Here is a 50,674-nt window from a genome sequence, read left to right as displayed (position 1 = left end):
CGCGCCCTGTGATCCCGCTCGCCAGACCGTGTCGTTCGGGTCTCCGCCATCTCGTGCAATGCGTTCCTTGCGCTCTTGGTGGGATAGGTCCGTCATGCGTTCATTGAACCTCGTTCGATAACTCTCGTTCGCGCTTGTCGAGCGCGTCTTTGATCGCCTGCCGTTCGCCGTCATGGAGTGCTCGCTCGACCGCTCGGAACGCCCGGACCTTGGTGATCGTCTCCAGGCCGCGGATGCGAGCGAGGGCGAGCATCCCCGACGCTCCGTCGCCGGCGTCCGGCTCCAGCGGCTCCGCGAGAAACCGCGCCGGGTCTTCGCCGATGTCTGCTTTGAGGTCGGGGAAACACGGTCGCTCTTCGAGGTTGGCTGACTGCCATTCGGTCGGCATCGGCTCACAGCACCCCTTTGACCTGGACGCGCGTTCCATCCGTGTCGATGATGCGGTCGTTGTCCTCGACGCGGATGAGCATTCGACAGCGGTTCGTGGTGACGCGACGCGAACCCCGGATGCGGCAGGGCTCGGGGTCTCCTCCTGGAGGGGTGTACGTCCCGATCTTGCCGGCGATGCCGAGATCGTCGACCAGCTCGTCATCGCTGGAGCCGTCGCTGTCGGTTGGGGTCTCATCGCTCACCATGGTCCGTCTTCACCCCCGTCTGAAGCCGCCGGTTGGCCGCCCGAACTGGCCTCGTCTGGCGAACTCACAAAGTCGTCCATCGTCGTCGGCGCCGACGAAGAGAGGAGCCCGCTGTCGGTATTGTCGCGGTAGTCGATGATGTCGTCCCAGAGGTCGAACTCTGTCTCACCGAGGACGCGAAGGTTGACCTGCAGGGCGGCTGGCGAGGTCTCGCCATCGAATCCCACGCCCGTGGTCGTCTGTGAAGCCGAGCGCATCAGCTCACGCGTCGTCTTCCGCGACGTCTCGTTGTCGAAGACTTGCTCACGAATCTCTGTGGCGGTGACCCTGATCTTCCCCGCGTCAGTCGATGCGGCACGCCGGCCGGCAGCTAATTTGAGCCGCCTGACACGGTCGTCAGAGCTGAGGTGCTCAACCGGACGCCGGCACTCTTTCGGAACGCCAGGACACAGGCGTTCAGCTTTCTCTGGCTGCACCCACAGGTGCGGGACGTTCGGATGCGGTTCGACGTCGAGCCGCTCGATCACGTCTTGGCGGTAGTCGCGAATCGACTTCTCCGAGTGGACATTCGCGATGTTCCGGATGGCGCGTTCAAGTTCGTCGTCGACGAACTCCTCCCCAAGCTCGTTGCAAATCGCGATGACGCAGCGCTGGTGCTTCCCCATCGAGACGCTGTCGTCGTCGCTGTCTTCAGCCACCTGCTCAAGCATCTTCTCGGCGTCGTCGAGGACGCGGTCGAGCCGGCGCTCCAGGCGGGCGGCGCGACCACCGTCGCGGTACGTCTGGATCGCGCGGGCGAATGTGACCCCGTACGACTGGTCGCTTTTCTTCGCCGCGGCGCGGAAGTCGTCCTTCACATCAGGGTCGACGCGGACCGTAACCCGGGTCGTCGGGACGCCGTTGAACTGAGAATTTTTTTCTTCGCTGCCGCCATCGGAGGAGCGACCTGCCGCCTTGACGAGTCGGTCGACACGCTCTTCGACACCGGCGTAGCCGTCGGTGTCCGCATACTCTCGCATCGCGGCCTCCGCCTCACGGCCGAGATAGCCCTCGATACTGCCGAACTCGTTTTCGACGTGTTCGACGAACCGTTCCCACTCGGCTTCCGGGACTCGCCAGTCGAGGAGAGTCCGGTCACGCATCGGCTTCACCCCCACGAACACCCTCACAGCAGTCTGATGTGAGTCGGTGTTCTCCACACCCACCACTCACATCAGTCTGATGTGAGGCAGGGGAGGGGGTCGGTGGTTCCTCCGGAACCGACCCCCTCGTGGTTGATTGGTGATTCTGGGACTTCGAGGTGGTGAGGCGGCTGTTCGGCTTCTCGCGGGTTACCCCGTCGTACTCTCGCGGGGCGCGTCGAGAAGAAAAAAATTCTCTCTCGGGAGAACAGCGGTTCGAGTCGGTCGTCGTGGTCGTCGTGGTCTCGTGTTGCATCGAGGTAGCGGTGGTCTGTGTTGCTTCGTGAGCGATGCTGGTCGAGACGCTCGTCGAAGCCACCGGCGTCGCCATCGAACCGCACGTGAGAAAGCCACGGCTCTTCGATGGGGCAAACGTTAAGACGGAACCACGAGAAGAGACAGGTGTCAACTTCCTTCTGGTGGACCGTCCCCGGTGGCCGCGAGGTCGCCGGGGATGTCCCCGGACCTCACGTCCGATGAGCGTCAGCGTTGCATATCCGGTTTCTTCTCTGTCGTGGGTCTTATAGTTTGGCCGATTGTCTGACGCCGGCGTTCGATTTTCACTCATCGTAACCCCTCCAGCGAGCACGGACAACGCTCGTGAGAAATCCGTACGTCGAAATGACGAGCATCCCGGAGGGTTTGTGGAGCCGGGCAGCGCTGTCGTCGCCGGGGACGTCCCACGGCTCGCCGTCGAGCCATGCTGCGCGGACTGAGAACTCTTCCCACTCCGGCGGGCAGCGTTCGTCCCATCGCCGCTGGGCGTGCGACCGGCCACCTGACTCGAGGCGCGCGACGACCTGACCGTCTTGAGACGCCCACGCGTTCGCGGGGCTGTTGGTACTCGGCTGCACGGACATGTCACCAAGTTACCCCCAGGTGAGCGGTGACCACGACAGCTGAGCACAGCAGCACCCACCAGACGACAGAGCGTTCGAGGGTCATCGGATCTGACCCCCCATGAACCACTGCTCGCCACTCGGGTCAGCCGGCGGCTCGAAGTCGGTGTCTCGAGCGTGATTCTGAATCCACGACCGGACAGTCCCCTCTGCGCGAGGGAGGACCCGAGCGTGCCGGCGCTCCGAGTAGCCCCACTCCGAAGCAGTTCGGAGCGTCCGGGCGAGTCGAACGATCCCCTCGTGCCGGAGGTGACTCCAGGGGACGTTCTTTCGCGTGAGCCACCGCCGCAGACTCCCTTTGGTGATCCCGAGACGCGGGGCAACGTCACCTACGGTGAGCGTTCCGTAAGCCGCACAGCGCTCGATGATCTCCATCCGGTCGCCTTTCTCTGGCATCGTCTGCAGCGAATCGAGATGGACGTACTGCGGGTTGGTCCAGCGCGTGGGCGTGGTCTCTTCCACGCGCCACGAGCCGAGCGTACCGAGCATGTCCGTCATGATGTTCGCGCCTGCAGCAGGGGCGTGCTCGACGCCGTCGATCTTCGTCGGACGGAACGTCGCGGCCGTCTTCGGGATGTCGTCGAGCCCGTCGACGACGGCTTCGAGGAACTCGATGGGCGTCGTCTTCCGGTACTCGAACGGGAGGAGATGCGGGAGCAAGCGGTGCTCGTCGCACCACGCCTGTATCGACACGTCTCCGTTCGCGTTCGCGACGTGCGCCCAGTCGCTGGCCTCGGTCGACATCAGAGGTACCTCCAGAGCGCGTCGAGACGCTCGTCGACATCACTGTGGAAGTCCGACGCCCCTGGGTTCGTCAGCCCGAGGTCGTTGAGCAGCTGTTGGGTGCTCTTGTACCGGTTCCCAGCGATGCGCTGGTGGACGTCCATGATGGTGTCCTGCCGTTCGACCGCGTTGAGGACCTCCTCGAGCGACCGCGGCGTGCTGGCGTCCTCGACGATTGCTTCCGGATCTCGGGCAACGAACGCAGGGGACGGCTCGTGATCCATCGGCGCCGGCTCTTCATCCGGGTGCCTCCGACCGTGATGAATCGGGAGACTCTGGAACGGGCCTTCCAAGCAGATGCCACACCAGACTTCGTCATCCTCGTCTTCATCAGCGTCTGCGTCGTCGACAGCGGGCTCGTCCTGGTCGGCCTCGTCGTCGACGACCGGGCCGAACCCGACCTCGCCCGACGCGGGCGTGACGACCGACTTCGTGTTGGAATCGACATCGCGTGGCTCTGGCTCAAGCGAGTTCCCGAGCGTCCACTCTTCGTCACTCGACAGCGTTGGGGCGGTCTCATCGCCTTCCGCCGTGAATGCAAACGTGAATTCATGTTGGGTGGGTTCCGCGAGGCCGTCTTCCCAACTGTCGCTCAGCGAGTGCGTGTGAGTAGTACGAGCGAGATGGCCCAGCGGCCCGAGGTCGGTCTCGAACCCCTGGTTGTGGAGTTTGTCGACCGCGGCCGCAACAGCCTCGAACGACGCGCGCCGAAGGACGGTATCGTCGATCTGGTTGATCGCCGTGATCTTGGCGACGCCCTCGTCGGCTGTCTCGAGGACTGCGACCTCGACGTCGTCGACGGCGACTTGGACGCGAAGTTCGCGCCCGCCGTCGTCGAGGAGATCCTCATGGTAGCGCGTGACGGTCGTCTCCGTGAACTCGACGTTCGCTGCCGCCATCTCACCGCACCTCCTCAAGCGGGACCATGTCTCCTGGCCCAGTCGAGATCCACGACTTGGTCTGCATGCACTTGTTGTGGCGGTAGTGGTCGATGTCTGCGGGTCGGCCGTGGATGAACACGCCACAGCCGATGTCTATCCCACCGAGATGTGGCTGTGTGACTGGCGATTCGAGTGCGTGATCGACGATCGCTTCGAGGCGAGTACGTGGGGAGTGGTTAGCTCTCGCGCTTGCCACGTTCTCGTCGACGCTCATCGGCGCACCTCCGAGATCGTCGTCTGCGGCGGTTCGTCGACGCTACAGAACGGGAGGATCTCTTCTTTCAGCCACCGAGCGAAGAACTCGGGGTTGTCAGCGTTGAACTCTGCGACGTAGCCAGACTGCGCGACCGTTCCGCGAACGAACTGGTCGTCGAAGAGGTAGCTGTAGCCGAACTGGGTGTACTGACCGGAGCCCGCGCCGAAATGGGCGTCTCGGTGGAACATCGTCCCCGACTTCGCCTGCCCGTCATCGTCGTCATCGTCGAGGTCGTGCTTGTAGCCGATCTGCCAGCAGTTCCCGTCCTGGTCGTCGACGTGCTTCGCGAAGGCCGTGACGTCGAGCTCACATCGGAGGATGTTGGCGTTCCAAACGCCCATCAGCGTCTCGAAAAGCCAATCGCCGTTCGACGAATCGACGCCGACCCAGCCGGCGGCAGGGTCGCAGATGAAGTCGGTGACGTTGACTTCTCGCCCCTCCACGCGCTCGGTGTGGATACCGCGCTCGTCGATGTGGACGTCGGTTTCTTGGGTGTCGATGCGGCCGGCGGCCGTCCCGAAGTGGACGGACTCACCGTCGAGGTAGGTTCGCTCTTCGACATCGATAGCAGGGTAGCTGCCATCGAGGTTCGACGGGACTTTCTGCCGGTCCTCGGAGACGCCGCTGGTCGCGAGGCCGATGATTACGCGCCGCATCAGTCGAACACCTCCTCCGGGTCGAGACCGGCGTCACGCAGGTGCGATTCGTCAATCTCGGCGAGTTTCTCCAGCATCTTCTCGTGGGCGCGTTCTTCGTAGTCGTCTTCGTCCTCGAAGTCAACGTATCCGAGACTCACCATCGTCTTCGTCCACGTCTCGTTCGTTTCGAGGTTCCGCATCTGGTGCACGGTCTGCTCGTTCTTCGAAGACGGCCGCTGCTGGTTCTCGTAGATTGACACGCCTCCTTCTCGGTCTGGGTTCTTTTCGCTCTCGACGACGAGGTAGAAGTGCTTCCGCATCAGCCCTGCACCTCCTCACGGTCGCGAACGAGTTCGTCGAGCGGGGGTAGGTCAACGCCCAACTCGGTGAGTCGGCCGTGGAGCGCACCGAGGATGGCGTGCTCCCACTCGTGGGTTTCGTCGCGGTCGCAGTAGAGTTCCTGTTCGTCAGGCTTCAGCACCGCGAGCGCAGCGCCGTCCAGGACGACCAGACACGAACCCGCTGGCCAGTTGATCGCGCACTCGTCGGGGAACTGGTCGCCGTGCGTCCGAACGACATCGGTCCGCTGCTCGCCGGAGCCGTTGAGGTAGAAGTCCCACTCGTGACCTTCATCGTCGAACGAGTCCTGCCGGACCGTCGCGAGCTCGGACAGCGGCGTTCCGTGAGCAGCCGGCAGTTGCGTCGCGAGGATGAACGTCGACGGGGCGTTCTCGATGAACGACTCAACCGACATCAGTCGCGAACCTCCATTGGGTGCTCGCAGGTCATCCACGCGCCGTCGTGGCCCTCGAGCATGAGGTCGCCCTCGCTGGTCGGGAGCATCACGTCCTCCTCCTCGAGGCGCTCGAAGTCGAAGTCGGACGCGCTCATGGCAGGGCCTCCCACTTCTTCGCGATGGAGTCGAGGTCTGCTGACAGCGTCTTGAGGTCCTCGGCGTCGAGGCTCGACGAGTGTTTGCGGACGACCTCATTGAGGTCCTCGCGCGCTTCATCGAGGCTCATTCGCGGACCTCCTGAAGCCCCTTGTCGACCATGTCTTCGATGTTGCAGTACTCATCTTCGAAGTACGCGAACACGTCCTCGGGGAGTTCGTCTTCGTAGTTTCCGAGCTCCCACGCGCCGTCTCGAATCTTTTCGAGCGCTTGCTCAACACCGCGGCTCATCGGTCGGCCCTCCAGATGGCCCGGTCGCGGGTGTCGATCTCTTTGACGAGTGCTTTGAACTGCCGTTCGAGTTCGTCGTCCGACAGCAGCGACAGCTCGTCGACGAGCCGGGATCGCGTCTCCGTGATATAGTCGATGTCGCTATACGGAATCTGCTGAACGTCGACCGGGCCGTTGAGCGCGTAGCCGGTGAAGCGCCCCGCGGTCGCCGTCTCGATCACGCGGCAGAGCTTCCCGTCGTCAAGTCGGACGTCGTCGCCCGGCTCGATGAGTGCCCGCATGGCTCGGGCTTTGACTTGCGAGCGTGCGCGCTTCGAGATGTTCTCGGCGGCGTCTGCGTCGACGCTCTGCATCGACTGCCCGGTCGCAGGTGGTGCTTCGCCGTCGACGTCGTACCCGCTGCCGTCAGCGACGAGGTCGTACTCGGGGGAAACCTCAACCGACTCTCGAACGACACGGTACGTCTCTTCGACGTCCATGTCGCATTCGTGGCACGTGCCAGTGACGTAGAGTGAGCCTTTGTTCAGATCCCAGCGGTGGGTCTCCTCAACGACCTTGGATTCGGGGTGCTGACACCCGCCGTCGGTGACGAGCACGTGCTCGTCGTCGACGTTCGGTCGACGCTCACCCATCCGCTCCCACTCGTGGTGGACTGCGTCAGTCACGGCCTCGTTGGGTGTCCGAAGACAGTCCCCGCAGAGAAGCGCCTCACCCGGCTCTTGACCCCAACTGGTTGCACCGCAGTTCGGGCACTCGGGGTAATGGACGTCGACACGCTGTTCGAGCGTGTGTGAAATGCTGGCGGCGCGGTCGTGGAGCGCGTTGTAGAGATCGGCGTCATGGGGGTTGTCCACGAGCATGTGCCAGCACTCGGCCCACTCGTCGCGAAGCGCGTCGAGGTGCATCGTCTTCGTCGCTGGGCGGGATTTGATGTCGCCAGAGGTCACACCCCCGTCGGTGACCATCTGACCGGTCCCGCACTCGTCGCAGTAGACGCCCGTACCTTCGATGATCTCTTCGGGGAGCACGGCCCCGCACTCCGAGCACGTGTTCCCACCGTCGGTGATGAGCCGTTCGCCAGACGGGGAGAGACCCAGGTCTTCAGGGTCGGCTTCGTCGAGTCGGTCGGCCATGGTCTCGCCGGTCGAACCGCCGCCCCAGTTCTCTGCGCACCGATTGCACAGTTCCGTGTGAGGCCGCTTTTCGACTGTCGTTTGCTGCCACTCTGAGGGGCCGTCGACGTTCAGTCGGCACTTCGGCTTCGTTGGGTCGTCGGCCGATGGCAGGTGATGTGTTTTGATTCCACGCTTCCCGTTCGGCTTGACGAGGATGATGTTCTGACCACCGTCGGTTGCGAGCCGCTCGCCCGTGTCGACGCCGTGGTCGAAGTCGATGAACTCGGCTTCGTCGGCGACGATGCGGTCGTCGGTGTCGACGGGGCCGCGGACTTCGAGATCGTCGCCAATCTCGACATCTGTCGGAGAGACGGCCGTCTCGAACGCCCCGAGGATGACCGAACACGTGTCGCTGCCATCGTCGAGGATGATGTGGCCCGTGTCGTCGGCGTCCATCACGACCGTGCCGGCGAAGGTCTCGAAGTGTTCCGTGTCGGCGTCGGCCGCGCCCTCGTCCTCGTCCTCGTGCCCGCCGTCGGCGACGACTTCGCGAGTCGTGCCTTCGTAGACAGTCTCCCAGTCGCCTTCGTTGAGGTCCTCGAGGAGCTGGTCGACGCTGCGCGAGCGGCTGGTGTTGGTCGCGTCGACGGCGATCAGTTCGACCGTGTCGTCTTCGTCGGTCGAGATGACCTCGTACCACGAGCCCGTGCCAGACTTGACCGTCGTGTTGAGGACGTCGTCAGGCGTGAGCGTCGAGTCACTCATGCTCGCCTCCGTCAATCAGGTCGATTTTGGGTAGGCACTGGTCGATGACGTTCCGAATGTGACCGCATTCCTTGACGAAGTCTTGGAACTCATCACTGTCCATCGGTTCCGGGAGCGTAAGGACCATCCGTCGCTCCCAGTACGTCTCGGTGATTCCTTCTTCGTCGTCGAGTTCGAGCTGTTGCCACTCGGTGTCTCTCTCCCCGAGGAACAGACAGACCCCGTGAGTCTCGCTGAAACCCACGGTTGCCAGTCCTGCCAGTTCTGAATCACTCATCAGCACTCGCCCCCGTCGGTCGCGAGCGCCCGGCCAGTGTTCGAGTCGATGAGGTCGGTGACGGTCTCGGCGCGCTCGTCGTCGGTGACGAGCTTCGAGAACGCCCAGTCGAGGTGTCCGAAAACGACCTGGAGGCCGTCGTCGGTCAGCTCGTACTGGTTGGTCCGCTTGTCGAGTTCGCTCTTTTTTACGAAGCCCCGTTCGACGAGGTCGTCGAGGTTGGGGTAGAGCCGGCCGTGGTTGACGTCCTCGCCGTAGTACGTCTCCAGCTCACGCTTGATGGCGAGCCCGTACATGGGCTCTTCGGCCAGAATGACGAGGATGTTGTTCTGGAACGCGGTGAGGTCCGCGGCGGCGGTCGTGTTTCGGCGTGCAGTACTCCGGTTCGTGCCGGTTGATTTATCCGGCGAATCGTCTTTTGTAGACATGGCTTTCCACGCTAGCCTGGTAACTAGCGAACCAGTCCTCGTAGAGAGGGCCTGGTAGTCGTGTGGAAGCCAATCCCGCAAGCCGGGTGCCCTTACACCCGGCTTTTCTACACCTGAGCGGTGCGTGTCGCGGTCTCGGCTTCTATGTCAACCCACAATCCAATCCCACTAATAACTTTCTACCCGTTGGGAATCTCTCATTACCCAATGTATAACGGGTGTTACCCAGAGAATAATATTGTAGACCTGTTGGGTAAGAGTATATTCCAGTTCGATGGGAATATCACAACGACAGTCAATGAACACTGCATGCGCAAGCGGGGAGAGTGGATGAGCCGAGTTGACGACCGCATCCTCGAAGCGATTCGTCAGGATGGAAACCTGACTCCACTGGCGGTCTCTCGTGAAGGCCTTGTCCCCCGCGTTGATATCGGCCGTAAATATGCCGGCGTCCGCTGCAGGAAGCTGACCGAATATGGTCTGCTTAACCGCGTCGACAAGGGCCTCTATGGAATCACCGAACTCGGCGAGCAGTTCCTCGACGAGGAACTCGACACGGAGACACTCGAGAAGAAAGAGATCGAATTTTCTGACTGACTTCATTCTCACTCGACCAGCTCCACGCGGGAGTAGTTGATTAGCTCGCCAGTCTTCTTGTCACGCACTGCGTAGTGTTCAGGATCGACGTCGTCGTCGTTGGCCGATGCCCGCGAGCAGGACCGGCACCAGATATGCGAGTTCGTCGGAGCCCACGACGCGTGGCCGTTGGGGCAGACGTATCGCATGCGGTCGGTGAACTGGCTCCGGTCGATACGCACGAGTGGCCCGGCGTCCTTGACGGCGGACCCATCGCACACCAGAGGGGGCTTCGCGGACATGGCAACTCAACGTGACGTGATGGGGGTTAAAAACGGATTTTGTGACCCGGAGTGAAAGTGAAATGTCGAATTGTGCAGACAGAAGCGTCAGACGAGCGGCGGACGGCCACGAGAGCGGTTAGCAGGCGGGTGAAAGTGGTCTTAACCAACACCCGACCGGAGGCGCACGGTTTTAACCAACGCAAAAAGAGGGCCTTCGTCAGTCTTGTTGGAACTGTCGAATCCAGTACCGGCTCGTGACGTAGCGCTGCGAGCACCCTGGTTCGTGTGGGAGTTCCTCGATGCCGGGCGACCGCTCGCGAGTTAGAGGAAGCTGTGCTCCACACTCGCTGCACCGGAGGGCCTTGGGCTCACGCATCCGGAGCCCGTCGTTCGAGATGGACGTCTCCGAGCGGACGATCTCGAAATAGGTGTCGAGGTCCGAAAACGACCGGGGCATCATTCGTCACCCCACGGGAGCCACGTCGACTCCGTCAACTTTGAATCGACGAGCAGCGCAAGCGCGGCGACGACGGCCAGACCCAGCGCGACTTCGGTTGCATCGGCGTACCATGTGACGGCTGCGAGTGCCCCCACTCCAGCCCCTCCGCGCCGAAGGTGACGACGGTGCGTGTCAAACATCGTCTTCTCCCCAGACCTTTGACGGATGTTCGACGACGTTGCACGCCGCGTGCGGGCCGTCGTGCCCCGCGGGCTTCGAGCACATGAAGTCGCCCGTCTCGTCGGTCTCGTTGCAGGCGTCGGGCGTCGCCGTCGCGTACGAATCGCCTTCGAGGGGGCAGTCACACTCACTCATCGCGACCACGCTCCGGGCAGGACGGACGACAGCGCTCATACCCGCAGTGTGAGCAGAGTTCCCCGTTGGCGATCTTCTTGATGAACTTCTCGTGTTTACACTCGAACCCGTCTGCGTTTTTGCCGCTCCGATAGTGAAAGTCGGGACATTCGCAGACTCCTTCGCGGATGTCCACGATCCACGTGCTCCCTGAGCGGAGATTCGAGACGGCGAACATGCCTGGCGCGATGCGTTCCGCCGAAAGTGGCTCGACTCGGGCACGGCGGTCGCGGTCGCTCATGGTTCCGGACTTAGCGACCGCCATCAGCCGCGCACCTCCAGCGTGCTCATCGTTGGAGACCGCTGTCCCCACAGTCGCTTACACGTTTCCGGATGCTCAAGTAGCCAGTTCGTCGCTTCGCGCTTAGCGGCTTCGACCTCCGAGGCGTCTTCCCAGCCTTCTTCGACCCACTCGTCGCCGTCGACGAGGACGGCCCGACAGCGCTCGGCGCAGATCTCCATCACGCGCTGGTCGACGACGTCATGCAGTTGCAGAGCCGCACTTGCAGTATCCGATTCGACCCTCGCGTCGTAGTCGTCGGTGTCGCCGAGCTCACGCCGGCGCTCATCACGGACGTCTTCGACCGTCGCGATGGCGTCTTCGAGCTGGGCAAGTTGGTCGTCCTCGACGACGTCGTCGTGCACGCCGTCGCAGAGGATGCGATGGTCGAACTCGTCGGTCGCAGTCGACCGGTGATCGACGCGAACGCGCCGGGCGGCGCGCGAGTGGATGTCGTTGCCGCGCATTACTCTCCGACCTCCGGGTGCTTCTGGGCGATTGGAGCGAAGCGCTTCGCGCCCGACCCAGACTCGTCGAGGTCGCGTTCGTCGGCGATGAACGCCCGGTCGATCTTCTCGAACTCGCCCTCAAGAATAGGGTACCAGCGCTCGGTGCAGCGCTCACCGTCGGCAGTTACGTAGAGAACGGCCTCTGCGTCCCCCTCTGTCTTACGAACAGGGTTTTGTATGACGCCGTGGCGGTGGGCGACGGCGAAGACAGCGACCTCGTGGTCACCGTCATCGGACGCTTCGACTTGGTTGCACGCACGGAGCTTCGCCTCGGTCATCGGGTTGATAGCGCCGACCGGGACGAATCGCGTAGCAAGCGATTCATCGTTGGTGCTTTTACGGTGGACTTGTTTCGTACTCATGCTTTCTCACGGAAGCGCGGTCGGTGTCTCAAGCACCGGCCGGCCATTCTGGCCGACGTACCTCGCTTCACACCTACAGGTAGATCTGCCAGCAATATAAAACTATGCAAAACATAGTGTATAGCATAATGCAACACACTATTTATTACATACCGCATCGTACTATGTGGTGTGGTACTCGATGAGTAGCGCGATGGCGAATAACGATATCAATCGAAGCTTCGACCCCAGCGATGGGGAAGACCAGGTGCTGGATGTCTTCAAACGTGGCCGTGAGAACGGCGACCCGTGGGGGCGCGCTAACCCGCGGTACATCATTGACGAGACTGGCATCTCGAAGTCGAACGTCGAGTACCACATCCGGCGTCTGAGAGATGCCGGATGGATTCGCAAGGTGGCTCGCGGACTCTACGAGTTCGTTGAGGACCCGCGCGAGGAGGAAACAGATGACGACTCGACAACAACACCCACAACCTAACCGGAACGAACAGTTTCTCTGGAGGGTCACGCCGTGAGCGACCGCGTTAGCGTCGATCTCCACGGCGACGATCTCCACAGCGCACTCCAGGCGGCAGGTGCAATCAACAAGCACAGAGTCCAGATCAAAATCGACACGACCGGCGACGAGGCGGCGTGCCAAGTGGCCGCGCTCAACCCTTCGTCGACGTTGATCGCGACGGGTCCTGTCCCGATTCGCGCGCCGTCGACGGCCAACGCGGTCGAGACGACGGTCGCCGTTGACTTCGGGTCGCAGGCGAACGCGGACGTCGGCGATGTCGACTGGTTCGAAATGCTGTGCTCCGCCCTCGACGACGAGTGGTGTGAGCTCCGAATCGACCGCGACCAAGACGAACAGACGACGGTCACGCTTTGCCGCGATGGCGACGCCCCTGATGACGAGCGCTGGGGGTTCGTCTTCGAGACAGCGCCCGCCCCAGACATGCCGACGCTCCCGAACGTCGACCACACCCAGCACATCGAGGCAGACGGTACTCGTGCGCGTGGCGTGCTCTATGGTCTCGCTCGTGAGTCAGATGACGGGATCGTGTTCCAGACGGAGGCTGACTCGGCGGCGTTCACAGCGTCCTCCTACGAGGGTGCCGGAGACATCGAGCTGCTGATCGGTCACCGGACTCGTGGTGAGGGCGCTGAGTCGGCGGTCTTCGGATGTGACTTCATGCAGACGATCGCCGAAGCATCTCCGGCCGGCGAGACGTGGCGGTTCCACATCCGCGACGAGTTTCCGATGTTCATCCAGGTCGGTGACGTGACGTGGGCGATCGCGCCGCAGATCAAGGGACTCGGTGGTCGCGATGACTGACCACGAGTCGCTCGTCGCGACCAACGGCTTCGAGCACGTTCCAGCCGACCTAGTCGAGGACCGTCTCGTCGTCCGGTGCAGGACGCCGGACATCGAGCCGGAGCTGTGCGACGGCTGGGTCGACGAGTTCGAGATCGAAACGGATGCTGTCCGCGCCGATGGCTACGGGAAACTCCACTTCCCCGAGCACGTCCGGACGCAGTGCCCCGAGTGCGGCGACCGCGTGCTCGAGATCAACGGCGTCGAGGTGACGTTCCATGGGTGACTCTCGGACAACCGCCGGAGGCCGATCCATATGAGTGATGAACAACTTCCACTCGACGCCGGCGGCGAAGTCTCGCTGCCCGTCGTCGACGTCCTAACTGGCCGTGGGTTCATCACGGGGAAGTCCGGCTCAGGTAAGTCGAACACGGCGTCGGTCATCATCGAAGAACTGCTCGACCGGGGGTTCCCGGTCTTGATCGTCGACACCGACGGCGAGTACTGGGGCCTGAAAGAGGAATTCGAACTGCTCCACGTGGGCGCTGACGAAGAGTGCGACCTGCAGGTCGGGCCCGAGCACGCCGACAAGATCGCGGAACTCGCCCTCGAGGACAGCGTGCCTATCATCCTCGACGTCTCGGGCTACCTCGACGATGCCGACGCGTCGGAACTCGTCCGCGAAACTGCTTCGACGCTGTTCACGAAAGAGAAGAAGCTCCGCCGGCCGTTCCTGCTGCTCGTCGAGGAGGTTCACGAGTACATCCCCGAAGGCGGCGGCCTCGACGAGACGGGGAAAATGCTCATCAAAATCGGGAAGCGTGGCCGGAAACACGGCCTCGGGCTCTGTGGTATCTCCCAGCGCCCTGCGGACGTCAAGAAAGACTTCATCACCCAGTGTGACTGGCTGATGTGGCACCGCCTCACCTGGGAAAACGACACCAAGGTCGTCCGCCGTGTCGTCGGGTCGAGCTACGCCGATTCGATTCAGGACCTCAACGACGGCGAGGCGTTCCTCCAGGCGGACTTCCTCGAAGCCGACGTCCAGACCGTTCAGGTCAGACGCAAGCGCACGTACGACGCCGGCGCGACGCCAGACCTCGAAGAGTTCGAGCGCCCCGAGTTGATGAGCGTCTCGGGCGACCTCGTCGAGGAACTCCAGGAGATCTCCGAGCAAGAGGAACGTCGCCAGGACCGAATCTCGAAGTTGGAGGCGCAGGTCGAGTCGCTGCAGGACGAGAAGGCGGCGCTCGAAGAGGAGCTGCAGAACGCGCGGGACATGCGCGACATGGCGAGTCAGTTCGCTGACGCCATGCAGGCGACCGGTAACGGTGGCGTGGCGTCCGAGAAAGTTGAGGACCTCGTCGAAGAGCGCAACCGCCTAGAAGGCCAGCTGGAAGAGCGCGAAGAACGCATCAACGAACTGGAGGCCGAAGCGCAGCAACTCCGTCGGGAACTTGATTCCCGTCCGGAGATCGGAGAGCGCGCGGTCGAGGCTGTCGATGTGTTGGCCGACGAGTTCGGCGTCGGTGATGCGGACACCGAAACCCTCCGCCGGAAGCTCAAGCACGCCCGTGAGCGCATCGAAGACTTGGAGTCTCAACAGCCGACTCCGGATGACCTCGACAGCGACCCGCTGGAGAACCGAAAGGTCAAGACGGTGATGAATGACGTGCGGTCGCGCCTCAACGACCTCGACGAGAAGAAACAGCAGATGCTTCGGTACTTCATCGTGTCAGGGCCCGCATCGCAAGAAGACGCGTACAAGTACGCTGGTGGGAGCCCGACCAGCAGCACGAAGTCGAAGAAGACGCGGGACCTCATCGAGGCCGGCTTCGTGAAAAAGGTTGGTCGCGGAGAGTACGTGTTCGGTCTCCGAGACCATCTCTGTGACCGGCTAAACGGCTTTTCAGAAGCAGAGGTAGACCGCGTCTACGGTGAACTGGAGTCCGAGATCTACGAGGAGGTGATTGACTCGTGAGCGAACTGTCCGTACTCGAATGCGACGCTTGCGGCGACCAGACACAGTTTGGGAGCCACGAAATGGTCGAACTGACTGTGCGCCGGCGGTCGGCGGCGAGCCCGTTCGTCGTCATCGACTACACCGTCCACGTGTGCAAGTCGGAGAACCACGACGTCCGTATCGCGGCACTCCAGCAGTTTGCTTACGTCGGCTACGACGCCTCTGAAGGCCGAATTGTCGGGGCGGCGATAGACGGGTCGATGGCGTACCACGAGAGAGGGAACGTTGTGATTGACCACTACGAACCGGTGTTCGAGTTTCTTGACGAGGAGGTTCTGAACTAATGGACGACGACGTTCGAGATGCCGAGCGCGAGATTCGAAAGGCAATCCGCGATCTCGGCTACGAGCTATCGAAAGTCTCGGTTGAGGGTCGTCGTGATGAGTGGCGGCTCGAACTCGAGGTCGATGTCACGCCCTCCGAGAGCGACTACAAAGTGGACGGTGAACTCAAATGAGTCGCCCGACCGGCATGCACGACCCGGCCCACGACTGGGAGTCGGTTGCGGATCTCGACGGAATCGACCTCAACGAGGGAAAAGGCTGTCCGCACTGCGGCGGCCCGGCTTCGAATCTCCACGAAGGCCCACCGGCGGGATACTACCACTGCGACACGTGCTGGGCGAAGTGGGCGGGCGACATCGAGAACGCGTCGCTCGTCGAGGAACCGATCTACGGACCCGTGGGGACGAAAGATGAGTGACGCAGCTCACGACGACAAACCCACGCCACCGGTCCCGCCGACGGACACGACGACTCGGCCGTCGGGGCGCGGAACGCGGACGGTCTCCAGCGACGTCGTCGACACGTGCGACTGTGGTGGTACTGTCGTCGACGAAGAGGTCACGACTGGCAAGTTTGTCATCGGAATGTGGGACGCCGAGATGTTCGACTCTGACGAGTTCTCGCTCCATACCGAGTGGGAGCAGACCGAGCGGCGCGTCCGCTGTCGGCGCTGTAACGCGGGGTATGAGTACTGATGCACGCTTCACGGATTCCGACGGAACAAGCACAGCGCGCGAAGAAGAAAGCGAACGAGCAGTCAACGCGTCCGTACAGGCTCATTAGCACCCTCTGCCCGGCGTGCAACCGCCCGGTGACCATGTGTGAGCCGAATCCAAACGAGTACGTCGTCGACGACTCGCAAGGAGAGTTTGGCAACGACCGTGCGGCGTTCGAGTTCTCTCCGGCGACGATCATGGACGCCAATCACTCGAACCCGTGGGATGCCGTCCACGTGGTCCCCGAGAAAGTCGAGTTCGACACCGAGCCAGATCAACTGCAGGTCATTGCCTACAAGCACGACCTGTCAGACGAGGCGAGCCAAGCGTTTCAGGACGCCCTCGACGAGATTAGGAAGAACGAGCGCCGCGCGGCTGAGAATACTGGACTGGGTGAGTTCCATGACTGACGGACCACCAGAAACGTGTCCAAACTGTGGCGACGAGCACATCGACGTTCGCGAAGACGTCGGCGTTTGGGCGTGGACATGGGTCTGTTCGGTCTGTTTCCACGGCAATGCTGAACTCAAGGAGCAACACCAGCATGACTGAAAGTCTCTCGATCCAGGCGCTTACGGTGACAAAAAACACAGACACGTGCGAGATGCCGGACCACGCTGGCCCTCACGAGGGGCTTGCAGTAGTCCAAACGAACGGCGAACAGACAGTCCTCTGCGAGCGCTGTCGCGACGGCCTCCAGAACACGACCATCGTCAGGCACCTCGACGACCAGCGCACCGGCGTCGTAGTGGTCGGCCTCCCTGGCGCGGGGAAATCAACCGCGGGAGAGATACTCGTCGACGAACTCGACGGGCTCGAACTCGAAACAGGTGACATCGTCCGCGAGGGCGCGTGTGACCACTTCGACGTCGCGTCGACTGAAGCGCTGTCGTCAGACGAACTCGGCGACTATTCGACGATGCGGCGGGACGTCGACGGCGGCGACTACGTCGCACACGACGTGATCGAACGCCTCGAGGCGACCGACGCGTTCCCCGACCAGCCCGCGGTTGTGATCGGGATGCGCGACACCGAGGCGCTCGTCGCTCTGGAGCTGTGGTTCCACACGCTCGAAGTTGTCTGGGTGCATGCCCCGTTCGACGAGCGCCTCGACCGACTCCAGGGCCGTGGGCGGCAGGACGAGAGCGACTTCGGGCAGGAGGACCTCATTCGTCGCGACGGCCGTGAGTCCATGTGGGGGACGCCCGAATGGGCGTTCTGGGCCGACGCGAAGGTCTGGAACGGCCACAGTCCCGAGATGCTCGAACAGCGGGTCCGAGCGGTCGCGTCGCGGTTCCCGTTCTCGTCGCGACCGGCGTTCAATGCGCGCACCGAAAGCTCTGAGCGCATGGCGTGCATGGAGGGACATGATGAAGCTTAGCGACCTATGTAAACTCCCGGACCTTCCGTTCATCGGCGGGTTTGCAGTGCTCGCGGTCGCCCCACGGACGCTCATGTGGGACGTCGCCGGCGTCGGACTGATCGCTGTCGGCCTGGCGCTGTACCTCCGCGAGGACGTTCGACAAGCACGCACTGAACGCGAGGAACGCATGGAACGCCTGTCGCGCATGGAGGGGCATGATGACTGATTCGCGACTCCTTGCCGAGTGGACTGACCGCCCGTACGTCTCGGTCCGCCGGCGCAACGCCGTCGTCGAGCACCGAATCCGGCTGCTCGCGTACGACCACGGCGGTGTCGACGTCGTCCACGAAGTCCGATCGGACGACGACCGCGCAACAGAGCCCGCCGAGTGGACGCGTCGCGAGGCGCACGAAGTCCGCGGCGGCCGGGTGACGAAGGTTGGTGGTAGCCGATGAATTCGAGCACGAGGATTTATAAAAACGAGCAACAGAAGACAGCGGTTGAATTGCTATTATCCGAAGGCATTGCAGTCAAACCCCACGATGACGGCAGGATTGATGTATATCTGAAGGCCGGAGATGTGGTATGGGCTGTGACGACTGAACTCGGTGATTACTACGTCGAAACGGTTCGTGGATTCCGCAACGAATCGCCGTTCAAATCAAAGGTAGAGCTTGCACCAGAGGTATTGCGCGATGAATAGTGACGATTCAACGTCCCAGTCCGAGACTCAGCAGGTCGACGGACGCATCGTTGAGGAGTCGTGGGACGAGCGGCAGATGGGTGTCCGAGTTGAGCGCTGTGTTCGAAAGCACCCGAACGGCGATATGAAACGCATTCGTGTCTTTCGGAAAGAGAATGCTCGATTCGCCTCGCTTGACGGTGAGGGAGAGACAGTTAGCGAGCAGCACCGAGAACTGGTAAACCTCTCTCCGCAAGCGGCGACGGAAGTTCTGTTCGGGCTCGCAGAAGCGCACGGCTACCGACTGGAGGAAAAGCGATGACGGTTGAAAATCTACACATCGACGATGATCGCGGTCTCTGGATACCGCCACGACTCCGCAAGTTCGACCAGCAGGTCGTGTTCAGGACGCCAAGCGGGACTATCCAACACTTCGGGACAGAACCGCTCGACGCCTATTACGGTATGATTGACGAGAGCCATTTCGGAGACATTGACCAACTGGACGGTGCCCGGAACCCGCACCTCGCACCGAACCGTGTGTCTATCAAGCATACTGGTGGAGATGCTGAGACGTTTGACGTGGAGGGCGTTGTCGAATGACTCTCTACAGATGTCCGCGATGCGGTGACGAGACGGCGACGAATAGCACGTGCGCGGGGCCGTTCGAACTCCCGCCGACGCTTTACTGCGTCCACGACGCAACCGGTGAAGCTGTTAAGATGCGTGTGGAGAGTGAGGCGGACCTCCGTGAGGAGGTGATGGTCGATGAGTGAGTTCGTCGACAACCGCGCCGACGCGGTTCTTTCTGACGACGGGATGTACCGCTACCGACTCTCGCGGACGTGGGACGCCGACAAGCCGACGGTCGCGTTCGTGATGCTGAATCCGTCGACGGCCGACGCAACCAGCGACGACCCGACGATTCGGCGCTGTCTCGGCTTCGCAAAGGAGTGGGGCTTTGGGTCGCTCGTTGTCGCCAACCTGTTCGCGCTCCGAAGCACGGACCCGGCGGCGCTGGCGGACCACGCGGACCCGGTCGGGCCGGGGAACGACGCGCACCTGCAGGACGTGTGCGACAGCGCCGAGCGAGTCGTCGTCGCGTGGGGTGCGAAAGGGTCGCTTAACGGGCGTGCCGAGGCAGTCACCGACCTGCTCGACGACTACGACCTCTACGCGCTCGACACGACCAAGGCCGGTCACCCGGCCCATCCACTCTACCAACCGGCAGATGCCGAGCTGACGAACTGGGTCGGTGATCAACTGTGACTGACGCTGCTCCCGCTCGCTGCGACTACTGCAGTCTCCCAGCCGTCTGCTCTGGTGCAGACCTCGTGTACCCGCGGAAACGCTGTCCGCGGTGTTGTCGCGAGCATCGACAGTTCGGTGGCGTCCACGGCCCTAACGACTATCTCGCCGGGCACGTAGCCGCGGAGGCGGTTGAGATATGACTGACGGTACGCTCATCACGACGACGGGTGACGAGTGGCACCACTCTGTCGCGTTCGATGGCGCTACTCACACGACTGCCTGCGGTTACGACCTCGATGTTCGCGACGTCCAAGCAGTCGACCTTGAGGTCGATTTTACTCGTGACGACGTGTGTCGTGAGTGCCTCCCCCAGCCCGACGAGGGCGACGTCGTCTACGTCGATCGCTCGAACGAGTCCGGGGGTTACCGCGGCGTCGTCGAGGACGTCAAGGACACGTCCTACGGCGGCCGGATGCTCGTCCGCTGTGAGGATGCGTCGTGTTCGAAGGCCACGCCCGGAATGCGCTACTCGGTCGGCCTGAGCGCCGACTGGACGGTGGTCGACGATGAGTGAGGCCACACTCCCGGGAGCCGCTGAACGCGCGACACAGGACGCGCTCGACGAGCCCTACTGTCTGTCGTGCCGACGGGCAGCATGGAAGGATCACAACTGGAAGTACATCGGCGTTGGTGGGTTCCTCACGGGACCGTTCTGTAGCCGCGAGTGCCAATTCACCTGGCTCTTGGAGGATGACGATGACTGAAGACGACGTCAACATCGATCGAGCGGTGATGATCCTCGAAGATCGGGTCTGGGATGGCGACGATGAGCGGGCGTGTCGTGATGCGCTCGAACACCTCGATGCGGTTCCGAAGTCAGCGCTTCGAGACCTTCGCGAGAAGTACCAAGACCAGCACGAAAAGGCCCAAAGTGCTGGTTTCACCGCGGAGTACACGATGATTGAGGCATTCCTTGACGACTTAGACGAGGTTCTCGACGATGGCTGACCTGCCAGCGTGGGCGATCAAGCTTCCAAACGGAGAGATTGGTTGCTCTGTGTGCGGTGCGACGGCGGCCGAGCTCCCGGTTCGTCACAGTCCGAACTGCATTTACCGACTGGATGTGGTGGCATGACTGACCGCCCCAACGGCGCACTTTTGGGCGTCATGTGGGACCTGAGTCGTCGCCTTCAGGCCGGACAGAACCACGCGCTCGTCGAGGGCGCCCCCGTCGACGCGATGCCTATCTTCGAAGGGTACGACCGAGCGCTTCACCCATGGGTGCGTGGCTGGCGACCTGGTGAGATTCGTGAGACGATTCGAAGAATCTGGTCGCAATGACTGAAACAACCGGTCCAACACAGGGCAGGGATCTCGGTTTCGTCGAGACGCCGACCGGCGTCGCCGACTGCATCGCGAACAACCTCATCCACCGCGGGAAGGACGGCCGCGCGCTCTACCCCGGCCTCGGTCGTGGCCGCATCCGAGACGCCGTCGCGAGCGTCGCACGGCGTCGGAACGCGACGCTCGATGAAGTGGGCGTCGAGCGCGACTGCGAGCGCATCGCCGAGTTCCAGGACTCCCACCCGGACGCCGATGTCGATGTCCGCCACGCGAACTTTCTTTTGGACCCGCCAGACGGCGAGTTCGACTACATCGCGATGAACCCGCCGTACGTCCGCTACAGCGACATCCCAGACGACGAACGGGAGGCGTACCGCGACGAGTTCGACCTCGCGACCGGGAAGTTCGACCTGTTCCACCTGTTCGTCGAACAGGCCACACGACTCCTCGCAGACGACGGCGTGTTCGTCATGGTCATCCCGACGACGTGGTACGGGAGTGCGGACGACTCGTTTCGGGAGTTCGTCGCCGACCAACGGCCACACAACCACGTCCTCGTGCCCGACGACGCGTTCGATGCGGCGGTCAGCACGTGCGTCCTCGCGATGGACAACATGCCCGACGGCGGGTCAGCGCTCCGGCCCCGAGAGAACCCCCACCCGTACGACCTGATGGACCTCGCGAAGTGTGGGACCATCGACAGCGCGTACTACGACCGCGTGTCTGAAGAGTCGAAGCGTATCTGGCAAGCTCGACAGGGACGTTCGCAGACGCAGAGGCTCCGAGGACAGACCACTATAGCCGAGTTCGAGTAAGCATCCAGCCTGATGACTGCAGTGCTGTCCTCGCGATTTCGTCTCGAATAAGTTTTTGTGCAGCGACGCCTCGTTATTCCCGAGGCGGCTGCGGTCCACGACGCCGGTACTGATTGACAAGCCAGACGGCGGTGTGGATGATCGTAGCCGTCGCTCCTACTGCGTGTAGTGTTTCAATGGGACTCATTAGGTCCGCCTGGCGCACTTGCGCCGATATCTACCACGTGGTTCCACGTAAAAATGGCCCCGATTTGGACTCACCGCAATATGTTGTTCGCACGTATTAGCGCGCGTACGCGTATTTATCGGCGTTTTCCGCGTCTGACGTGGTTATTTGAGTGCATGGAACGACGTGCATGACGAGCATGCAATGACAATTCGAATAGGTGTGACGAACCAGAAAGGCGGCGTCGCGAAGACGACGAACACGATCAACATCACGGGCGCGCTCGCAGATCGTGGCCTCGACGTCCTCGCCGTCGACGCCGATCCACAGGGCTACCTCACGCATCGCCTCGGCTTCGAAGACGAGTACACGGCCGACCCGCCGACGTTCTACAACGCCTTCGCGAGCCCGAATGACTACGACGTCCGCGACCTCGTCGTCGCTCACGATGAGTTTGACGTTCTCCCGGGGAACATCGATATGTTCGCGCTCGAGCAGGACCTCATCGCGAGTGGGATGCGCCCCCGGCAGCGCCTGCAGATGCTGTTCGAGGACGTCGACGACTGGGACGTGATCATCTTCGACGCCCCACCGTCGCTCGGTCCGATCAACGACAATGTCGTCCTCGCGACCGAGAACTTGCTCGTCCCCGTCCGCGCTGACGAGTCGTCGAAGCTCGCTGTCCAGCACTTGCTGCGGCAGCTCGACACGCTCGACGAAAACTACGGGACGAATGTCGCTATCTCTGGCGTTGTCGTCTCCGACGTGCACTACCCACTCGACAACGAGCAAAAGCGGATGCTGGAATGGTACGAGGAGCGCTTTGAGGGTCGTGTCCCCGTGTGGGTTGTCCGCCACCGCGCCGCCATCGAGCGCACGGTCAACGCTCACTGCTCGATATTCGGTGACGAAGCAGAGGACACGGATATGACCGACGTCTACGCGGCTATCGCGGAGGAAATCGACCAATGAGTGAAGACGAGATCAACAACCGCCTGAGTCGACGCCTTGGTGGCGACGCCGGCAACGACCAGGACGAGAGCGACGACGCACCGAGTGAAGAGAACGCAATGAACGCAGAGAATGACGTGCACGTACGGAATCCATGGGACGCAGAGCGTGTCAAGAGCGCGTGGAACGGAATGACGTTCTACTTACCTGACGCGATGAAGGACCGTCTCGACACGGAGTACCAGCGGCTCACCTACGAGTGCGACTTTGAGTTCCTGAAAGACCGCCATCTGAAGCCGCTCGTGATTGAACACGGCCTTGACGCCGTTTCAGAGATGGATCCCGACGACGTCCACTCCGCGCTCGCGGACCTCGAACGCGAATATTCGACTGAAGAGTAGCCACCTACAACTATAGGTTGTTCCCCACCGATAGATTTATTACACTACAGGCTATAGTTGTAGGTGTAGAAGGACAATGATGGACTACAAGCTCACTCAGACGCAGAACGGAACGGAAATCTTCGCCGAAGCAACGACTGGGAACAAGCAGTGGGTCGCGATCATCACGGACACCCACCCCAAATACAACTACGAGCGCGAATTCGTCGCGTACCAGAAGCCGAAGACGTCGAAGCGCTTTGACGGCCGTGCGATGGTCGAAGAGGGCGACGTCGTCGAGATGGTCCGCTACACGCACTCGGGGAAGAACGACACGCGTCGCTACTACCAGTTCGTTGGTGGCGAACTCCACCAGATCGAGAAGACCGACATCACGAAGGCGCTCTCGGAGATCGTCGTCGACGTCGCGACGCCCCGTGACGTGGACTTCGACGAGCTGCAGTCTGCGGTGACCGAGCGCCACGACTGCGACGAATGCGGCCAGACGTTCACGAGTGGCCACGGACTCGCAGTCCACGCCGGTATGGTCCACGCGGATGATGGCGAAGAGGAGGACGAAGCGGGCGACGATTCGCCGGTCGCGACGATCGATGCACCCGTGGCAGTCGCTGACGGCGGCCGTGTGGCCGACGACGATGGCTTCACGCTCGACGACTACCCAGACGAAGCAGACGTCGGCGAGCGCCTCATTGGGCTCGACGAGTGGGGCGCGTGGTACTACGACGCCGACGCTGGTCGCATCCACAACTACAAGCGCGAGGCAGGGGCCGACGAAGTCGAAGCAAAGCGGACGCCCATAGTCGAGACTGAGGGTGCGTGCGAGGTGCTTGAAGGTGAGGACCTCGTCGAATTCATTCGCGATCTTGACGCGGTGACCGAGCTCGGCGACAGCGTCTTCCACGGGCATGGTGGTGTCCGGAGCTGGCTCGAGGTTGAGCACACCGACGCAGCAGTACGCCACTACCGCGCCGACGGTCATCTCTACGCCTACCGCGACGGCGACGAGCACGTTGTCGTCTCCCGGGGCGACGAGCCGGGAACGCGCTGGAAGCACCGCACTTCGTCGACGGTGGAGCGGCCGGTCCCCGGTCAAAAACGGTGGACGATTCCTGACAACTGGGAGCAGCGAGTCTACTCCAAGCGCGACAACATCGCGTACGCGCTCTACTACGTGCCGGAAGCGGACGTGTGGGCTCGCGTTTCGATTCCGACGAACAATTGGCTCGTCGACGCATGGTATCAGGTCAAGGCCGTTGGCGACCTCGATGTCAAGGCCGTTGGTGATCTCGCCAGCCGTCACGATGTCCGCCAACTCGCCAGCGAGTTCGAAGACGACGGAGATGACGAGATGGCTGTGGTTCTCAAAGAGGTCGCCCGTAACTGGAACGTTGTCGAAGAGGACGTTCGTCACGCGACCGAGTGGGTTCTCGACGAAGGGCTCGACCAGATTCGTCCTGGCGATCAGCCGATCCACGCTGATGAGGGCTGGCAGGTCGAGTTCCATCAGGATCGCGTGTTCCGCCCCGGAGATGCCATTAAGCACGCTGTTGACTTCTCGGGGTACGACGTCCCCGTTTCGGCGCTCTTGGATGTTCTCTCCGATCTCGGCCTTCCGAGCTACTACCGATTCGAGCTGGTACTCGACAGCTCCGAGATCGACATGGAGTACTACGTTCGAGGTCTCCTCGAGGCCGGCGTGTCGTCGGCCGAGGCCCTTGACTACTACTTTGTCGAAGTTGACGGAATGAGTCAGTCAGCGTGGGGGCGTGCGGCAGGCAAGTCCCAACAGACCGTCTCGAAGAACGTCGCCGGCGCGAAGAGAGTGCTTGATGCGTAGTCGAAGAGACGACTTGCTTCTTAACTAACCGATTTCTATCGCGATATACGGTTTGTATCGTCGTTGAGTATGAAAAGGCCGTTTGGATCCTATTCTTCGACGGGCGTATCCGGGGGTAAGCGTACGGAAAACGGTGGTTCAGGGGTTAGTGTACTGTCACTCGTCAGGATAAACTCACTTATTCTGAAATATGCCAGTGGCTATGGAAAAAGTGAGCGACAGAACAGCTACGCAGTTAGTGGAGTCTTTGCCGAGACCGAATCCCAGATGAGTGCGCCTTCAGCGAGGACGAGTGCGAGCGCTGCGAGCACGCGAAGCGGGACGAAGCCATCGGTGATCACGTCAGTCCCGAGCAGAAGTAGGCCGAGCGAAACGAGGACCAGCGTAAGAAGCCGCAATCGGGAGACTTTGCGGGGATAGAAGTGGAGGATAGCAGAGGCAGCGATAAACCCCACAGTACTCGCCGACATCATCAGTGCGTTGACGGCGTCGAGAACCACCGCCTCAGTCATCGTTGCCTCCCGTCGAGTCGTCGGCACCCTCTTGTGCATTGAACCAACCCTGAACCGCGCCAGAGAGCGCGCCGGCGAGCTGGGACTGCCGTCCAGCGACGATGTCGACTCCCAGTAGAGCGGACGTCGATGCGCCGAACCAGAGGATTTGTGTTTGAGTGAGCGTTGCGAATCCGAGGGCGTCGGCGAGCAGCGCCGCGGCGAATGCGACCGCGAAGATGAAGCCTGCCCACGCCCGGGCTTTTTGCTTGTTCATTCATGGGTTCGAGGGTCTGTGGCTACCGCGCCGGCCCCTCTCGTCGGCGCGGGCGTCCGCGTGTGCTCGCCCGTCGACGTGGTCGACCGAGTCATCACACATCGCTGGCTTCCAAGGTTATTTGACAATCGGACTAGAAGAACAGAGCACGAAGCGCGTCGCTATTAATTAGCGGTGTTCGTTGAGTTTCGAACACCATTGATATCCCAAACGGTGAACCCGCCATTTGAGTAAATCCTCTGAGCGGTGGCGTCTTGTCCCAAACGCTCTGCGTCCTCACGGGTTTGATAATTGATAGATGACTGGCGGTTCGGTGGCTCACGCTTCCACCACTCGAAGTCTCGCGTCTTCGTTATCAGATATGGGCCATCTGGGAATGTTTGACCAACTGTATTGTTTTCTGCGTATCCGTAGTGGTCGGGGAGCACAGACGTTGATGATCTGAATGCCCAATCCTCGTATGTCACGTCGGGTCGTAATTCGCCGTCTCCAAGGAAAACCTCAATTTTGTGGCTCATTGCATTCGACTCAACCGCTCGTTCAGCGCTACGTGTACCGAGGAACCATTCGGAGCCACTAAATTCTTGTTCGGTCACATGTCGCGTTTCCGCATAGACGGTGAATGGCGCGTAGATCGACAATAATAGGATTGAAACGACCGCCGCTACCCGGGCACCTGTCCAGAGTACTGAATCATGGTCGGTTGATAACAATTTGGTGAGTGCCCATGCAACGAGCAATATTGAAGCAAGGATAGTCACTTGGTTGGATCGATACGCACCTTCTGCGACAAAGTCGCCGGCGAACATAACGACGCCGAGCACCCCTCCACCGACATAGATTGCAGTACTAATTGTTGGCCCCAATTCTCCACGCCCCCGTGCTGAATAATAGATGACGATGAGGGCAACTAGGCCCGCAAGCCCCAGCAGAAGTAGCAGCGGACCGTACTCCAAGACCACATACCGCCAAATCAGTTGGGGAATAGTATACCCGCTGCTCGCTGCTCGACTGGCTCGCGCACCCCCTGTTGACTCAAGTTGGGTTATCGAGATGGCGATATCTCGGAACAACATCTCGAGCCCCCTCCGGCCGAAGTACCACGTGTAGTGCAAAACCGGGACTGCGATGATCCACGCAGTAGACCTGATCGAAAATCCACTTTTGTTTTGGGTCCGCTTGCGATGGATGTATTCGCCAATGAGAGCGAGTATACTGACCCCAACCATTACCAAAGACGTCATTGGATGAATGAGCGTGATTGCAGAGGTCAGAATAAGGAGCCCAACTTGATCACGGCGCGACGTCTCTCCTAACCGGGTTCGGTAGAACATCAAGAGCACCAGCGGGATTAGTGAAAACGAGAGAAACCATGGGAAGATGTGCTGTAAGTACTTCCCGTAAATAGGGATGCTCGCGACAGCAGCAGCCACAATTCTGGCGGAGGGATGTTCAAACAATTGCCCACCTAAGCTTGCGATACTCAGCACGAACATAATTGTCATCAGGTACGTGAGTGCAGAGCCAACGGCGCTGGACGTCACTCCCGTGACCGAAGATAACATCGCTAAAAAGCCATGGATTACTGGATAAACCGTTTCTGGAGGATACACACCCGTATTCAACACGTACCCTGCGTACCCATGATGATGCAGAAGATCGCCACGAGGAGGGGCCCACATCCGTAAGCCCAATAAATGTGGTAACTCCCAATACACGCCGTAAGCGACGAACAACAGGACGAGTCCTGTTCGCCAGTCAGTTCGCCAATCTCCCCGGTCCCCACGGAGAATCAGGACTGTTGACGAGACAACGGTTATGACCAGACCGGCCCATGTCACCTGTGAAAATGATTTAAAGAAATCGTATGAATAGCTGCTCTCAGCGCTTAAAACAGCTGCAAGAGAGAACATAGAGATGCCTATGCAAGAGGCAATAGTGAGCCCTTTCGATACCCCCTTAGTGTTAATCTTGGATCGTATCATGATAGAATGCGAGCATTCCTAACATACCGAGGCCAAACGACGCTGCAAATCCGATAATATAGGTGATCAGAGTTGGCTGCGTGAGTTGCATAGCTGGTGGTGTGAAGATGAGCAAGAGAGAAGCCGAGATCCCAATTACTGCTGAGGCCGCGTAATCACGATAAGATAAGACGGAATCGCGACTCATTATCCATATCTTCAATTGGGGAGTTAAAAAACTGTCTGTCAGAGTATATTTCGGCTGATTCTGGCGGTTCCAAGATGCCAAAATTCAACTCAGTCTTTCAAGACGGTGAGTCGCTATCTGTAGTCTCACGCTGGTGTGATGGTCGTCGTGTTATCCCCTACACGAATCCAATCACCTGCACTCACGTCTCCGTCGAGATCGAGCCAGTAGTAGCCGACAGGCGATCCGTCACCACCATTGTGGAACGCCTTAGCACCGTTTTTCCCGCCAGTTATGTTTGCCAGATTTCGCTTGACAACTGGCTGATTATCTATCGTGACTGTATCCGTGCCGTTGATGTTCCAACTGCCACCAGTTGCACTATTTCCTTTCCAAGTGTTTCCACCACCACTTCCCTCAAAGCAGAGGGCAGACGACCCATTGTAGACGATGTGATTGTCGATAAAGCGGACGCCCGTTGCAGGGACATTGATGGCGACGTTCCCACCTGCGTTTGTGTCGTAGTTCTTGATTGTCGTCCCACGGACTTCAAGACTACCACTAAATGCGGGGTCGATATCGACGGCAGTCTTCCAGATATTGCGAAGATCCCCGTCTATCCATCGGATGTTAGTTCCTGTTCCGTTAATGGATAGGCCCATGTTACAGTCTTCAGCGGTGTTGTCACGAAAAGTAACGTCTTCAGGCGTTCCAGCAGCGTCAGTAACAGTATATCCAGCGGTGTTGTACCCTCGTGCGTAGTTTCCTTCGAGAGTCACATCAGACGGTCCACGGACCTGATATGCGGGATTGTCGTTTGTTCCAGTCCCACGGATGGCGCGATTATAGGCTACTCGGACCTTGCTCGTAGCGGGTTGAACCCGAATGAACTTTCGATGCTCCCCGTAGCCGATGTTCCCGATAACGTCTACGTCAGTGGGTCCATCGTTTTGGTTCCCCAAGCCGATAATAGACCCATCGCTGTTGTTAGCGCAGTAGTTGTAGGCGAATCGAATGCGCTCACCGTGTGATTCGAGGTCTGTGTACGTGCGACCCCCGCCGTTCAACGAGCGGTCGTAACCGTTTAGGAGTGTGTTATGGTGGACATCAATATCTACCCCACCAGTCTGTATCCCTCGGTCCCCCACATCGTCGAGGAGAACCCGATGGATTTCAACGTGCTTTGCCGATGCAGTTGTTGTGATTCCACTCCCCCCGTCATTGTGGACATGATAGGGGGCTTGTCGAGTGAGGAACCCACCACGAATCTCCACATCCGTGGCCTGATGGACGATAATCGAATCCATACTATTATCGGGATTCGTTTGCCCGTTCGGGTTCCCGTGGTGTCCGAAGTTGACGACCTCGACACGTTCAACCGATGAGTTCCACCCCACTCGAATACCACCGACGTTACCCTCGTCTGCGACTTTGACAATCGCAGAGCCGTCCTTCGCATACGGCGACTGGAAGACGACAGTAACGTCGTCTACCTCGATGTCAAGCCACTGGTCGGTTCGATATGGTGTGTCGGGACGGGCAACGTAGACAGTTTCACCAGCACTCAGATTATTGAAAATTGTCTGAAGATCGCTCGTCGTTGAGACAATCGTATCCGCAACGCCATGTAGCTCGTCTGCACTTACCGATTCGAAGCTGATCGGAACCTTGTCTCCAGTGTCCCGATCGTAGCCGACGAGCTGTCCGTTCTCGTTCCGAATTTCGATGTCAGTCATTTAGGCCTCCGTGTCTGCAAGTCCGAATCCCGCGTTTGCTTCGATGACGAGCCGCCCGCCATCGTCCCACTCGATCGCGTCGAACCACGCTGTTCCCGACGCCGTCTCTGTCTCGTCCGACTCGACGTCAAGGACCGCTTCCGACGGCGTCGAAGTCGTCGTTTGCGTCGTTGTCGTTGTGGTGGTGGTCGTTGTGCCACCCCCGCCACCCGACGATGAATCATCGTCGTCGCTGTCGTCGCTGTCGTCGCTGTCGTCGCTGTCGTCGCTGTCGTCGTCTGATGTCGTTGTGATCGTGGTCGTTGACGTCGCTGTTGCCGTTGACGTCGCAGAGACGGTTGTCGTCGTCTCCGTCGGGACGGCGATTGTCCGCGTCCCGTTGGTCCACGTCGACGTTGCCGTCTCTGTCTCGTCTTCTGTTCCGTTGCACCCTGCGAGCCCGGCCGTCGCCCCAACGACGACCAGCAACTCCCTTCGTGTGAGCCGAGCACACATTCTGTTTGCGCATCACATTTCACAGACATAAGCATGCTCATGGACCTGCAGTATCACCAAAAGTTACTCCTGGCGTGCTAATCCCAGACTCGTCGTCGACGAGCAGCCACTGGTCTCCGTCGCCGAGGTAGACTCTCTTGTCATCCGGGAGATCGCCGGCGGTGACCTCTGCGACGCGGCCGTCGGTGGGCGCTCGGCGCTGCAGCTCAGCTGTGTTCGATACTTCTTCGACCTCGTCGGCCATCACACGCACCATCGTCGACAGCGGGATATCGCCGTTGCTCAAGGGTGCGAGATTTTTCGATTTGTCACTCATTGTGAATCGTCCGTTCGCGCTCGATCACGTCGCCGGAGTCACGACGTGCGTCATCGCTCGGGTGATTAGATGTCGAAGCCAGCCAACTGCAGCAGCGACGTCGCCCGCTTGACCCCCATCTCAGCGTTCCACGTCGACCCGCGGTAGTGTGCAACCGCGCTCTTGACCGTCGGGAGCCAGCCTTCGTCGAGCCCGTTGAGCGGCGAGCGCTCGCGATGAGCGGCCACAGCGGTCCCGCCGTCACCGGTCGGGAACAACCGGATGTGCGTCTGGAGCGACCCGAACAACCCCTGTGGTCGATGCGCGTAGCTCCCACACTCGAGGCGACCATCGAGGCGCTTCACCGCCGCGCAGTTGTTGGGGTAAACGTGCGACAGCGCTCGGAGGCGGTCACGGACGACAGACGGCGGTTCGTCGAGCGTCCCGACCAGCTCTGCGTCGTGCACCGGGAGTTCGAACTTGGCGATGGGGAAGCGACGTTCGAGACGAGGGAAGACGTCGCGGCGGACGAACCAGAGGTCGGGCCACGTCCGGCCGAGGACGGCCTCGACCTGCGGGTCGGCGAGGACGCCGCGGCGGACAGCCCACGCGAGGAGTGCGATGGTCGCGACGAGCGCGACGAGCGATGCGACTTCAGGGGATGCGATGTCGAGCATGAGTCTGAGTTTACTGGAAGTGGTGGGGGGAAGAAGTGGGCTCGCCCCGGTGGGTCATCGCCCCAAGAATAGAATTAGATCTCTCGCGTCACCGCCGACAGTTGGGTCTTGAGTGTCGAGATGACCTCCTCTTCTCGAGCGCGACTGTCGAGCTGCAGTGTGACTTGCCCGCCCTCATCCGAGAGCGACCAGACCTCCATCGCATCGCCTGGGAGGTCAGGAATCGAGACTGCGTCGACGAGGTTCCACGTCTCTGGCCACTCGTCGATGGTGATGGTCGCGGTCGTCATCGGCGTCGACGTCTTCTGGACGATGATCAGGGCAGCCTGCTCTGCCGAGCGCTGGGTCGTGACACCCGGGATGGACTGGGTCTCGATGTGCTTCCCGTCGCCCGAGTACGAGGGGAGTTCGTACGTGCCCCGAGTCTTGACCGAGTAGTCGACGACAAGCGTCTCGCCGTCCGCGATAGCGCCGCCAGACCGGGCGGTGATCTCTCCGGCGAGCGGGTCGAAGTCGTAGTCGACGCCACGCTCGTAGCGCGTGCTGTCGGTCGCACGGACGATCTCGCTCGTCTCCTGGAGGTAGTCGTCGGGAAGTGCGACCGCGGTGTCGAGGTCCGCAGTGACCTCCTCGTCGCGGACGGGATAGCTCGTCCCGTAGACGATGGCCTTCTCGTTGATGCTACTCGAATCCGTCTCGGCCGAGTAGTTGACGAGCGTCGGGTCGCCCGCCGCCTCACGCTGGCCGGGTTGGGTCCACTCCACGCTGAAGTTCCCCTGCTGGTCGCACGTCACGCACCAGATTGCGTCGGCGCTTTCGGCCGCCGTGTTGAGGACGTCGACCATGTTGTCCTCGAACAATCGCTGGACGATGAGCGGCGTGTCTTCGAGATCTGCGAAGAGGTCAAAGAGGTCGATTTCAGTCCCGCTGTCGTAGACGACGTCGCCGCTCCCCGAGTCGAAGTTCGAGAGCGTGAACCGCGCCCGGATGCGAGGCGTCCCCGACGCGAACGCGCCGTCGACGACCGCCGCGTTGGACGCTTCGATCCAGTTTTGGCCCTGGTCGTTCGAGATGGCGATTGCCTGATTGCGAGCTGTCGAGTTGACTGTCGCCTCGAGGCGACCGGCGATGACCTGGCGGACCGTGCTCACGTCGTCGGTCTGGACGTCGATACTCGGCGGCTTGATTTCGGGAGTCGACAGGGGTCGGCCGTCCGAGAAGTCCTCGTTAGTGACGCCCGTGTAGTCGCCGTCGAAGAGCGTCGCGGTCCCGTACGAAAGCGTTCCGTCGCCCGAACTCCCATCGCGGAAGTAAATCGAGACCGTGTGCGTCCCCGGCGAGAGCGACCCAACACTCGTCGTGATCCACGTCGGGTCGTCGACGGGGATCGGCGTCGGGTCCTGGTCGGCGACGATCGTCCGCTTGACCGAGTCGTCGAGTTTGATATCGAAGCCCGTGTACGTGTCGTCCGGGATGTAGAGCCGGAACGCGATGGTCGCGTCGCCGTAGGTGTACGGCACGTCGAAATCGTAGTCGAACTCACAACCGACGCCGTCGACGCGGATGGCCTCGCCGCTGCCGAAGATTCCCGAGCCGATGGGCGTGTAGTTATCGTCGAGGACGCGGTCGAACTGCTCGGCTGAGCGGACTTTTGCGACGTCGTGCGTCCGGAGCGCTCCGCCGGAGACGTCGAGCGGCGTGTCGTCGCCGAACGGCGCGTTTGCGAGGGCGTTGTTGAAGTCCTCGTCAGAGTTCGCCGAGAGCATTGGCGTGTCCGACGTGACGTCCGCGTCCGGCGCGTCGACGTTCGCTGTGTACGGTGTCGTCTGGATGAGGTCCTCGACGAACAAGTGTGAGTCCTGCTCCTCGACGTACTCTTCGACGTGAGTCAGGAGTTCGCGACCACCACGGGCCGTGAGCACGGTCGCCTCGGGCGTCTGGCGGGGCTTCGTCAGCTCCTCGATGGGCTGGCGGACGCCATCCTTCCAGACGCGACAGTCCGCAAGCCGGAGCTGGTCGGAGTCCCACTTGTCGTCTCTCGCGACCGGGAGTTCGACCCGCGGGAGGCCGTTGAGCGTCGGGAGACGACGCGGTTGCTCCGAGGTCGTCTCGATGACCTCCGGTTTGAGGGTTGTCTCGCTGGGCGTGTCGATTTCGACGTACCAGCCGTCCTGCGGGACCTTCTTCGAAAGACCCGAGTCGGGCGTTGTGACATCGACCCAGTCCGTGATCGCTTCGGAGTGCTCTGTGAATGTTCGGACACGGTAGCGATAGGTTGTTTCTGGAAGGACCGTGTCGTCGGTGAACGGCTCGGTGTCCGGCGGGAGGTCGCCGACCAGACGCTCGGACACCCAGTTCCCGAGTCGCCGTTCCTCGCGATAGACTTCGACTGCGTCCTCGTTGTCGGCGTTGATGTCGTACTCGAGCGTGACGCTCGTCTTCGTGGTCGAGCCGATGTTGAGGTTCGTGACCCCCGGGAAGATGGTCGTGATAGCGACCGGCGTCGTCCATGCTCCCGTCGCGTCTGAGGTCTCTGTCCGAAGACGAACCTCGTATTCCTCCCCATCTTCGCGACCAGTGACCGTCGTCGACGTTGTCGACTCAGCGAGCGCTTGTTCATCCCAGCCGAGAGCTGATGACGACCACGTCGACGCCCCTGTTTCGCGCGTCTGGAGGCGGTAGAGACCGTTGTTGATGACGTCTTGATAGCTGACTGCAATCTCGTCCTCCACGCCGTTGCCGAGTGTCGGCTGCTGGGCGTCCGGGAGGATGGTCGTTGCCGACCCCGAAGCCGACCGTGCCGACGAGGCCGTGTCGAACGGTTCAACCTCGTAGAAGTACTCTCGCCCGTCGTCAAGCCCCGTGTCCGTGAACGAGGTCGCGTTGAAGCCGAGCGTTGCGAGCTTCGTCCAGGTCGCGTCATCAGTCGACCGAAACACACGAACGCCCGACCCTGTGAAGTCGACGGTCAGTGACCCGAGCGTCGGAGACGACGTCCCGGCGACAAGTGTGACGACGAGGTCGAACTCCGAGTGCGACGACGCAAACGTAACTGGCGACGGGGCGCTCCCGTCGAGTGTGACTGTATGGCTTTCTTCGGAAGCCGTTCCGGGCGAGCCGCGGACCTCAACATCGACGCGCCCGCCGTTGAGCGTCGCCGTGTAGCTTGAGACGTCCGCCTCAGTCGCCTCTTCGGGAACTGTCTTCGTCGTCGTGTCGGCGCTGCCTCGCTCCGGCTGGCCGATCGAGATGTCGTCGAACCAGTTGTCGACCGTGTCGGACGGGTCTCCCCATCGGTTGCCAGTGTGGCTGACGAGGCGGACGCGGCGGACGCCATTGGAGTTCGCAAGCGGGTGGCCGGTCGATGTCGCCGTCGACCCTGACTGCATATCCTCCCATTCGACGCTGAACGTCTCGTTATCCCAGTCGATGCTCGTAATCGCGAATCGGACCCAGCGCTCAGTCCCGTCGCCAGAGTCGATCTCAGTTGTCCCGTTGCCATCGAGGACATCAACTTGCGGATTGTTCGACCCAACGCCACAGAGCTGCGTCCCTGAGTCGTCTTCGAGGACGACCCCGCCGCCAAAGGACGTGCTCGATTCACGGAAGTAGAATTCGAGGTCGGATATCTCCGTTTCCGAGCCGAAATCGTAGACGCCGAACGAACTCCCCGAGGATTCGGTCGTGAATAGCGAATACGTTCCAGAGTAAGACTGGTTCGAGACGATTTGTGACGGGCCTTCGAGCGTCCAGACCCCCGAATCACCAGCCTCAAACCCTTCGACGATGCTGTTGTCGACGAGTGAGAGCGTGCCGTTGTTGGACTGAACGTCCGAAAGCGACCCCCACTCCGAATCTGTGTTCCACGTTCGCGAGACCGACTCTGGCGGGTCACTATTCGGGTCGTTCCACGAAATGCCGAGTTCGCGGATGACGCTCGCCGAGACCGTCGGCGCGTTGGGCGCGGTAATCGTCATTTGTTCACCTCACTCCGCTTCCGGAGACCGAGCGATTCGTTCGCCGTCTGCGCTTCCTTCGACGCGATCGGGTCGAGGAGGTCCTGGAGGCCGGTCGGCGTCGTCTCGGCCTCGTTGTCGGGGTTCTCGAAGAGCACCTTCGTCGCGCCCCTCGCGAGGCGCATGTTCTGGGCGTGCTGACTGCCGTCGGTCGTGTTCTCGAAGCGGAGCTGCGCCTCGATGGCAACCGGGCCGATGTGAGTGAGGTCGACGTCAGAGAGCTGCCAGTCGGACGCCCCGAGCGAGAGCGACGACCACTGGCCCGTTCCGTCACTCCACACCGACACGTCGAGCGTGTTCGTCGGCCCGTCCATCTCGAGGCGGACAAGGCCGTTCTCGACGACGATGTTCCCCGCGAACTCGTGCGAGGTCACGAAGACCTTCGCCCACTGGACGTTGTCATCGGCGTCGAGCTTCGTGACGCCGCGGTCATCCCACACGCGACAGTCGGTCTTGCCCTGGTCCGCGTAGGGGACGTCGTAGACGAGTTCCGACTCGGTCGTCGGGGCACCGGCCGCGTCGAAGACGTCGACGTCACCGAACTGCGTCGAGAGCGTGTTCGTGGGCGTGGGCGACGTGGTCGTCCCGTCGACGGAGTTGAACCACCTGACTCCCGTTGCGGTCGCGGGGACGGTCAGCGATGCAGATTGGTCGTTGCCGTGATCGTTCTGTACCGGCGAGAGTGACATGGCGAGCGACCGGAGGTGAGACGCCTTGGTCCCCGCTTCAGAGAGCACGGCGTTGACGCGGTGGATCTCGCCAACGACCTGCGCGTCGAGCGGGCGCGTCGCCCCAGATTCGGGGACGTAGTACCCGTCGAACTCGGTTTCGTTCGTGACGCCGAAGAACGGGATCTCCTGGTAGTCCGAGTTGAGGAGTTCTTTGAACGCGTTTGCGATGTAGTCTGATCCCTCACCGGAAACGAAGAACTCGAATCGGATTTGCCCCGGCTCCAGAGAGACCGCTTCGGCGACCGAGACGCCGCCGGACAGCGACGACTGGCTGGCGATGTTGCGTTGGCTGTCGCTGCCGAGCACGGCCGTCGCCTCGTCTCTCGATTTGAGTGTGTAGAGTCGACGACGCATGTTAGAAGGCCTCCTGAACTGCTTTGTCGATGGGGCCGGCGAACGAGCCAACGACGTGGCACGTGATCTGGACCTCGACGGTCGACGGTTCGTCGTCGGACTCCACTACCCGCGGCCCCTCTGGGATGTGGACCGGCCGCGGTTCGCCGTAGAGCCCGGCTTGCCCGTCGCTACTGTACGTCCCGTCGTGATAGTGGCCAATGTGGAGAAATACCGGATTTGCGGAGTCAGTCGTGGCTTCTTCGAGATACCGTCCGAGAACTGAATCCTGATCTCTTCCGTCAGCGCCAGTCGCATCGTACGCCGTCAACGTTGTCTCGTCTCCCGTATCACCCATCTGGAGATACCCGCGGTCACCGAACTCGGTCTCGGACAGCGACACGGTGATTTCGTACGACCGCGTCCCCGCACCAGCGTCGATCACGAAGCCTTTGCGGTTGGTTCCGACGCCATCGAGGGCTTGTTCTCCAGTTTCGTCTTCGAGAACGCCGATCAAGCGTGCCCCCAGTTCACCGACGGGTCCGATGAGATACTCCCGGCGGAGGTCGCTAACGAGGTTATAGTCCTTGGCCAGGTGAAATACTCCGGTGCGTTGCTGGCCGCCGAGGGTCGCGTCGACCTCGAGGACAGCTCCAGTAAGTCGTGTGGGCATGTTGAGTATGAAAAGTCGCTACTGCGGTCGTACGGGTCGATTAGCGGGCTGTCGTGGGGGTACGCTTATTCTGACAGAGTAGAAAGTATTAGAAAATGTCAGGGACTGACTGGACTCGTCTGGCGAAATCGGCCGTGAAAGTCGTGGCCGTCTTCGCGTTGGGTATCGTGCTCGCCGGCGTCATCTTCGCCTACTTCCAGAACCTGGTTGTGCTCGCTCTCGCTATAATCGCACTCCCAATCGTGTTCGTCTTGGCTAAGAAGTTGTTTAAGAAGTACATCGAAGGGAAATACGTGTTAGTGGTTCGTGAATAGTCACCGACCACGTAGAGCCCGCTGGAGCGAATCGACATCTGATTCGACGCTGTCGAGGCGCGACTCGATATTGTTGACGTCCTTTCGGTGTGCTTGTTTTATTTCTCGAATGATGCGATCGGTATCGAGGTTGATGTTGTACGTCGGGCCGTAGTCGATGGTCGTTGAAGCGCTTGCAGAGCTTTTCGACCGGGATCCCTGTGATGGTTGGCCGACAGGAGTGATGTCTGTTGGAGTTACGCCGATCCTCCTGAGCAAATAGTTGGAGGCCTTTCGCTCGGACTCGGCGAAACCGTCACCCAGAAGTGGTGCTTCAACGTTGTCACGGAACCATTCACCCGTGCTTTTTGCACCGCCGCCGCCACCACCTGCGACAGAGAGGCTCATGTCGACTTCAAGGGGTGGAACATCTTCGACCTCGAGTACCGGCGTCTCGACACGCAGCGGCGAGGGGTCATCCACACCGACTTTCCAGTCGGGACGGTCGACACCGACCGCAAACTCGGGCTCTTGAACGGCGAGTGGCGCCCAGTCTGGTTCGCGCACGTCGAGATCACTCGGCGTGTCGACGCCGACCTCCCACGACGGCCGGGCGACGTCAAGCGGGACCCACTCCGGCTTCGTGATCGAGACCGACGACCCGCCAGTCGGTAAGAGGTCGCTGACTGCCTTCCCGAGAACCTCCCCGGCCGCGGTTCCGAGGATGTCGCCAATCGTGTCGGGGATCTCACTCGCGACCGCACCAGCGGTTTCGCCCGCAGCGCCGCCGCCGGCCTCGACAAGGAGGTCACCGACAGCGCCTCCAATGAGGCCGCCGTCGTCCATCGTCTCAGCGATGTCCCCAACGGTCTCCCAGATGTGGCGCTGGACTTCGAGCTGTTCAGCGGCGAGTTGCCGGCCGAGCGCTGCCTCCTTCGAGCGCATTTCGCCGTGGCGATCGACTGCGTCGACGGCCGCGGACAACGAGAGGTCGCCTCCACCAACGCCCCCGCCGTCGACACGGGCTGCCGACGCGCCACCTGGTCGGACGGTGACATCGAGGTCGCCGACCGTGTCCTGGATGACGTCGCGGGTGTGCCGAAGGCTTGCGCGATCGACGTCGACGGCGAGGGTTGCGCCTGCGCCGAACTGTTGGTCTTCAGCCATTAAGGAGCCCTCCAGTATTGTTGGAGACGATCTGCATCAGTTCGAGGTCGCGCATCGAGTAGTTGCGAGCTTGTTCTGGCGGGTGGCCGTGCGCCATCGCGAGGCCGACGAAATAGTCAGCTGTCAGTTGCTCGTCGGCGTCTGGGACCGCGTCTCCTCGGGCGAACGCTTGGAGGCGGTCCCGGCGGGATTTCCCACCGTCGAGAGACTGTTGACGTGGTTGTACGCGAACTTGACGAACGCGGCCGGAAGACCGCCCCCGACCGTCTCGACGCGGTCGCCGTACGATGCATCGCTGTCGTGATACGGTGCGTCGACGGTCCCCTGGGCGACCATGTGGATTTCGACGACGCGCTGGGTTCGGTTCGTGATTTCGCTGAAGACCTCTGCAATGTCGCCTGCAGAGAGAGCGGCGAACTCGAGGCTGTCGACAGAGTGATCCCAGACGTCGACGCCACCCTCACTCGGTGGCAGGTGGGCTTCGTCACGCGCCCATCGAGCGCCACGCTGTTCGGCTTCGAGCGTCGTGATTCGTTGGTTGACCTGGCCGATGGCGTCTCGCTTGTCCTCATCGGCGTCGATGAGATCTTGCTTTGTCGCTTTGAGGTCGGCCAGTTCGTCGTCGATCCGTTCGATTTCGTCGGTGAGGTCGTAGCGTTGTGTTCGAAGCGGCATGATTAGGCCACCGTGACGTCGTCGACGTTGTAGGTCACGGGTTCTGTGAGGTCGCTGTCGGCGGCGATGAGGTCCTGCCAGTTGTACGACTGCGGGACGAGTCCAGTCAGATTGTACGTCGTGGTCGTCCCCGAACCGTTCGTCGTCGTGACGGCCCCGCTAACCGAGTCGAGACGGTCAGCAGGCGTCGTTGCGGCCGCTGCACCGTACGCGCGCTCGACAGCTTCCGGCCCGGAGTAGATGGCCGTCGTCGAGAGCGTCGGCGTGACGTCTCCGATGACAGCGGCGACTGGGTGTCGGTCCGCGCCACGATGGAAGCGGGCGTTCGGCGAGAGCTGAAGCGTCGCGTTCTGGAGCTTCGAGACGGTCGCACCGTCGACCTGGACATCGAAGCCGTGGAAGGCGACGACGTCGCTGTCGGTGGGTTTCTGGACGTTCGACGGCGTGATGCTCGTCGAAAGATCCGGCTCGTCGCCGTAGATCATCGTCAGGTCGAGGGTGACGGCCCCGCCCTGCTGATAGGTGATCTGGGCGTTCGTGACGATGCACATTGCCAGCTCACGCTCGGTCGTGCCAGTCCCCGCGCCGTCAAGGTAATCGACGCCGAGATACCAGCGAGACGAGGGCATGCGACCAGGCTCCCAGCCGGTGTTCGAGTCGTTGTTGAACACGAGCTGATGCCAGTCGTTCGTCGAGAGTTCTCCCGAGATGCTGAGCGCGCCCTCGAAGTTCTGGGCGAGCGAGCCGACGCTCACGGCCGAGTCAGGGTCGCGAAGGCGGCGCAGTTCATTCGATAGCGATGCTTCTCCGACGGTCGGGTTCTTGAACGGGAGGTAGAACGTCGCCGTCCCCGTGTCCGGGTCGCCCCCGAACGACGGTTCGGGCGTGAACGCGACGGTGCTGCTCCCAGCGCCGGCGCTCATCGGTCACCTCCGCCGTGTGTGGAAAACATGGTTGTTAGCTGAAGTCGTCGTACCCGCGGAAACGTATTTCAAACGAGTACTGGTAGAAATCTCGGTAGTTCTTCGAGTCGTTGCGCTCGTTTTCGAGGAGAATCGTGTGGTAGGTCGCCGGCGTCGACGTCGTGGGGTACTCGCGGTGTGTGAGGATGGCGAGCCTAACGTTCCGGACGAGAGCTTCGAACGCAGCGCCGTCAGCGATGTGGCCGCGCTGGTTTTCGTGAAGCCCCTCGATGCGACAGGAGAGGACCGCGTCCTGTTTGTGCTCGTACTCGGTCCCAACGGCGGTGGGGTCCGTCCGGACCGAGCCGACGCCGACAAGGTTTGAGCGTGCGAGGTCCTGCTTCCGAGACCGGATCCCAGCGTCAAGCTTGTTCGAGTCGTCGCGGTTGACTCGCTCCAGGTCGCCAGGGAACCCGCCCGCGAAGTCGGCCTGGATCCAGCTGAGGACGTCTTCGACGAGCGTCATCGTTGCAGCTCCTGGCGGAGGTCCTCGAGCCCGTTTTGGATTGCCCGGGATTCGGGGATACCGCCAGTCTCACTCCCCCAGTTGACGGAATCTGTCTGAATCCACATGTCTTTCTCAGCCCAGTAGAAGTGCAGATCGCCGGTGATCGTGTGCGGCTCAACGCCCAGTTCGAAGAGGGCGGTGAGCCCTGGCCACTCAAGTCGCAGGTGGACAGAGCGACGAGTTCGCTCAACGACAGGGTCGCTGGCAGCGTCCCAGACGAAGGAGATGTCGTAGTCGTTCGCGGCGGCGTACGCCTTGAAGTTCTCCTCGATGGCGTCTTTCAGAAGTGGCCCATACTCGTCGCGGAGCGTTGCGGCGACGTTGGCGAGTAGCGCTTCCTCTGCGAGGCCCTCGAAGTCGGCTTCGAGTTCCATGGTCAGAGCGTTGAGAAACCGGTGTAGTTGGCCACCGTGTCTTCCCATTCCTCTTTGAGCGCAGCCCGCTTCGACCCACGGCTCGTCAGCTGGCCGTCGTCCGGAAGCCCACGCTCGGAGTTGTCGTCGAGGGTGAGCCGCATCGCCGCTTTCGCTGCGACTGCCTCGGCGACGTCTTCGGGGACGCTTTCGACGAGGCCGTCAGTCATCGACACGGTGTCGTCGAGCGGCCCGTAGCGATACGTTAGCCGGCAGAACCGCGTGTTTGGGTCGTCCCATGGCTTCCGGGCGAAGCGCCGATGGTGAATCCGCAGACGCTTGCGGCGATAGTCGAGTGTCCACGAGTCGCCCTCTTCAGCGGTGATGTCGTCCCACGAGTCTCGGCCATCGCGAACCTCGATCGCATCGCCTTCGACCGCGTCGATCGGGAGCGGTTGTTCGTCGAGGATGATCGTCGCTGGTGACCACGAGACGGCGTCTTGGACGTCGAAGACAGGCCACGTTCGCGGTTCGTTCGGGTCGCCAACGCGGACGGCGTGGAACGCTTTTCCAGTCTCGCGAACCCACGTCTCGGTGGCTGCGACTGCTCGGCGTTTCGCCCGGTCGCGCTCCCATTGAGCCGCCATCGACGGGTCGGAGTCGGTCGCGGCCGTGAGGACGGCCTCGACGCTCGCGTAGCGGACGTCATCTGGCGCGGTCGACATGGGGCTTACTCCTCGCCGTCGCTATCGGCGTCCGACTCGTCTTCGTCGTCTTCGTCGTCCGCTACATCGGCACGGACACGTTCGAGTTCGTCCGCATCGGCGTCGCCAGCGTCGACGTCGACGGCGGTTTCAACGACTGCGGGCTCGAATCGAGTGAGGAACTCGGCCATGTCGGTGAGACCGGCGCTGTTGAGGTTGATCTCCGAGGCGTCGTCGCGGAGGAGCTTGACGATGTTGGAGGCCTGCGAGCGCGAGAAGCGCTGGATGTACTCGTCGCTCCGCTGTTGGGAAACCTCTGCGGCTTCGTCGCGCTCGATGCCGGCGATGTCCCGGAGTTGATCGCGATAGGGCGCCTCGTCGTCCTTGTCGTAGACGCGCCCGGCGTCGTCGAGGTCGAGTTTGTCGAAGAGCTTCTTGCGCTTGTAGCGGTCGAATCCCTCGTAGAAGACCTCTGGCGGGAGGTAGTTCCGCTTGAGGAGAGCTTCAGCGAGGCGCTCGGCATCGTAGATTACCTCGAAGTCGTTGCGAGCTTCGAGAGCGTGGACGCCCATGTTTGCGTTCTCGACGTGGTCGGGGTCGAGGAACGTCGGGAGAAGCGCGAGATAGACCTGGCCCTGCTGGAACTTTGCGGGGCCATCATAGCCTGCTCGCTCGCGGATGTCGACGTCCGCTTTCATCGACGACTCGCCGATGTACCGAAAGCCGACGAACTCGACTTCAGCGTGGCCTTTTTCTTCGAAATCCTGTGCGCTCTTGAGGGTCGTGACTGGCATTAGTGACGCTCCGTAGTAGTGGTGGTTGTGGCGGGCTCGTCATCGCCGTCGCCGGCATCCGACTCGTCTTCAGATGGCCCGTGGTCGTGGTCGGTGCTGTTCGTTCGGTCTCGTACCGCGATTGTCTCGACGTGGCTCTCCCGACAGACTTCGACGACATGGCCGTCCGTGACTTCGAGGACAGTCAGGTCGCCATCGTAGACGTAGAGGTTCCGTTCTCCGTCACGGGCCCAGTGAGTGCCCTCGACTCTGCGAAGGTACTCGAAGCCCTCGATGAGAACGGTCACGGTGATCGGTTCCGCGTCGGGCGTGTCGGAGTCGTCTGACACGGCAGTAGTGGTGGTAGTTGCGTTAGTCATCTGTCTATACGGCGGTGGTGTCGCCGACGTCGACGCCGGTCTGGTCAGTCGCCCAGCCTGGCTCGGGATAGTCGTGTGCGCCGCCGCAGTGATCGCATGCCTGGCGGCCACGACACGTGCAACCGGCATTCAGTTCGATGGCGACCGAGACGGCGCCGTCTTCGAGACCGGCAGCGTACGGCGTCGACCGTGCCCGACAGTCGTCGCGAGCGCGGACTGCGTCGACGGCAGTCTGGACGTCGGACGTTGTGTGGAGCTGGGGGATCGCCTTCGCGAGAATCTTCGCGAGGGCGATGAGGATGCTGGTTCGAATCATGCTCGTGAGTGTGCTTACTCCGCGAGGTCGCGAATCAGGCCACACGAGGCGAAGTCGCGGTTGATGACCTCGTGGTTGAGGAGCATGAGCGCCTCGTCGCGGTAGTTGCCGGTCGCGAGGTACCCCTGCGACTGGCCACGGCCGGCCGTCTCGGTGTACGGCGCCGTGAACTGCTCGATCGACAGCCGCGGCTGGCCACGGATCGTGTCCGTCGGAACGATGAAGATCGACGAGATGTCGCCGTGCTTGATCGCGTGCTGGTTTCCGATGATCGGGATGCCGTCGTAGTCGCGGTAGCGGGCAGTCCCAGAGAGACCGCGGATGGACTCCGCGTCACCGACGCTCTCGGTCGTGTAGTCGGCCATCGCCGCCACGTTGCGGACGTTGTTCCGCTCGGCCGCGAGGTCCGATAGCACGCCCGCGGTGTCGTGGCCCGTGAGGATGGCGACGTCGTTGTAGACGTCGACGCCCGCGAACTCGTTCATCGAGTTGAGGAACGAGGTGAACAGATCGTTCGTCAGCTGCCGAGTGCCGGACGCACCGTTGTGGTCGACGTACGAGTCGGCCCACGAGTCGGCCGAGCGGTCGACGCTCCCGTAGTCGAGGTCGCCGTCGTTGTAGGCGTTCCCGTTGGGGTCGACTGCGTTGGCCTCCTCGTCGCTCGACGCGATGACGCGGTCGAGGGTCGTGATCTCGTCGACGCTATCGTACTGAGGGTCACCCTGGAAGACGGGGGACGCGATACCGTCGCGGTCGATTGCGAGGTCGAGCTGCTGCTCCTGCAGCTCCCAGAACTCCTCGAAGCCGACGGCGTCTTCGATGGACGCGCGGATCTGCTGGAGGTCGGTCACCTCGATGACGGTCTCCGAGCGCTTGGGGTCGAACTCGACTTCCTCGACGCCCATGGTCTGGCCAGCCGGGACCGAGCCACCCTCGGAGTGCGACTGGAGGTCGACGGGCGTGGTCGCGGCACGGAACGCCTTCGCGGTGACCGGGCCTTCGAGAGACGCGTTGAAGCGGTCGACCTGCGTGAGAGCGTTGTACCACTTGTGTTCGTCGTTGTACTGGGCGTAGAGCGTCGCGTTGAAGATCGAGTTGACGTGCGCCTGAGTGGACGTGTCGTACTGTGCCCGCTGGAGCAGACCCTCGTCCCAGTCCATCGGGACGTCCCCGAGGACATTCGACTCGAGGAAGCGCTCTGGGGAGTTGCCCCCAGCGTACCCCATCATCGGGTGGGTGCTGGCGCGGGCGCTCATTCGTCACCACCCCCAGTGATCGCTGCCGACCCACCGACGGTCTTTGCCTCGCCACCGGGCGCCGTGGTCGTGGTCTGACTGGTCGAGACGAAGTCGCCCTTCTGGTCGACCGTCTGAACGAGCTTGTCCGAGAGTTCGTCACTCTCGGTCATCTTCTCGACCACTTGCTCAGCGAACTCGTCGTCGCTGGCCATCTTCTGGCCGAGTGCGCCAGCCATCTCGTCGAGGACCTCGTCGTTCGTGATCGCGGCCGCCACGTGCTCGTTGAACTCCGCGCTCTGGAGCATCTGGTCGACCGACGGCGGCTGCTGGCCACCGTTCTGGTCCGGCGGCGCGCCGGCGCTGGTGTCAGCGCCTGCGTCGTCGCCGTTGGAGCCGTAGCCCTCGACGCTCATTCCGGGGACGTTCTCGGCGACCCACTCGGCCGCCACTTCGTCGACGTCCTTGTTCATGGACTCCGCGTAGTTTTCGACCAGGCTTCGAGCCTCGGAGTCGCCGATCTCCTCGACGACGTCGATCGGGTTCATGTCCCCGTCAGTCTGCTTCTGGTCGACATCGGTACCTCCGTCGGTGTCGGTGTCACTCATGTGAGTCGTGTCCGTGTTCGTGTCTGCGTCTGCATCTGTTTCTTGCGCGTTACCGTCGCCGTTCTCGGCTTTCTGGTCGGTGCCGTGGACAGAGTCGAACGCGTCGACCAGTCCAGAGGCATCCTGCTGTTCGCTGGCGTCGACTGTCGCAGACAAGACAGTCATCGCATCTTCTTCCGAGAGTGGCGTCCGAGAAGCGACTGCGCCAGCCGCGTCGCGCATATCTTTCTGGTCGACACCAGCGCCGTCGATCTCGGCGAGCTTCTGGTCAACCTCGTCGCTCATCTCGCGCAGTTCCTGTACAACGTCGTCGGGGTCGACATCGCCGTCGCCGGCTTTCTGGTCGACCGTCTGGAGGATCTCGAACGGCGAGGCACCCTCCGGAAGGCCTTCCAAAACGGCTCGGGCTGTGTCGACCGAGCTGCTACTGTTGCTGAAAATTCCCATCGTCAGATGTGGCCTCGTCAAATCCCCCTCGAGAGCCTGGCCAGGTGCTCCGTCATCAGGGGGGTTAGTCGCCCGTCGCGACCGGTCAGTTAGTCAGTCTCGAAGGTGGTCAAGAAGGGAAGCAGCGAGCGAGTTGTCTTCGTCGCCGGCTTTCGGATCGCCCCGGAGCTTTTGCTCGACGCGACCAGTCAGCGAGTCGCGTCGACGGAGACGTCGGCAGAGCGATGCCTCGAGTACGTCGCCGTGCTTGAAGTCGACGACGTCGAAGTCGGCCGCCGGGTTCATGACGAGATCCTCGTGACCGATAGTGACGGCGTGGAGGTCACACTCGGTCGTGACTCGCGCCCCGTCAGGCTTCGCGACCTCTTGATTCGAGTAGACGGTGATGGAGTAGCCGCCGTAGTCGCCGTTGAGGCAGCGCAGCCGGGCGAGCTTGCTCATCGTCGTCTCGTTGCCGAGGTTCGCGACCAGCTGGAACGTGTCGCCGTCGACAACCGTCTGGTAGCGCTGGCCGTCGTCGGTCGTCCAGTCCCACAGCGGGACGCCAACCGGGACGTCGTCGTGCTTGTCGGAGATGATGCCTGGCTCGCGATCCGAGAGCATGAAGCGGTCGAGCGCGTCCCGGACGGCGTCCATCTGGATCTGCTGCCCCGAGCGGTCGACGATCTCGACCGACGCGGGGCCTTCGATGATGAAGTCCTCAGCGTCGAAGATGGGCTGCTCCCACTCGTCGGGGACATCCTCACGTGTGAGGCGGCGGTTGCGGACGCGCCCCGACGTATCGGAGATGGACTCGCCGACCATGGCCTTCGCGTCGACGCCAGCGTCTGGATGGTTGAGTACTTGAATGCTCATTGGCGAGAGTTCACCCGTGTGAGGTGTTCGAGCGTGCCCTCAGTAACCTGTTCGAGGTCCGTGAGCGAGCCGTAGATGCTCTGGTGAGGGTGCATGAGTTGTTCGTCGTCAGGCCAGGCGTCGATGTTCCAGTCTGCGATGGCCATCCCGCTCTCTAACTCGACGACGATGCCGAGAACAGAGTCGACGAACTCATCATCATCGGGCGGGGCGAGGATGCGATAGAGTTCGACGCCGAACTCTGTCGAGTCTTCAGTGGCGAGCGCACGCCTGATCGTGGATGGGAGGTCGGATGGCATGATGAATCACTTCGCAGAAATCCACAGCGTGAGCGTGCCAGCGCTGGCCGTTGTCGTGACCGCTGCTCGGACTTTCGGGTCGGGAACTTCTTTCAGAATCTCGAGTTCGAGCCCCGTGGCCGTCGCAACATCCATCCAGTTGGTCCCGTCGATGCTCGCTTGGAGCGCGATTTCGGGGTCGCCGGTGACTGCGTCGTTCTCAGTCGTTCGGAGAGCCACCTGTTCCTGCTTGGGTATCTCGAGTTCGGTGCCATCGATAACACCGGCCTGGGTGACGTCAACCGTCTTCTCGTCGGTGTGGACGCTTCGTGTCATTAGTCGTTAGGAGTGGGTTGTTCGGGGGTCGTTGGGTCGGGAGGCGGGCTGTTCGGCGTCTGGTCCGGGGGTTCTCCCGGTGGTTGGCCTTGGTCGGGTGGTGGGGCGTCCGCCGGCGCAGCGTTCCCAGTACTCTCGGGCTCGGCCGGGTCGATCTGCTGGTCGGGGATGATGAGCTGGCCGTCCTCGACCGAGACCTTCGTCCCGGTCTTCTGAGCGAGGTTGATGCCTTCGAGGACGTCCAGCGCCGATAGTGAAGTGTCGTCGCGCTCGGGATCGACGAACTTGAGTCGCCAGTCGAAGTGCCCTTCGACGCGCTCGATGAGACGGCAGAGCGTGTTCAGCGCTTTCTCGACGGTGTCTTGATGAGCGCTCGCGACGGCCGCGTTCGTGATCTCGAGTTGCTCGCCCTCGGCGTTGAGGCCGCCCGTGTCTGAGAGTTCGTTTTCGATGGCGTCGGAGATACCGAACATCGCGCGGACCTGCGACATGAGACGCTCGACCATGGGTTCACGGCCGTTGATCCCGGCGTCACTCGACAGGTCGAGCATCTCGATTTCGACGTCGTCGGGATTGCCTTCGTAGATGAGCCGGCCTTCCTCCCACGGGTTCTTCGCCTCTTCTTCCTGGAGCGACGCACGGAGCGACGACCGGACGTTTTTGCCGTACGCGACGAGGAACTTGTCGGGGAGCTGTTGGTCGTTCTGCGGGTTGAGGTACTGGAGCTCATAGTTGCGCGACCACTGCAGGATAGCCTGAAGCTTGATGAGCGGCAGGACCGGCGACCGGCCGTCGAGGCCGTTCAGAATGGGATAGTGTCGCGCCCAGTCAATGACCTCGTGCTTGAGGAAGAGCCGCTTGGTGTCGTCGTTGCGGCCGCCAACTTCGACGTAGCCAACCTCTGCGAGTTCAGCATGGCACTCGGGGCAGACTTCCTCAGGGGCGTCGGCGTCGACGCCGTCGAACGTGAGGTCTGTGTGCTCCCAGTACTCGCCGCGGTGCGCCGGGCACGTCCACCAGCCACCGTGGCGGTTGTTCTCGTCGAGGACCGGACGGACGCGCAACGGGTCGGCATGGACGAGTTCTTCGATCTCGACGGCTTCCCACCGGCCACCTTGGGAGACCGACCGGCCGGCAACTGTTGTCTCGCTGGTGACGTGCTGATAGCGGAGCCGGGCGAGGATAGTCGACACGCCGTAGAACGACTGGTAGTCCTCTTCGTACTTCATCAGCGACGCCAGCGACTGGTCGTCGTCGTTGATCGTGTCGAATCGTTGCTCGTAGCGTTCCTTTTGCTCTCGCGACGGGGTCTCGAACTCTGTCCCGCCACAGACCTCGCACGTCTCACGCTCCTCGCCGTAGGACGTCCCGCAGGATGTGCAGCGGTGCGTAAACGCCGGGACGAGAACCGGGAACTGGTTGCGGTACATCTCGTCTCGGAACCGCTTGACGGTCGTTGCGAGTTCCGTCGAGTTGAGCGTGAACGTCTGGAGGTCGATCGAACTCCAGAGCCCGCCCTTGTCAGAGATGCGCGGTACGGGGCCAATCTTGTCTTCACTCCGAGAGCCCCCATCTGTAGACTGAGGCGTCGCGGCGATCTGTGCTTGGATCTTCTGTTCGACGCCGTCGGCGTCGGGCCAGTCGAGTGCGACCAGCTCGCCGTTGTCGTCTTCGCCGAGTTTTGTCATTCGTGGCTCAGTCATGATATGTTATCACCAGTCGAGATGTTCGAAGTCGTCGCCGGAGACACGGTTGACCGTGCCCTCCGGACCGCGGGACGCTATCTCGAGTGCGTCGAAGCGGTCGTCGTGAGCAGCGTCCGGGAACGGCAGCCACTCCTCGCGGATGAACGACTCCCAGCGCTCGTTCTCCTTCGATGCGACCTTGATCTTCCCCTGCTGGAAGCGGTTGGCCAGGCGCGTAAGGCGGTCTTCCTTCTCACCGTTCGACGCCGTTGGGGTCACACGATACGAGGGCTCGTCGACGGCGGCCTCCTCGTACGTTTCGGGGTCTGCGATGACCTCCGCGATTTCCTCGCCGGCGAAGTTGCTCTCGACGAACAGCTCGCCGATGGGTAGTCCAGAGAGGTTCGCGGCGATGAAGTCGGTCGCCGCTTCTTTCCACATGAACCCGCGGTCACGCCAGACGTCGACGGCGTACTGCTGGTCGTTCTCGCGGTCGTACGCGACGACGCCCAGCGCCCAGTAGTCCGTCTCGCCCCGCTGTTCGGCGGCGAGGTTGTTCGGGTTCGCGAAGTCGAGGCCGGCGTACCACTCCAGGGCGTCGTAGTCGTCCCGTGGGATGGGGTCGACAAAACGGAGCCAGTCGAGGTCGAGGACGCGGCCGACCGCTGCCTCGGGGTTCTGCTGGTTCTCCGCGCGCCACAGGCCGGCGCTGCCAGCCTTCGAGACGACCTTCGTCAGGACCGTCTCGGGGCGCTCGAACTCGGGCCAGAGCGTCCGGAACTCTGTGTCGCCGGCGGGCTGGATGCCGTCGTCGATGATCTCGACTTCGGCGGGGACGTCCCGGATGGTCTCGTAGACGTTGCCGTCGGTCCCGTGGACCTCGAACGCCTCGTTCTCGATGACCTGCCAGTCGGGAGTGGCGCGCCATACGCGAGCGGCCCATCCCGGTCGCGAGACGTTCCGGGCGATGAAGTCGTCCCACTCGGGGTTGTTGGTCGTGAGGATGTGCTCGCGGTAGACGTCTTCGGGCGTCTTACGCGTCCCGATGACGATGTTGATCGACTTGTGAGGAAGAACTGTCGCACCCTCTTTGGCGGCGACGTTGTCGGCGAACTCCTCGAAGTTCTCCGAGATGGTTCCCCGGAGCGCCGTCGTTTGGTTTGCGAGCGTCGCGATGTCGTCGTAGATGATAACGTCGTAGTGCGACCCCGTGTCCGACGTCCGAATCGACACGGGCTCGAGCGTCGGCTCGATGTTCGTGCGGCCGGCGTCAAGTTGGATCGTCGTCTTCGACTCGTCGTAGACGTCGACGCCGTAGCGCTCACACGCCGCCTCGATGGACGCGACCGCCGTCTTCGCCCGCTTGTTGGCGTGGTCCTTTTTGTGCGAGACGATGGCCATCCGGATGCTCGGGAAGTTGACCGCGAGCCATGCCGGGACGACCTCGATCGTCGAGACGGTCTTCGCGTAGTTCCGGGGCGCGAACAGCCCGAGATTCTTCGGCGCCCGCTCGTCGAAGACGGCTTCCCAGATGTGCTGGTACCAGTCCTGGAGGTGACGCGGAGGCGCGAGGATGCCGTCGGTCCCGAGGTGCTTGATCGAGAAGCTGAGCGGGTGGGCTGTCGGACGGTCCCGGACGAGCTTCGCCAGCGACTCGGTGACGGCGTCGGAGTCGGAGTTGGCGGTCGTACTCATGGGCTACACCACCCGACCTGTGAGTGTGTATGAGTAAATTCGCCTGTCGCGCCGGACATCGCCTTCGTAGTACTCGATCCAAATTTCTTCAAGCTCTTTCCAAATGCGGTAAAGCATCTCACCAGCGGCAGATTTATCAACGCCCGAAAGAAGCGTTTGATTGGAAACGTTCTTGTGGGCTCGTGCCGCCGGGGGAACCCGGCACCCGTTGGCGCGGGTATCGGGCCCTCGGTTCCACTTTCGTGAGCTTCAGCCATCTACTTCACCTCCCGAATCTCGTGGCGACACCAGTCGTGGACGACGTGCGTCGACGACGGTGGGTCCTTGACGAACCGGCGTTTGGCCTCTTGCATCAGGTCGACCAGTTTGTGATATGGGAGGCCCTCGGGCGGGACCTGCTGTTGGATCCACTCACACGCTGGGTGGTCGGG

At 61.8% G+C, this 50,674-nt stretch carries 76 protein-coding genes (1 of these 76 cut by a window edge); 26 read left to right on the top strand and 50 right to left on the bottom strand.

From position 1 onward, the window contains the following. The 17 genes from C5B90_RS19310 to C5B90_RS19250 form a co-directional block, all read right to left on the bottom strand. Positions 1–96, bottom strand: the 5' end (the start) of a protein-coding gene (locus C5B90_RS19310) for a helix-turn-helix domain-containing protein (protein ID WP_115821653.1). It extends 390 nt beyond the left edge of the window; 96 of the gene's 486 nt are visible here — the first part of the coding sequence; the start codon lies at positions 94–96; its stop codon lies off the left edge, out of view. 4 nt (positions 97–100) lie between these two features. Further along, positions 101–388: a hypothetical protein gene (locus C5B90_RS19305; RefSeq protein ID WP_115821652.1), complete on the bottom strand. Its 288-nt coding sequence runs from the start codon at positions 386–388 to the stop codon at positions 101–103. Positions 389–392: 4 nt separating this feature from the next. Then, positions 393–635, bottom strand: coding sequence for a hypothetical protein (locus C5B90_RS19300; protein ID WP_115883559.1), 243 nt, complete (start codon positions 633–635; stop codon positions 393–395). Continuing rightward, positions 629–1,777, bottom strand: coding sequence for a hypothetical protein (locus C5B90_RS19295; protein WP_115883558.1), 1,149 nt, complete (start codon positions 1,775–1,777; stop codon positions 629–631). The genes C5B90_RS19300 and C5B90_RS19295 overlap by 7 nt, the downstream gene beginning before the upstream one ends. Positions 1,778–1,848: 71 nt before the next feature. Beyond that, entirely contained in the window at positions 1,849–2,157 is a 309-nt protein-coding gene (locus tag C5B90_RS20450) for a hypothetical protein (RefSeq protein WP_148708256.1), read from the bottom strand. 600 nt (positions 2,158–2,757) lie between these two features. Next, on the bottom strand, positions 2,758–3,459 hold the full coding sequence (locus C5B90_RS19285) for a hypothetical protein (RefSeq protein ID WP_115883556.1): 702 nt from the start codon (positions 3,457–3,459) through the stop codon (positions 2,758–2,760). Beyond that, on the bottom strand, positions 3,459–4,397 hold the full coding sequence (locus C5B90_RS19280) for a hypothetical protein (RefSeq protein WP_115883555.1): 939 nt from the start codon (positions 4,395–4,397) through the stop codon (positions 3,459–3,461). The genes C5B90_RS19285 and C5B90_RS19280 overlap by 1 nt, the downstream gene beginning before the upstream one ends. A gap of 1 nt (position 4,398) precedes the next feature. Beyond that, positions 4,399–4,653, bottom strand: a complete 255-nt coding sequence (locus tag C5B90_RS20445) for a hypothetical protein (RefSeq protein ID WP_148708255.1) — start codon at positions 4,651–4,653, stop codon at positions 4,399–4,401. Continuing rightward, the gene (locus C5B90_RS19275; protein ID WP_115883554.1) at positions 4,650–5,351 is read right to left on the bottom strand and encodes a hypothetical protein; all 702 of its coding nucleotides are present in this window, start codon (positions 5,349–5,351) and stop codon (positions 4,650–4,652) included. The genes C5B90_RS20445 and C5B90_RS19275 overlap by 4 nt, the downstream gene beginning before the upstream one ends. Further along, complete coding sequence (locus tag C5B90_RS19270) at positions 5,351–5,653, bottom strand: hypothetical protein (protein ID WP_115883553.1); 303 nt, start codon at positions 5,651–5,653, stop codon at positions 5,351–5,353. Before C5B90_RS19270 ends, C5B90_RS19275 begins: the two co-directional genes overlap by 1 nt. After that, entirely contained in the window at positions 5,653–6,087 is a 435-nt protein-coding gene (locus C5B90_RS19265) for a hypothetical protein (protein WP_115883552.1), read from the bottom strand. Before C5B90_RS19265 ends, C5B90_RS19270 begins: the two co-directional genes overlap by 1 nt. Beyond that, on the bottom strand, positions 6,087–6,224 hold the full coding sequence (locus tag C5B90_RS20635) for a hypothetical protein (protein ID WP_158547241.1): 138 nt from the start codon (positions 6,222–6,224) through the stop codon (positions 6,087–6,089). The genes C5B90_RS19265 and C5B90_RS20635 overlap by 1 nt, the downstream gene beginning before the upstream one ends. Then, positions 6,221–6,355, bottom strand: coding sequence for a hypothetical protein (locus tag C5B90_RS21250; RefSeq protein ID WP_255566849.1), 135 nt, complete (start codon positions 6,353–6,355; stop codon positions 6,221–6,223). Before C5B90_RS21250 ends, C5B90_RS20635 begins: the two co-directional genes overlap by 4 nt. Beyond that, positions 6,352–6,516 (bottom strand): hypothetical protein, encoded by a 165-nt coding sequence (locus C5B90_RS20630; protein ID WP_158547240.1) that lies wholly within the window; start codon positions 6,514–6,516, stop codon positions 6,352–6,354. Before C5B90_RS20630 ends, C5B90_RS21250 begins: the two co-directional genes overlap by 4 nt. Further along, positions 6,513–8,396: a hypothetical protein gene (locus tag C5B90_RS19260; protein ID WP_115883551.1), complete on the bottom strand. Its 1,884-nt coding sequence runs from the start codon at positions 8,394–8,396 to the stop codon at positions 6,513–6,515. Before C5B90_RS19260 ends, C5B90_RS20630 begins: the two co-directional genes overlap by 4 nt. Continuing rightward, positions 8,389–8,673: a hypothetical protein gene (locus tag C5B90_RS19255; RefSeq protein WP_148708254.1), complete on the bottom strand. Its 285-nt coding sequence runs from the start codon at positions 8,671–8,673 to the stop codon at positions 8,389–8,391. Before C5B90_RS19255 ends, C5B90_RS19260 begins: the two co-directional genes overlap by 8 nt. Further along, a complete protein-coding gene (locus C5B90_RS19250) occupies positions 8,673–9,101 on the bottom strand; it encodes a PadR family transcriptional regulator (RefSeq protein WP_115883549.1) in 429 nt (142 codons plus the stop codon). The genes C5B90_RS19255 and C5B90_RS19250 overlap by 1 nt, the downstream gene beginning before the upstream one ends. Before the next feature lie 207 nt (positions 9,102–9,308). On the opposite strand from C5B90_RS19250, the gene C5B90_RS19245 reads away from it, so the two are divergent. Next, positions 9,309–9,698 (top strand): PhiH1 repressor, encoded by a 390-nt coding sequence (locus C5B90_RS19245; RefSeq protein ID WP_233512141.1) that lies wholly within the window; start codon positions 9,309–9,311, stop codon positions 9,696–9,698. An 8-nt stretch (positions 9,699–9,706) separates the two neighbouring features. Here the strand turns inward: C5B90_RS19245 and C5B90_RS19240 are convergent, their stop codons facing one another. From C5B90_RS19240 to C5B90_RS19210, 7 genes are all read right to left on the bottom strand, one after another. After that, positions 9,707–9,979: a hypothetical protein gene (locus C5B90_RS19240; protein ID WP_199517565.1), complete on the bottom strand. Its 273-nt coding sequence runs from the start codon at positions 9,977–9,979 to the stop codon at positions 9,707–9,709. Between the two features lie 199 nt (positions 9,980–10,178). Next, entirely contained in the window at positions 10,179–10,421 is a 243-nt protein-coding gene (locus C5B90_RS19235) for a hypothetical protein (protein WP_233512140.1), read from the bottom strand. Then, positions 10,418–10,555 (bottom strand): hypothetical protein, encoded by a 138-nt coding sequence (locus C5B90_RS19230; protein ID WP_233512138.1) that lies wholly within the window; start codon positions 10,553–10,555, stop codon positions 10,418–10,420. Before C5B90_RS19230 ends, C5B90_RS19235 begins: the two co-directional genes overlap by 4 nt. Before the next feature lie 37 nt (positions 10,556–10,592). Continuing rightward, the gene (locus C5B90_RS19225) at positions 10,593–10,775 is read right to left on the bottom strand and encodes a hypothetical protein (RefSeq protein ID WP_148708253.1); all 183 of its coding nucleotides are present in this window, start codon (positions 10,773–10,775) and stop codon (positions 10,593–10,595) included. Next, positions 10,768–11,079: a hypothetical protein gene (locus C5B90_RS19220; protein ID WP_115883545.1), complete on the bottom strand. Its 312-nt coding sequence runs from the start codon at positions 11,077–11,079 to the stop codon at positions 10,768–10,770. Before C5B90_RS19220 ends, C5B90_RS19225 begins: the two co-directional genes overlap by 8 nt. After that, a complete protein-coding gene (locus tag C5B90_RS19215; RefSeq protein WP_115883544.1) occupies positions 11,079–11,561 on the bottom strand; it encodes a hypothetical protein in 483 nt (160 codons plus the stop codon). Before C5B90_RS19215 ends, C5B90_RS19220 begins: the two co-directional genes overlap by 1 nt. Beyond that, positions 11,561–11,881, bottom strand: coding sequence for a hypothetical protein (locus tag C5B90_RS19210; protein ID WP_115883543.1), 321 nt, complete (start codon positions 11,879–11,881; stop codon positions 11,561–11,563). The genes C5B90_RS19215 and C5B90_RS19210 overlap by 1 nt, the downstream gene beginning before the upstream one ends. 265 nt (positions 11,882–12,146) lie before the next feature. Between C5B90_RS19210 and C5B90_RS19205 the strand changes: the two genes are divergently transcribed. The 24 genes from C5B90_RS19205 to C5B90_RS19110 all read left to right on the top strand — a co-directional run bounded on the left by C5B90_RS19205 (position 12,147) and on the right by C5B90_RS19110 (position 25,098). Continuing rightward, complete coding sequence (locus C5B90_RS19205; RefSeq protein WP_115883566.1) at positions 12,147–12,443, top strand: winged helix-turn-helix domain-containing protein; 297 nt, start codon at positions 12,147–12,149, stop codon at positions 12,441–12,443. Positions 12,444–12,476: 33 nt separating this feature from the next. Then, positions 12,477–13,286, top strand: a complete 810-nt coding sequence (locus C5B90_RS19200; protein ID WP_115883542.1) for a hypothetical protein — start codon at positions 12,477–12,479, stop codon at positions 13,284–13,286. After that, positions 13,279–13,551, top strand: a complete 273-nt coding sequence (locus C5B90_RS19195) for a hypothetical protein (protein WP_148708252.1) — start codon at positions 13,279–13,281, stop codon at positions 13,549–13,551. The genes C5B90_RS19200 and C5B90_RS19195 overlap by 8 nt, the downstream gene beginning before the upstream one ends. A gap of 30 nt (positions 13,552–13,581) precedes the next feature. Beyond that, positions 13,582–15,246 (top strand): helicase HerA domain-containing protein, encoded by a 1,665-nt coding sequence (locus C5B90_RS19190; protein WP_115883540.1) that lies wholly within the window; start codon positions 13,582–13,584, stop codon positions 15,244–15,246. Beyond that, a complete protein-coding gene (locus C5B90_RS19185) occupies positions 15,243–15,572 on the top strand; it encodes a hypothetical protein (protein ID WP_148708251.1) in 330 nt (109 codons plus the stop codon). The genes C5B90_RS19190 and C5B90_RS19185 overlap by 4 nt, the downstream gene beginning before the upstream one ends. Continuing rightward, positions 15,572–15,745, top strand: a complete 174-nt coding sequence (locus C5B90_RS20625) for a hypothetical protein (protein WP_158547239.1) — start codon at positions 15,572–15,574, stop codon at positions 15,743–15,745. Before C5B90_RS19185 ends, C5B90_RS20625 begins: the two co-directional genes overlap by 1 nt. After that, positions 15,742–15,990, top strand: coding sequence for a hypothetical protein (locus C5B90_RS19180; protein WP_115883538.1), 249 nt, complete (start codon positions 15,742–15,744; stop codon positions 15,988–15,990). Before C5B90_RS20625 ends, C5B90_RS19180 begins: the two co-directional genes overlap by 4 nt. Further along, positions 15,983–16,267 (top strand): hypothetical protein, encoded by a 285-nt coding sequence (locus C5B90_RS19175; RefSeq protein WP_115883537.1) that lies wholly within the window; start codon positions 15,983–15,985, stop codon positions 16,265–16,267. The genes C5B90_RS19180 and C5B90_RS19175 overlap by 8 nt, the downstream gene beginning before the upstream one ends. Further along, complete coding sequence (locus C5B90_RS19170) at positions 16,267–16,698, top strand: hypothetical protein (protein ID WP_115883536.1); 432 nt, start codon at positions 16,267–16,269, stop codon at positions 16,696–16,698. The genes C5B90_RS19175 and C5B90_RS19170 overlap by 1 nt, the downstream gene beginning before the upstream one ends. A 167-nt stretch (positions 16,699–16,865) precedes the next feature. After that, positions 16,866–17,669: an AAA family ATPase gene (locus C5B90_RS19165; RefSeq protein WP_233512137.1), complete on the top strand. Its 804-nt coding sequence runs from the start codon at positions 16,866–16,868 to the stop codon at positions 17,667–17,669. After that, complete coding sequence (locus tag C5B90_RS19160) at positions 17,656–17,877, top strand: hypothetical protein (protein ID WP_148708250.1); 222 nt, start codon at positions 17,656–17,658, stop codon at positions 17,875–17,877. Before C5B90_RS19165 ends, C5B90_RS19160 begins: the two co-directional genes overlap by 14 nt. Further along, on the top strand, positions 17,870–18,106 hold the full coding sequence (locus C5B90_RS19155) for a hypothetical protein (protein ID WP_148708249.1): 237 nt from the start codon (positions 17,870–17,872) through the stop codon (positions 18,104–18,106). The genes C5B90_RS19160 and C5B90_RS19155 overlap by 8 nt, the downstream gene beginning before the upstream one ends. Then, positions 18,103–18,354 (top strand): hypothetical protein, encoded by a 252-nt coding sequence (locus C5B90_RS20440; RefSeq protein ID WP_148708248.1) that lies wholly within the window; start codon positions 18,103–18,105, stop codon positions 18,352–18,354. The genes C5B90_RS19155 and C5B90_RS20440 overlap by 4 nt, the downstream gene beginning before the upstream one ends. A gap of 297 nt (positions 18,355–18,651) precedes the next feature. After that, positions 18,652–18,936, top strand: a complete 285-nt coding sequence (locus tag C5B90_RS19145; RefSeq protein ID WP_115883532.1) for a hypothetical protein — start codon at positions 18,652–18,654, stop codon at positions 18,934–18,936. Further along, positions 18,933–19,109 (top strand): hypothetical protein, encoded by a 177-nt coding sequence (locus tag C5B90_RS20620; protein ID WP_158547238.1) that lies wholly within the window; start codon positions 18,933–18,935, stop codon positions 19,107–19,109. Before C5B90_RS19145 ends, C5B90_RS20620 begins: the two co-directional genes overlap by 4 nt. Further along, positions 19,102–19,602, top strand: coding sequence for a DUF1643 domain-containing protein (locus C5B90_RS19140; RefSeq protein WP_115883531.1), 501 nt, complete (start codon positions 19,102–19,104; stop codon positions 19,600–19,602). The genes C5B90_RS20620 and C5B90_RS19140 overlap by 8 nt, the downstream gene beginning before the upstream one ends. Positions 19,603–19,780: 178 nt before the next feature. After that, positions 19,781–20,158, top strand: coding sequence for a hypothetical protein (locus C5B90_RS19135; protein ID WP_115883530.1), 378 nt, complete (start codon positions 19,781–19,783; stop codon positions 20,156–20,158). Next, complete coding sequence (locus C5B90_RS20435) at positions 20,151–20,348, top strand: hypothetical protein (RefSeq protein WP_148708247.1); 198 nt, start codon at positions 20,151–20,153, stop codon at positions 20,346–20,348. Before C5B90_RS19135 ends, C5B90_RS20435 begins: the two co-directional genes overlap by 8 nt. Next, positions 20,341–20,592, top strand: a complete 252-nt coding sequence (locus tag C5B90_RS19130) for a hypothetical protein (protein WP_148708246.1) — start codon at positions 20,341–20,343, stop codon at positions 20,590–20,592. Before C5B90_RS20435 ends, C5B90_RS19130 begins: the two co-directional genes overlap by 8 nt. Before the next feature lie 123 nt (positions 20,593–20,715). Next, a complete protein-coding gene (locus C5B90_RS20430; protein WP_148708245.1) occupies positions 20,716–20,925 on the top strand; it encodes a hypothetical protein in 210 nt (69 codons plus the stop codon). Then, the gene (locus C5B90_RS19125; protein WP_115883528.1) at positions 20,922–21,743 is read left to right on the top strand and encodes an Eco57I restriction-modification methylase domain-containing protein; all 822 of its coding nucleotides are present in this window, start codon (positions 20,922–20,924) and stop codon (positions 21,741–21,743) included. The genes C5B90_RS20430 and C5B90_RS19125 overlap by 4 nt, the downstream gene beginning before the upstream one ends. 370 nt (positions 21,744–22,113) lie before the next feature. Continuing rightward, positions 22,114–22,881: a ParA family protein gene (locus tag C5B90_RS19120; RefSeq protein ID WP_115883527.1), complete on the top strand. Its 768-nt coding sequence runs from the start codon at positions 22,114–22,116 to the stop codon at positions 22,879–22,881. After that, entirely contained in the window at positions 22,878–23,261 is a 384-nt protein-coding gene (locus C5B90_RS19115; protein WP_115883526.1) for a hypothetical protein, read from the top strand. Before C5B90_RS19120 ends, C5B90_RS19115 begins: the two co-directional genes overlap by 4 nt. 79 nt (positions 23,262–23,340) lie before the next feature. After that, positions 23,341–25,098: a hypothetical protein gene (locus C5B90_RS19110; RefSeq protein WP_115883525.1), complete on the top strand. Its 1,758-nt coding sequence runs from the start codon at positions 23,341–23,343 to the stop codon at positions 25,096–25,098. A 227-nt stretch (positions 25,099–25,325) separates the two neighbouring features. Here the strand turns inward: C5B90_RS19110 and C5B90_RS19105 are convergent, their stop codons facing one another. The 10 genes from C5B90_RS19105 to C5B90_RS19060 all read right to left on the bottom strand — a co-directional run bounded on the left by C5B90_RS19105 (position 25,326) and on the right by C5B90_RS19060 (position 36,973). Further along, complete coding sequence (locus C5B90_RS19105) at positions 25,326–25,610, bottom strand: hypothetical protein (protein WP_115883524.1); 285 nt, start codon at positions 25,608–25,610, stop codon at positions 25,326–25,328. Continuing rightward, positions 25,603–25,866, bottom strand: coding sequence for a hypothetical protein (locus tag C5B90_RS19100; protein WP_115883523.1), 264 nt, complete (start codon positions 25,864–25,866; stop codon positions 25,603–25,605). Before C5B90_RS19100 ends, C5B90_RS19105 begins: the two co-directional genes overlap by 8 nt. A gap of 164 nt (positions 25,867–26,030) precedes the next feature. Continuing rightward, a complete protein-coding gene (locus C5B90_RS19095; RefSeq protein WP_148708243.1) occupies positions 26,031–27,851 on the bottom strand; it encodes a hypothetical protein in 1,821 nt (606 codons plus the stop codon). Positions 27,852–28,163: 312 nt separating this feature from the next. Next, on the bottom strand, positions 28,164–29,753 hold the full coding sequence (locus tag C5B90_RS19090; protein WP_115883521.1) for a hypothetical protein: 1,590 nt from the start codon (positions 29,751–29,753) through the stop codon (positions 28,164–28,166). Further along, on the bottom strand, positions 29,754–30,248 hold the full coding sequence (locus C5B90_RS19085; RefSeq protein WP_115883520.1) for a hypothetical protein: 495 nt from the start codon (positions 30,246–30,248) through the stop codon (positions 29,754–29,756). Between the two features lie 37 nt (positions 30,249–30,285). Further along, positions 30,286–30,564, bottom strand: a complete 279-nt coding sequence (locus C5B90_RS19080; protein ID WP_148708242.1) for a hypothetical protein — start codon at positions 30,562–30,564, stop codon at positions 30,286–30,288. Positions 30,565–30,629: 65 nt separating this feature from the next. Further along, positions 30,630–31,220 (bottom strand): hypothetical protein, encoded by a 591-nt coding sequence (locus C5B90_RS19075; RefSeq protein ID WP_115883518.1) that lies wholly within the window; start codon positions 31,218–31,220, stop codon positions 30,630–30,632. A gap of 74 nt (positions 31,221–31,294) precedes the next feature. Continuing rightward, positions 31,295–35,197 (bottom strand): hypothetical protein, encoded by a 3,903-nt coding sequence (locus tag C5B90_RS19070; protein ID WP_115883517.1) that lies wholly within the window; start codon positions 35,195–35,197, stop codon positions 31,295–31,297. Then, complete coding sequence (locus tag C5B90_RS19065) at positions 35,194–36,321, bottom strand: hypothetical protein (protein WP_199517563.1); 1,128 nt, start codon at positions 36,319–36,321, stop codon at positions 35,194–35,196. Before C5B90_RS19065 ends, C5B90_RS19070 begins: the two co-directional genes overlap by 4 nt. Before the next feature lies 1 nt (position 36,322). After that, positions 36,323–36,973, bottom strand: a complete 651-nt coding sequence (locus C5B90_RS19060) for a hypothetical protein (protein ID WP_115883516.1) — start codon at positions 36,971–36,973, stop codon at positions 36,323–36,325. A 95-nt stretch (positions 36,974–37,068) separates the two neighbouring features. Here C5B90_RS19060 and C5B90_RS19055 point away from each other — a divergent pair, with 95 nt between their 5' ends. Next, a complete protein-coding gene (locus tag C5B90_RS19055; RefSeq protein ID WP_115883515.1) occupies positions 37,069–37,287 on the top strand; it encodes a hypothetical protein in 219 nt (72 codons plus the stop codon). On the opposite strand, the gene C5B90_RS19050 is transcribed toward C5B90_RS19055, so the two are convergent. The 16 genes from C5B90_RS19050 to C5B90_RS18975 form a co-directional block, all read right to left on the bottom strand. Continuing rightward, entirely contained in the window at positions 37,288–38,433 is a 1,146-nt protein-coding gene (locus C5B90_RS19050; protein WP_115883514.1) for a hypothetical protein, read from the bottom strand. A 123-nt stretch (positions 38,434–38,556) separates the two neighbouring features. Next, positions 38,557–39,108 (bottom strand): hypothetical protein, encoded by a 552-nt coding sequence (locus tag C5B90_RS19045; protein WP_115883513.1) that lies wholly within the window; start codon positions 39,106–39,108, stop codon positions 38,557–38,559. Between the two features lie 2 nt (positions 39,109–39,110). Further along, positions 39,111–40,031, bottom strand: coding sequence for a phage tail tube protein (locus C5B90_RS19040; protein WP_115883512.1), 921 nt, complete (start codon positions 40,029–40,031; stop codon positions 39,111–39,113). A gap of 34 nt (positions 40,032–40,065) precedes the next feature. Continuing rightward, positions 40,066–40,536 carry a hypothetical protein gene (locus C5B90_RS19035; protein ID WP_115883511.1) on the bottom strand — a complete coding sequence of 157 codons (471 nt, stop codon included), beginning with the start codon at positions 40,534–40,536 and terminating at the stop codon, positions 40,066–40,068. Continuing rightward, positions 40,533–40,952 carry a hypothetical protein gene (locus C5B90_RS19030; protein WP_115883510.1) on the bottom strand — a complete coding sequence of 140 codons (420 nt, stop codon included), beginning with the start codon at positions 40,950–40,952 and terminating at the stop codon, positions 40,533–40,535. The genes C5B90_RS19035 and C5B90_RS19030 overlap by 4 nt, the downstream gene beginning before the upstream one ends. Before the next feature lie 2 nt (positions 40,953–40,954). Further along, positions 40,955–41,656 (bottom strand): hypothetical protein, encoded by a 702-nt coding sequence (locus C5B90_RS19025; RefSeq protein ID WP_115883509.1) that lies wholly within the window; start codon positions 41,654–41,656, stop codon positions 40,955–40,957. Between the two features lie 5 nt (positions 41,657–41,661). Next, entirely contained in the window at positions 41,662–42,429 is a 768-nt protein-coding gene (locus tag C5B90_RS19020; RefSeq protein WP_115883508.1) for a hypothetical protein, read from the bottom strand. Then, positions 42,429–42,758, bottom strand: coding sequence for a hypothetical protein (locus C5B90_RS20970; RefSeq protein WP_199517561.1), 330 nt, complete (start codon positions 42,756–42,758; stop codon positions 42,429–42,431). The genes C5B90_RS19020 and C5B90_RS20970 overlap by 1 nt, the downstream gene beginning before the upstream one ends. Before the next feature lie 34 nt (positions 42,759–42,792). Continuing rightward, complete coding sequence (locus C5B90_RS19010) at positions 42,793–43,104, bottom strand: hypothetical protein (protein ID WP_115821667.1); 312 nt, start codon at positions 43,102–43,104, stop codon at positions 42,793–42,795. A gap of 14 nt (positions 43,105–43,118) precedes the next feature. After that, positions 43,119–44,360 carry a hypothetical protein gene (locus tag C5B90_RS19005; RefSeq protein WP_233512135.1) on the bottom strand — a complete coding sequence of 414 codons (1,242 nt, stop codon included), beginning with the start codon at positions 44,358–44,360 and terminating at the stop codon, positions 43,119–43,121. After that, positions 44,357–45,394 (bottom strand): hypothetical protein, encoded by a 1,038-nt coding sequence (locus tag C5B90_RS19000; RefSeq protein WP_115883506.1) that lies wholly within the window; start codon positions 45,392–45,394, stop codon positions 44,357–44,359. The genes C5B90_RS19005 and C5B90_RS19000 overlap by 4 nt, the downstream gene beginning before the upstream one ends. 93 nt (positions 45,395–45,487) lie before the next feature. Next, on the bottom strand, positions 45,488–46,249 hold the full coding sequence (locus tag C5B90_RS18995; RefSeq protein WP_115883505.1) for a hypothetical protein: 762 nt from the start codon (positions 46,247–46,249) through the stop codon (positions 45,488–45,490). Then, entirely contained in the window at positions 46,246–46,548 is a 303-nt protein-coding gene (locus C5B90_RS18990; RefSeq protein WP_115883504.1) for a hypothetical protein, read from the bottom strand. The genes C5B90_RS18995 and C5B90_RS18990 overlap by 4 nt, the downstream gene beginning before the upstream one ends. Before the next feature lie 6 nt (positions 46,549–46,554). After that, entirely contained in the window at positions 46,555–46,863 is a 309-nt protein-coding gene (locus C5B90_RS18985; RefSeq protein ID WP_115883503.1) for a hypothetical protein, read from the bottom strand. Beyond that, positions 46,863–48,566 (bottom strand): hypothetical protein, encoded by a 1,704-nt coding sequence (locus C5B90_RS18980; protein ID WP_115883502.1) that lies wholly within the window; start codon positions 48,564–48,566, stop codon positions 46,863–46,865. Before C5B90_RS18980 ends, C5B90_RS18985 begins: the two co-directional genes overlap by 1 nt. 9 nt (positions 48,567–48,575) lie before the next feature. Further along, positions 48,576–50,243 carry a hypothetical protein gene (locus tag C5B90_RS18975; protein WP_115883501.1) on the bottom strand — a complete coding sequence of 556 codons (1,668 nt, stop codon included), beginning with the start codon at positions 50,241–50,243 and terminating at the stop codon, positions 48,576–48,578. Positions 50,244–50,674 lie beyond the last annotated feature (431 nt).

The sequence above is a fragment of the Haloferax sp. Atlit-12N genome (assembly GCF_003383095.1).
Lineage (GTDB): Archaea > Halobacteriota > Halobacteria > Halobacteriales > Haloferacaceae > Haloferax.
The sequence above is the reverse complement of the archived record's forward strand: the minus strand, read 5'-3'. Positions and strand labels throughout refer to the sequence as shown.

Excerpts from the sequence above, each read along its gene's own strand:
- C5B90_RS19155 (WP_148708249.1), top strand. The coding sequence starts at position 17,870 with ATGACTGATTCGCGACTCCTTGCCGAGTGGACTGACCGCCCGTACGTC.
- C5B90_RS19285 (WP_115883556.1), bottom strand. The coding sequence starts at position 3,459 with ATGTCGACCGAGGCCAGCGACTGGGCGCACGTCGCGAACGCGAACGGA.
- C5B90_RS19095 (WP_148708243.1), bottom strand. The coding sequence starts at position 27,851 with ATGATACGATCCAAGATTAACACTAAGGGGGTATCGAAAGGGCTCACT.
- C5B90_RS19025 (WP_115883509.1), bottom strand. The coding sequence starts at position 41,656 with ATGTCGACCGCGCCAGATGACGTCCGCTACGCGAGCGTCGAGGCCGTC.
- C5B90_RS19305 (WP_115821652.1), bottom strand. The coding sequence starts at position 388 with ATGCCGACCGAATGGCAGTCAGCCAACCTCGAAGAGCGACCGTGTTTC.
- C5B90_RS19270 (WP_115883553.1), bottom strand. The coding sequence starts at position 5,653 with ATGCGGAAGCACTTCTACCTCGTCGTCGAGAGCGAAAAGAACCCAGAC.
- C5B90_RS19205 (WP_115883566.1), top strand. The coding sequence starts at position 12,147 with ATGAGTAGCGCGATGGCGAATAACGATATCAATCGAAGCTTCGACCCC.
- C5B90_RS20435 (WP_148708247.1), top strand. The coding sequence starts at position 20,151 with ATGAGTGAGGCCACACTCCCGGGAGCCGCTGAACGCGCGACACAGGAC.
- C5B90_RS19055 (WP_115883515.1), top strand. The coding sequence starts at position 37,069 with ATGTCAGGGACTGACTGGACTCGTCTGGCGAAATCGGCCGTGAAAGTC.
- C5B90_RS19045 (WP_115883513.1), bottom strand. The coding sequence starts at position 39,108 with ATGCCGCTTCGAACACAACGCTACGACCTCACCGACGAAATCGAACGG.
- C5B90_RS19175 (WP_115883537.1), top strand. The coding sequence starts at position 15,983 with ATGAGTGACGCAGCTCACGACGACAAACCCACGCCACCGGTCCCGCCG.
- C5B90_RS19065 (WP_199517563.1), bottom strand. The coding sequence starts at position 36,321 with ATGCGTCGTCGACTCTACACACTCAAATCGAGAGACGAGGCGACGGCC.
- C5B90_RS19020 (WP_115883508.1), bottom strand. The coding sequence starts at position 42,429 with ATGCCAGTCACGACCCTCAAGAGCGCACAGGATTTCGAAGAAAAAGGC.
- C5B90_RS19110 (WP_115883525.1), top strand. The coding sequence starts at position 23,341 with ATGGACTACAAGCTCACTCAGACGCAGAACGGAACGGAAATCTTCGCC.
- C5B90_RS19040 (WP_115883512.1), bottom strand. The coding sequence starts at position 40,031 with ATGAGCGCCGGCGCTGGGAGCAGCACCGTCGCGTTCACGCCCGAACCG.
- C5B90_RS19070 (WP_115883517.1), bottom strand. The coding sequence starts at position 35,197 with ATGACGATTACCGCGCCCAACGCGCCGACGGTCTCGGCGAGCGTCATC.
- C5B90_RS19160 (WP_148708250.1), top strand. The coding sequence starts at position 17,656 with ATGATGAAGCTTAGCGACCTATGTAAACTCCCGGACCTTCCGTTCATC.
- C5B90_RS19140 (WP_115883531.1), top strand. The coding sequence starts at position 19,102 with ATGAGTGAGTTCGTCGACAACCGCGCCGACGCGGTTCTTTCTGACGAC.
- C5B90_RS19130 (WP_148708246.1), top strand. The coding sequence starts at position 20,341 with ATGACTGAAGACGACGTCAACATCGATCGAGCGGTGATGATCCTCGAA.
- C5B90_RS19125 (WP_115883528.1), top strand. The coding sequence starts at position 20,922 with ATGACTGAAACAACCGGTCCAACACAGGGCAGGGATCTCGGTTTCGTC.
- C5B90_RS19255 (WP_148708254.1), bottom strand. The coding sequence starts at position 8,673 with ATGAGTGATTCAGAACTGGCAGGACTGGCAACCGTGGGTTTCAGCGAG.
- C5B90_RS19195 (WP_148708252.1), top strand. The coding sequence starts at position 13,279 with ATGACTGACCACGAGTCGCTCGTCGCGACCAACGGCTTCGAGCACGTT.
- C5B90_RS18995 (WP_115883505.1), bottom strand. The coding sequence starts at position 46,249 with ATGAGCATTCAAGTACTCAACCATCCAGACGCTGGCGTCGACGCGAAG.
- C5B90_RS19190 (WP_115883540.1), top strand. The coding sequence starts at position 13,582 with ATGAGTGATGAACAACTTCCACTCGACGCCGGCGGCGAAGTCTCGCTG.
- C5B90_RS19250 (WP_115883549.1), bottom strand. The coding sequence starts at position 9,101 with ATGTCTACAAAAGACGATTCGCCGGATAAATCAACCGGCACGAACCGG.
- C5B90_RS19280 (WP_115883555.1), bottom strand. The coding sequence starts at position 4,397 with ATGGCGGCAGCGAACGTCGAGTTCACGGAGACGACCGTCACGCGCTAC.
- C5B90_RS19245 (WP_233512141.1), top strand. The coding sequence starts at position 9,309 with ATGTATAACGGGTGTTACCCAGAGAATAATATTGTAGACCTGTTGGGT.
- C5B90_RS19120 (WP_115883527.1), top strand. The coding sequence starts at position 22,114 with ATGACAATTCGAATAGGTGTGACGAACCAGAAAGGCGGCGTCGCGAAG.
- C5B90_RS20635 (WP_158547241.1), bottom strand. The coding sequence starts at position 6,224 with ATGAGCGCGTCCGACTTCGACTTCGAGCGCCTCGAGGAGGAGGACGTG.
- C5B90_RS20430 (WP_148708245.1), top strand. The coding sequence starts at position 20,716 with ATGACTGACCGCCCCAACGGCGCACTTTTGGGCGTCATGTGGGACCTG.
- C5B90_RS20620 (WP_158547238.1), top strand. The coding sequence starts at position 18,933 with ATGACTCTCTACAGATGTCCGCGATGCGGTGACGAGACGGCGACGAAT.
- C5B90_RS18990 (WP_115883504.1), bottom strand. The coding sequence starts at position 46,548 with ATGCCATCCGACCTCCCATCCACGATCAGGCGTGCGCTCGCCACTGAA.
- C5B90_RS19030 (WP_115883510.1), bottom strand. The coding sequence starts at position 40,952 with ATGGAACTCGAAGCCGACTTCGAGGGCCTCGCAGAGGAAGCGCTACTC.
- C5B90_RS19000 (WP_115883506.1), bottom strand. The coding sequence starts at position 45,394 with ATGGGAATTTTCAGCAACAGTAGCAGCTCGGTCGACACAGCCCGAGCC.
- C5B90_RS19085 (WP_115883520.1), bottom strand. The coding sequence starts at position 30,248 with ATGTGTGCTCGGCTCACACGAAGGGAGTTGCTGGTCGTCGTTGGGGCG.
- C5B90_RS18985 (WP_115883503.1), bottom strand. The coding sequence starts at position 46,863 with ATGACACGAAGCGTCCACACCGACGAGAAGACGGTTGACGTCACCCAG.
- C5B90_RS19240 (WP_199517565.1), bottom strand. The coding sequence starts at position 9,979 with ATGTCCGCGAAGCCCCCTCTGGTGTGCGATGGGTCCGCCGTCAAGGAC.
- C5B90_RS19050 (WP_115883514.1), bottom strand. The coding sequence starts at position 38,433 with ATGGCTGAAGACCAACAGTTCGGCGCAGGCGCAACCCTCGCCGTCGAC.
- C5B90_RS19035 (WP_115883511.1), bottom strand. The coding sequence starts at position 40,536 with ATGACGCTCGTCGAAGACGTCCTCAGCTGGATCCAGGCCGACTTCGCG.
- C5B90_RS19090 (WP_115883521.1), bottom strand. The coding sequence starts at position 29,753 with ATGACTGACATCGAAATTCGGAACGAGAACGGACAGCTCGTCGGCTAC.
- C5B90_RS20440 (WP_148708248.1), top strand. The coding sequence starts at position 18,103 with ATGAATTCGAGCACGAGGATTTATAAAAACGAGCAACAGAAGACAGCG.
- C5B90_RS19215 (WP_115883544.1), bottom strand. The coding sequence starts at position 11,561 with ATGCGCGGCAACGACATCCACTCGCGCGCCGCCCGGCGCGTTCGCGTC.
- C5B90_RS20445 (WP_148708255.1), bottom strand. The coding sequence starts at position 4,653 with ATGAGCGTCGACGAGAACGTGGCAAGCGCGAGAGCTAACCACTCCCCA.
- C5B90_RS19170 (WP_115883536.1), top strand. The coding sequence starts at position 16,267 with ATGCACGCTTCACGGATTCCGACGGAACAAGCACAGCGCGCGAAGAAG.
- C5B90_RS19220 (WP_115883545.1), bottom strand. The coding sequence starts at position 11,079 with ATGGCGGTCGCTAAGTCCGGAACCATGAGCGACCGCGACCGCCGTGCC.
- C5B90_RS20630 (WP_158547240.1), bottom strand. The coding sequence starts at position 6,516 with ATGAGCCGCGGTGTTGAGCAAGCGCTCGAAAAGATTCGAGACGGCGCG.
- C5B90_RS19265 (WP_115883552.1), bottom strand. The coding sequence starts at position 6,087 with ATGTCGGTTGAGTCGTTCATCGAGAACGCCCCGTCGACGTTCATCCTC.
- C5B90_RS19005 (WP_233512135.1), bottom strand. The coding sequence starts at position 44,360 with ATGAGCGCCCGCGCCAGCACCCACCCGATGATGGGGTACGCTGGGGGC.
- C5B90_RS19060 (WP_115883516.1), bottom strand. The coding sequence starts at position 36,973 with ATGCCCACACGACTTACTGGAGCTGTCCTCGAGGTCGACGCGACCCTC.
- C5B90_RS19300 (WP_115883559.1), bottom strand. The coding sequence starts at position 635 with ATGGTGAGCGATGAGACCCCAACCGACAGCGACGGCTCCAGCGATGAC.
- C5B90_RS19135 (WP_115883530.1), top strand. The coding sequence starts at position 19,781 with ATGACTGACGGTACGCTCATCACGACGACGGGTGACGAGTGGCACCAC.
- C5B90_RS19295 (WP_115883558.1), bottom strand. The coding sequence starts at position 1,777 with ATGCGTGACCGGACTCTCCTCGACTGGCGAGTCCCGGAAGCCGAGTGG.
- C5B90_RS19010 (WP_115821667.1), bottom strand. The coding sequence starts at position 43,104 with ATGATTCGAACCAGCATCCTCATCGCCCTCGCGAAGATTCTCGCGAAG.
- C5B90_RS19080 (WP_148708242.1), bottom strand. The coding sequence starts at position 30,564 with ATGAGTGACAAATCGAAAAATCTCGCACCCTTGAGCAACGGCGATATC.
- C5B90_RS19210 (WP_115883543.1), bottom strand. The coding sequence starts at position 11,881 with ATGACCGAGGCGAAGCTCCGTGCGTGCAACCAAGTCGAAGCGTCCGAT.
- C5B90_RS19260 (WP_115883551.1), bottom strand. The coding sequence starts at position 8,396 with ATGAGTGACTCGACGCTCACGCCTGACGACGTCCTCAACACGACGGTC.
- C5B90_RS19235 (WP_233512140.1), bottom strand. The coding sequence starts at position 10,421 with ATGATGCCCCGGTCGTTTTCGGACCTCGACACCTATTTCGAGATCGTC.
- C5B90_RS21250 (WP_255566849.1), bottom strand. The coding sequence starts at position 6,355 with ATGAGCCTCGATGAAGCGCGCGAGGACCTCAATGAGGTCGTCCGCAAA.
- C5B90_RS19180 (WP_115883538.1), top strand. The coding sequence starts at position 15,742 with ATGAGTCGCCCGACCGGCATGCACGACCCGGCCCACGACTGGGAGTCG.
- C5B90_RS19225 (WP_148708253.1), bottom strand. The coding sequence starts at position 10,775 with ATGAGTGAGTGTGACTGCCCCCTCGAAGGCGATTCGTACGCGACGGCG.
- C5B90_RS18980 (WP_115883502.1), bottom strand. The coding sequence starts at position 48,566 with ATGACTGAGCCACGAATGACAAAACTCGGCGAAGACGACAACGGCGAG.
- C5B90_RS19105 (WP_115883524.1), bottom strand. The coding sequence starts at position 25,610 with ATGACTGAGGCGGTGGTTCTCGACGCCGTCAACGCACTGATGATGTCG.
- C5B90_RS20625 (WP_158547239.1), top strand. The coding sequence starts at position 15,572 with ATGGACGACGACGTTCGAGATGCCGAGCGCGAGATTCGAAAGGCAATC.
- C5B90_RS19100 (WP_115883523.1), bottom strand. The coding sequence starts at position 25,866 with ATGAACAAGCAAAAAGCCCGGGCGTGGGCAGGCTTCATCTTCGCGGTC.
- C5B90_RS19275 (WP_115883554.1), bottom strand. The coding sequence starts at position 5,351 with ATGCGGCGCGTAATCATCGGCCTCGCGACCAGCGGCGTCTCCGAGGAC.
- C5B90_RS18975 (WP_115883501.1), bottom strand. The coding sequence starts at position 50,243 with ATGAGTACGACCGCCAACTCCGACTCCGACGCCGTCACCGAGTCGCTG.
- C5B90_RS19115 (WP_115883526.1), top strand. The coding sequence starts at position 22,878 with ATGAGTGAAGACGAGATCAACAACCGCCTGAGTCGACGCCTTGGTGGC.
- C5B90_RS19145 (WP_115883532.1), top strand. The coding sequence starts at position 18,652 with ATGACGGTTGAAAATCTACACATCGACGATGATCGCGGTCTCTGGATA.
- C5B90_RS19075 (WP_115883518.1), bottom strand. The coding sequence starts at position 31,220 with ATGCTCGACATCGCATCCCCTGAAGTCGCATCGCTCGTCGCGCTCGTC.